60 protein-coding genes and 1 riboswitch (2 of these 61 running past the window's edge) are annotated in these 57,671 nt (G+C 42.7%); of the genes, 10 read left to right on the top strand and 50 right to left on the bottom strand.

Annotated elements, in window-relative coordinates; genetic code table 11:
* From BUB93_RS02935 to hcp, 6 genes are all read right to left on the bottom strand, one after another.
* On the bottom strand, positions 1-997 hold the 5' portion of the coding sequence (locus BUB93_RS02935) for a TRAP transporter substrate-binding protein (protein WP_200789383.1). Its footprint begins 83 nt before the window's first position; only the first 997 of its 1,080 coding nucleotides appear in the window; its start codon is at positions 995-997; the stop codon falls past the left edge of the window.
* 168 nt (positions 998-1,165) lie between these two features.
* Entirely contained in the window at positions 1,166-1,528 is a 363-nt protein-coding gene (locus BUB93_RS02930; protein ID WP_073269573.1) for a DUF1667 domain-containing protein, read from the bottom strand.
* Positions 1,525-2,766 (bottom strand): NAD(P)/FAD-dependent oxidoreductase, encoded by a 1,242-nt coding sequence (locus BUB93_RS02925; protein WP_073269572.1) that lies wholly within the window; start codon positions 2,764-2,766, stop codon positions 1,525-1,527. Before BUB93_RS02925 ends, BUB93_RS02930 begins: the two co-directional genes overlap by 4 nt.
* Positions 2,750-4,210: an NAD(P)/FAD-dependent oxidoreductase gene (locus tag BUB93_RS02920; RefSeq protein WP_073269571.1), complete on the bottom strand. Its 1,461-nt coding sequence runs from the start codon at positions 4,208-4,210 to the stop codon at positions 2,750-2,752. The genes BUB93_RS02925 and BUB93_RS02920 overlap by 17 nt, the downstream gene beginning before the upstream one ends.
* Before the next feature lie 191 nt (positions 4,211-4,401).
* The gene (locus BUB93_RS02915; RefSeq protein ID WP_073269570.1) at positions 4,402-5,067 is read right to left on the bottom strand and encodes a FadR/GntR family transcriptional regulator; all 666 of its coding nucleotides are present in this window, start codon (positions 5,065-5,067) and stop codon (positions 4,402-4,404) included.
* Between the two features lie 285 nt (positions 5,068-5,352).
* Entirely contained in the window at positions 5,353-6,918 is a 1,566-nt protein-coding gene (hcp, locus tag BUB93_RS02910) for a hydroxylamine reductase (protein ID WP_073269569.1), read from the bottom strand.
* Between the two features lie 202 nt (positions 6,919-7,120).
* On the opposite strand from hcp, the gene BUB93_RS02905 reads away from it, so the two are divergent.
* On the top strand, positions 7,121-7,819 hold the full coding sequence (locus BUB93_RS02905) for a Crp/Fnr family transcriptional regulator (RefSeq protein ID WP_073269568.1): 699 nt from the start codon (positions 7,121-7,123) through the stop codon (positions 7,817-7,819).
* 4 nt (positions 7,820-7,823) lie between these two features.
* Positions 7,824-8,306 (top strand): HD domain-containing protein, encoded by a 483-nt coding sequence (locus tag BUB93_RS02900; protein ID WP_073269567.1) that lies wholly within the window; start codon positions 7,824-7,826, stop codon positions 8,304-8,306.
* Between the two features lie 263 nt (positions 8,307-8,569).
* On the opposite strand, the gene BUB93_RS02895 is transcribed toward BUB93_RS02900, so the two are convergent.
* From BUB93_RS02895 to BUB93_RS02850, 10 genes are all read right to left on the bottom strand, one after another.
* Positions 8,570-9,496, bottom strand: coding sequence for an alpha/beta hydrolase (locus tag BUB93_RS02895; protein ID WP_073269566.1), 927 nt, complete (start codon positions 9,494-9,496; stop codon positions 8,570-8,572).
* A gap of 73 nt (positions 9,497-9,569) precedes the next feature.
* Positions 9,570-10,049 carry an HD domain-containing protein gene (locus BUB93_RS02890; protein ID WP_073269565.1) on the bottom strand — a complete coding sequence of 160 codons (480 nt, stop codon included), beginning with the start codon at positions 10,047-10,049 and terminating at the stop codon, positions 9,570-9,572.
* Position 10,050: 1 nt separating this feature from the next.
* Positions 10,051-10,524, bottom strand: coding sequence for a 2-amino-4-hydroxy-6-hydroxymethyldihydropteridine diphosphokinase (gene folK, locus BUB93_RS02885; RefSeq protein ID WP_073269564.1), 474 nt, complete (start codon positions 10,522-10,524; stop codon positions 10,051-10,053).
* Positions 10,525-10,526: 2 nt separating this feature from the next.
* On the bottom strand, positions 10,527-10,886 hold the full coding sequence (folB, locus tag BUB93_RS02880) for a dihydroneopterin aldolase (RefSeq protein WP_073269563.1): 360 nt from the start codon (positions 10,884-10,886) through the stop codon (positions 10,527-10,529).
* 1 nt (position 10,887) lies between these two features.
* Complete coding sequence (gene folP / locus BUB93_RS02875; protein ID WP_073269562.1) at positions 10,888-11,739, bottom strand: dihydropteroate synthase; 852 nt, start codon at positions 11,737-11,739, stop codon at positions 10,888-10,890.
* 12 nt (positions 11,740-11,751) lie between these two features.
* A complete protein-coding gene (folE, locus tag BUB93_RS02870) occupies positions 11,752-12,318 on the bottom strand; it encodes a GTP cyclohydrolase I FolE (protein ID WP_073269561.1) in 567 nt (188 codons plus the stop codon).
* Positions 12,319-12,323: 5 nt separating this feature from the next.
* On the bottom strand, positions 12,324-13,145 hold the full coding sequence (locus tag BUB93_RS02865; protein WP_073269560.1) for an aminotransferase class IV: 822 nt from the start codon (positions 13,143-13,145) through the stop codon (positions 12,324-12,326).
* Positions 13,146-14,549: an aminodeoxychorismate synthase component I gene (gene pabB / locus BUB93_RS02860; protein WP_073269559.1), complete on the bottom strand. Its 1,404-nt coding sequence runs from the start codon at positions 14,547-14,549 to the stop codon at positions 13,146-13,148.
* Entirely contained in the window at positions 14,546-15,124 is a 579-nt protein-coding gene (locus BUB93_RS02855) for an anthranilate synthase component II (protein WP_073269558.1), read from the bottom strand. Before BUB93_RS02855 ends, pabB begins: the two co-directional genes overlap by 4 nt.
* A gap of 81 nt (positions 15,125-15,205) precedes the next feature.
* Entirely contained in the window at positions 15,206-15,685 is a 480-nt protein-coding gene (locus tag BUB93_RS02850) for a DUF1836 domain-containing protein (RefSeq protein ID WP_073269557.1), read from the bottom strand.
* 124 nt (positions 15,686-15,809) lie between these two features.
* Here BUB93_RS02850 and trhA point away from each other — a divergent pair, with 124 nt between their 5' ends.
* Positions 15,810-16,457, top strand: a complete 648-nt coding sequence (gene trhA, locus BUB93_RS02845; protein ID WP_073269556.1) for a PAQR family membrane homeostasis protein TrhA — start codon at positions 15,810-15,812, stop codon at positions 16,455-16,457.
* Positions 16,458-16,489: 32 nt separating this feature from the next.
* On the opposite strand, the gene BUB93_RS02840 is transcribed toward trhA, so the two are convergent.
* The 13 genes from BUB93_RS02840 to BUB93_RS02780 all read right to left on the bottom strand — a co-directional run bounded on the left by BUB93_RS02840 (position 16,490) and on the right by BUB93_RS02780 (position 29,354).
* A complete protein-coding gene (locus tag BUB93_RS02840; protein WP_073269555.1) occupies positions 16,490-17,182 on the bottom strand; it encodes a HesA/MoeB/ThiF family protein in 693 nt (230 codons plus the stop codon).
* Between the two features lies 1 nt (position 17,183).
* Positions 17,184-17,408 (bottom strand): MoaD/ThiS family protein, encoded by a 225-nt coding sequence (locus BUB93_RS02835; RefSeq protein WP_073269554.1) that lies wholly within the window; start codon positions 17,406-17,408, stop codon positions 17,184-17,186.
* Between the two features lie 93 nt (positions 17,409-17,501).
* Positions 17,502-19,313 (bottom strand): aldehyde ferredoxin oxidoreductase family protein, encoded by a 1,812-nt coding sequence (locus BUB93_RS02830; protein ID WP_073269553.1) that lies wholly within the window; start codon positions 19,311-19,313, stop codon positions 17,502-17,504.
* A gap of 172 nt (positions 19,314-19,485) precedes the next feature.
* Positions 19,486-21,426: a sigma-54-dependent Fis family transcriptional regulator gene (locus BUB93_RS02825; RefSeq protein ID WP_073269552.1), complete on the bottom strand. Its 1,941-nt coding sequence runs from the start codon at positions 21,424-21,426 to the stop codon at positions 19,486-19,488.
* A 13-nt stretch (positions 21,427-21,439) separates the two neighbouring features.
* Positions 21,440-21,877, bottom strand: a complete 438-nt coding sequence (locus BUB93_RS02820) for an MOSC domain-containing protein (RefSeq protein WP_073269551.1) — start codon at positions 21,875-21,877, stop codon at positions 21,440-21,442.
* Between the two features lie 11 nt (positions 21,878-21,888).
* Positions 21,889-22,362 (bottom strand): cyclic pyranopterin monophosphate synthase MoaC, encoded by a 474-nt coding sequence (gene moaC, locus BUB93_RS02815; protein ID WP_073269550.1) that lies wholly within the window; start codon positions 22,360-22,362, stop codon positions 21,889-21,891.
* A 1-nt stretch (position 22,363) separates the two neighbouring features.
* The gene (moaA, locus tag BUB93_RS02810) at positions 22,364-23,323 is read right to left on the bottom strand and encodes a GTP 3',8-cyclase MoaA (RefSeq protein WP_073269549.1); all 960 of its coding nucleotides are present in this window, start codon (positions 23,321-23,323) and stop codon (positions 22,364-22,366) included.
* Positions 23,324-23,371: 48 nt separating this feature from the next.
* Positions 23,372-25,282, bottom strand: a complete 1,911-nt coding sequence (locus BUB93_RS02805) for a molybdopterin biosynthesis protein (protein WP_073269548.1) — start codon at positions 25,280-25,282, stop codon at positions 23,372-23,374.
* A 12-nt stretch (positions 25,283-25,294) separates the two neighbouring features.
* Complete coding sequence (locus BUB93_RS02800; protein ID WP_073269547.1) at positions 25,295-26,521, bottom strand: molybdopterin molybdotransferase MoeA; 1,227 nt, start codon at positions 26,519-26,521, stop codon at positions 25,295-25,297.
* Entirely contained in the window at positions 26,518-27,222 is a 705-nt protein-coding gene (locus tag BUB93_RS02795; protein ID WP_073269546.1) for an ATP-binding cassette domain-containing protein, read from the bottom strand. The genes BUB93_RS02800 and BUB93_RS02795 overlap by 4 nt, the downstream gene beginning before the upstream one ends.
* On the bottom strand, positions 27,197-27,916 hold the full coding sequence (locus BUB93_RS02790; RefSeq protein ID WP_073269545.1) for an ABC transporter permease: 720 nt from the start codon (positions 27,914-27,916) through the stop codon (positions 27,197-27,199). The genes BUB93_RS02795 and BUB93_RS02790 overlap by 26 nt, the downstream gene beginning before the upstream one ends.
* Positions 27,917-27,944: 28 nt before the next feature.
* Positions 27,945-28,835 (bottom strand): ABC transporter substrate-binding protein, encoded by an 891-nt coding sequence (locus BUB93_RS02785; protein ID WP_084116861.1) that lies wholly within the window; start codon positions 28,833-28,835, stop codon positions 27,945-27,947.
* A riboswitch (molybdenum cofactor riboswitch) is annotated at positions 28,828-28,944 on the bottom strand. Its footprint overlaps the gene before it by 8 nt.
* Positions 28,945-29,090: 146 nt before the next feature.
* Positions 29,091-29,354 carry a MoaD-like domain-containing protein gene (locus BUB93_RS02780; protein WP_073269544.1) on the bottom strand — a complete coding sequence of 88 codons (264 nt, stop codon included), beginning with the start codon at positions 29,352-29,354 and terminating at the stop codon, positions 29,091-29,093.
* A 105-nt stretch (positions 29,355-29,459) separates the two neighbouring features.
* On the opposite strand from BUB93_RS02780, the gene BUB93_RS02775 reads away from it, so the two are divergent.
* The gene (locus BUB93_RS02775; RefSeq protein ID WP_073269543.1) at positions 29,460-29,951 is read left to right on the top strand and encodes a MogA/MoaB family molybdenum cofactor biosynthesis protein; all 492 of its coding nucleotides are present in this window, start codon (positions 29,460-29,462) and stop codon (positions 29,949-29,951) included.
* Here BUB93_RS02775 and BUB93_RS02770 read toward each other — a convergent pair whose 3' ends face one another.
* Positions 29,952-31,883, bottom strand: a complete 1,932-nt coding sequence (locus BUB93_RS02770; protein ID WP_073269542.1) for an LTA synthase family protein — start codon at positions 31,881-31,883, stop codon at positions 29,952-29,954.
* Between the two features lie 130 nt (positions 31,884-32,013).
* Complete coding sequence (msrB, locus tag BUB93_RS02765) at positions 32,014-32,541, bottom strand: peptide-methionine (R)-S-oxide reductase MsrB (protein ID WP_200789381.1); 528 nt, start codon at positions 32,539-32,541, stop codon at positions 32,014-32,016.
* A gap of 275 nt (positions 32,542-32,816) precedes the next feature.
* Here msrB and nadA point away from each other — a divergent pair, with 275 nt between their 5' ends.
* From nadA to nadC, 3 genes are read left to right on the top strand one after another with little or no spacing between them, the layout of a single operon-like run.
* Positions 32,817-33,728, top strand: a complete 912-nt coding sequence (nadA, locus tag BUB93_RS02760) for a quinolinate synthase NadA (RefSeq protein ID WP_073269541.1) — start codon at positions 32,817-32,819, stop codon at positions 33,726-33,728.
* A 4-nt stretch (positions 33,729-33,732) separates the two neighbouring features.
* Entirely contained in the window at positions 33,733-35,019 is a 1,287-nt protein-coding gene (locus tag BUB93_RS02755; protein WP_073269540.1) for an L-aspartate oxidase, read from the top strand.
* Positions 35,006-35,842, top strand: a complete 837-nt coding sequence (gene nadC, locus BUB93_RS02750; RefSeq protein WP_073269596.1) for a carboxylating nicotinate-nucleotide diphosphorylase — start codon at positions 35,006-35,008, stop codon at positions 35,840-35,842. Before BUB93_RS02755 ends, nadC begins: the two co-directional genes overlap by 14 nt.
* A gap of 56 nt (positions 35,843-35,898) precedes the next feature.
* Here nadC and BUB93_RS02745 read toward each other — a convergent pair whose 3' ends face one another.
* Positions 35,899-36,534 carry a lactate utilization protein gene (locus tag BUB93_RS02745; RefSeq protein ID WP_073269539.1) on the bottom strand — a complete coding sequence of 212 codons (636 nt, stop codon included), beginning with the start codon at positions 36,532-36,534 and terminating at the stop codon, positions 35,899-35,901.
* Between the two features lie 155 nt (positions 36,535-36,689).
* Between BUB93_RS02745 and BUB93_RS02740 the strand changes: the two genes are divergently transcribed.
* The 3 genes from BUB93_RS02740 to BUB93_RS02730 are packed head-to-tail and all read left to right on the top strand — an operon-like array spanning position 36,690 to position 37,922.
* Positions 36,690-37,055: a tautomerase family protein gene (locus BUB93_RS02740; protein WP_073269538.1), complete on the top strand. Its 366-nt coding sequence runs from the start codon at positions 36,690-36,692 to the stop codon at positions 37,053-37,055.
* Positions 37,056-37,065: 10 nt separating this feature from the next.
* Positions 37,066-37,545, top strand: coding sequence for a 23S rRNA (pseudouridine(1915)-N(3))-methyltransferase RlmH (gene rlmH / locus BUB93_RS02735; protein ID WP_073269537.1), 480 nt, complete (start codon positions 37,066-37,068; stop codon positions 37,543-37,545).
* A gap of 35 nt (positions 37,546-37,580) precedes the next feature.
* Positions 37,581-37,922 (top strand): zinc ribbon domain-containing protein YjdM, encoded by a 342-nt coding sequence (locus tag BUB93_RS02730; RefSeq protein ID WP_073269536.1) that lies wholly within the window; start codon positions 37,581-37,583, stop codon positions 37,920-37,922.
* A 378-nt stretch (positions 37,923-38,300) separates the two neighbouring features.
* Here BUB93_RS02730 and fdhD read toward each other — a convergent pair whose 3' ends face one another.
* From fdhD to pyrF, 18 genes are all read right to left on the bottom strand, one after another.
* Complete coding sequence (gene fdhD, locus BUB93_RS02725) at positions 38,301-39,068, bottom strand: formate dehydrogenase accessory sulfurtransferase FdhD (protein WP_143159045.1); 768 nt, start codon at positions 39,066-39,068, stop codon at positions 38,301-38,303.
* Positions 39,069-39,081: 13 nt separating this feature from the next.
* A complete protein-coding gene (locus BUB93_RS02720; protein ID WP_073269534.1) occupies positions 39,082-39,687 on the bottom strand; it encodes a molybdenum cofactor guanylyltransferase in 606 nt (201 codons plus the stop codon).
* A gap of 15 nt (positions 39,688-39,702) precedes the next feature.
* Complete coding sequence (gene fdhF / locus BUB93_RS02715; protein WP_073269533.1) at positions 39,703-42,384, bottom strand: formate dehydrogenase subunit alpha; 2,682 nt, start codon at positions 42,382-42,384, stop codon at positions 39,703-39,705.
* Between the two features lie 351 nt (positions 42,385-42,735).
* Positions 42,736-43,221, bottom strand: coding sequence for a GNAT family N-acetyltransferase (locus tag BUB93_RS02710; RefSeq protein ID WP_073269532.1), 486 nt, complete (start codon positions 43,219-43,221; stop codon positions 42,736-42,738).
* 106 nt (positions 43,222-43,327) lie between these two features.
* Positions 43,328-44,260, bottom strand: coding sequence for a cysteine synthase A (gene cysK, locus BUB93_RS02705; RefSeq protein ID WP_073269531.1), 933 nt, complete (start codon positions 44,258-44,260; stop codon positions 43,328-43,330).
* A 109-nt stretch (positions 44,261-44,369) separates the two neighbouring features.
* The gene (locus tag BUB93_RS02700; protein ID WP_073269530.1) at positions 44,370-45,506 is read right to left on the bottom strand and encodes a trans-sulfuration enzyme family protein; all 1,137 of its coding nucleotides are present in this window, start codon (positions 45,504-45,506) and stop codon (positions 44,370-44,372) included.
* On the bottom strand, positions 45,506-45,898 hold the full coding sequence (locus tag BUB93_RS02695; RefSeq protein WP_073269529.1) for a RidA family protein: 393 nt from the start codon (positions 45,896-45,898) through the stop codon (positions 45,506-45,508). Before BUB93_RS02695 ends, BUB93_RS02700 begins: the two co-directional genes overlap by 1 nt.
* Positions 45,899-45,908: 10 nt before the next feature.
* Positions 45,909-46,355, bottom strand: coding sequence for an RrF2 family transcriptional regulator (locus tag BUB93_RS02690; protein WP_073269528.1), 447 nt, complete (start codon positions 46,353-46,355; stop codon positions 45,909-45,911).
* Positions 46,356-46,454: 99 nt separating this feature from the next.
* Positions 46,455-47,291 carry a Cof-type HAD-IIB family hydrolase gene (locus tag BUB93_RS02685; protein ID WP_159432052.1) on the bottom strand — a complete coding sequence of 279 codons (837 nt, stop codon included), beginning with the start codon at positions 47,289-47,291 and terminating at the stop codon, positions 46,455-46,457.
* A gap of 13 nt (positions 47,292-47,304) precedes the next feature.
* On the bottom strand, positions 47,305-48,108 hold the full coding sequence (locus tag BUB93_RS02680; RefSeq protein WP_073269526.1) for a Cof-type HAD-IIB family hydrolase: 804 nt from the start codon (positions 48,106-48,108) through the stop codon (positions 47,305-47,307).
* Between the two features lie 67 nt (positions 48,109-48,175).
* Entirely contained in the window at positions 48,176-49,210 is a 1,035-nt protein-coding gene (locus BUB93_RS02675; protein WP_073269525.1) for a zinc-dependent dehydrogenase, read from the bottom strand.
* A gap of 71 nt (positions 49,211-49,281) precedes the next feature.
* Positions 49,282-50,586, bottom strand: a complete 1,305-nt coding sequence (locus BUB93_RS02670; protein WP_073269524.1) for a RuBisCO large subunit C-terminal-like domain-containing protein — start codon at positions 50,584-50,586, stop codon at positions 49,282-49,284.
* A 188-nt stretch (positions 50,587-50,774) separates the two neighbouring features.
* On the bottom strand, positions 50,775-53,990 hold the full coding sequence (carB, locus tag BUB93_RS02665; protein WP_073269523.1) for a carbamoyl-phosphate synthase large subunit: 3,216 nt from the start codon (positions 53,988-53,990) through the stop codon (positions 50,775-50,777).
* A complete protein-coding gene (locus BUB93_RS02660; RefSeq protein ID WP_073269522.1) occupies positions 53,983-55,050 on the bottom strand; it encodes a carbamoyl phosphate synthase small subunit in 1,068 nt (355 codons plus the stop codon). Before BUB93_RS02660 ends, carB begins: the two co-directional genes overlap by 8 nt.
* A 12-nt stretch (positions 55,051-55,062) precedes the next feature.
* The gene (pyrE, locus tag BUB93_RS02655; protein ID WP_073269521.1) at positions 55,063-55,635 is read right to left on the bottom strand and encodes an orotate phosphoribosyltransferase; all 573 of its coding nucleotides are present in this window, start codon (positions 55,633-55,635) and stop codon (positions 55,063-55,065) included.
* A 37-nt stretch (positions 55,636-55,672) separates the two neighbouring features.
* Positions 55,673-56,575, bottom strand: a complete 903-nt coding sequence (locus tag BUB93_RS02650) for a dihydroorotate dehydrogenase (RefSeq protein ID WP_073269520.1) — start codon at positions 56,573-56,575, stop codon at positions 55,673-55,675.
* On the bottom strand, positions 56,568-57,269 hold the full coding sequence (locus BUB93_RS02645) for a dihydroorotate dehydrogenase electron transfer subunit (protein ID WP_242945304.1): 702 nt from the start codon (positions 57,267-57,269) through the stop codon (positions 56,568-56,570). Before BUB93_RS02645 ends, BUB93_RS02650 begins: the two co-directional genes overlap by 8 nt.
* Positions 57,266-57,671: the 3' portion of an orotidine-5'-phosphate decarboxylase gene (pyrF, locus tag BUB93_RS02640; protein WP_073269518.1), read on the bottom strand. It continues 449 nt past the right edge of the window; 406 of the gene's 855 nt are visible here — the last part of the coding sequence; the start codon falls outside the window, past its right edge; its stop codon occupies positions 57,266-57,268. Before pyrF ends, BUB93_RS02645 begins: the two co-directional genes overlap by 4 nt.

The raw sequence follows: 57,671 nt of genomic DNA, 5'->3' as shown, positions 1-57,671 counted from the left end.
CACGGAACGCTTCTTTGTCTACGTCAGAATTAATTTTCATTCCACGCTCTATTAGTTCAGCTTTGTACTTTTCGATTTCTTCTGAGAACAAATTGTCTGCAAAAACCTGGGTTTCAGCTGCTGCTTCAAGAACAGCCGCTTTATTAGCTTCACTTAATTCAGCGAATTGATCTTCTCCTACTAAAACATAAAGCCATCCATAAACATGCTCTGTCTCGTTAGTGTACTCTTGTACTTCATTGAAATTGGCAGAGTGAATTAAGTCATATGGGTTTTCTTGCCCATTGATTACATTTTGCTGCAGCGCCGTAAACACTTCACTGAACGCCATAACCTGTGGGTTTGCACCTGCTGCCTTCCAAGCTTCAACAAACAATGGCACATTAGGTACTCTCATAGAGAATCCAGCCAAGTCTGCTGGCGTGCTGATTGGATAGTTTGATGTAAGATTTCTAGGAGCACGAACATGGTAGTATAGTGCCTTGAGACCAATCTTTTCAGAGATTTCTGTTTCGATTTCCGCACCGATTTCTCCCTCTACGACTGAACGTAAATGGTCGATGTCGTTGAACGCATATGGCACAGCCATCAAAGCTGCTTTTTCCGCCCAGTTTTGCATGGATTCACCAGAAATCACCATGTCAGCTGTTCCTGATTGAATCATGTTAATGTTGTCGATTTCATTTCCCAACTGCTCATTTGGATAAACGCTAATCGTCACCTGACCATCTGTCTTCTCATTAACAAGATCTGCAAAATGAAGTGCTGTAACATTCCACAAGTGTGTGTCATTCCCCAAGTGACCTAGTCTCCACTCGATGCTTTGCACCTCATCTTCAGAACCATTATCGCCGTTAGTGTCACCATTACCACAACCGATAAACAAGCTTAAAGACAATACTAAAACCAGACCTAGTGCAAATACTTTTGACTTTTTCATTTCCTTTTCCCTCCTAATTAAATCGCTTTTATATCGCTGGCAGCTTTTGCATTGCAAACGCTTCCATCCCGACAAAACCATACTACCATACTAGTGTATTGTTTGTCAACCACCTACGCATGATCTTTGTTTGCTTTTTATTTTCATTCATTTGCTCTCCCATATAATTAAGAGACGACTAGAACGACTTCACCTAGCCGCCAAATTATTACATCATATTGAAGCCTATGCTTTTTCTACGCTTTTAGTACAAATCAAATCCACCCCGAGCCCCAACACATCGGTCAAAATTACCTGCCCCGAGATTACTGGCGCGTCGCATCTAACCTCCTTGATAGTAGCCATCACATCAAAAATTTTATCTCTCGGTATAGGTGCCGTCAATCGGACGCTGGCCAGTTTTAGCTCTCCCCCTTTTACCAAAATCGAGGATGCAATGTTACGATGGGGATCGTTGATCTCTTGATTAACAAATTTTTCACCTTTAGAGCATTTAGCGCCTTCTAATAAAGCAATAGACTTATCCGCCAATTCAACTCTTAGCCTGCAACCGTTTGGACAAAGAATACAAGTCATTTTCCTTCTCATCTCAAAACCACCTCCAGTGGCATTTTTTCCACAACCTGACCTGGATTCAACTGGATCTGAATCATCTCTGCCGGCAAAGCTTCATCTAAGAATAAACTAGCTACCACTGTGCCTTCCTGAAGAACTTCAATCTTCACATTATCTTCAGGCTTTTCAACTCTCATAGACAGGACAGAGCTTTCGTTAAGCGACACTTTCTTGGGCACTACATATGAAATCCCTTCACCTGCATTCACGTCGGTTAATAATTGCCCGTTAATTCCGGCTTTTAAATATTTGACTACGCCTTTGGCCAACCTCTCTGCTTCAAGAGATACGTAGTCTACTAAATCATGTACGTGAAGTACATTTCCTGCAGCAAAAATTCCCGGTGTTGAAGTCTGATACGAATCATCAACTATCGGTCCTTTTGTCTTCGGATCCAAAATCACACCTGCCATTTTAGAAATCTCGTTTTCAGGAATCAATCCTACAGATAGAACTAAAGTGTCACAAGGATAATAGGAATCAGTCCCTGGAATCACCTGTAATTTCTCATCCACCTGTGATACCGTTACCCCCTCGATTCGCTTTCCACCATGTATTTTTGTAATCGTGTGAGAAAGAAAAAGAAGTATGCCATAGTCGTTTAGACACTGCTCCACGTTTCGTTCAAGACCACTGGGGTACGGAAGAATCTCAAATACACCTTCAACTTTGGATCCCTCCAACGCAAGCCTCCTGGCCATAATTAAACCGATGTCTCCAGATCCCAAAATCACTACACGTTTCCCAATCATAGTGTTGTACAGGTTTATGTAGGACTGGGCTACCCCGGCGGTATATACTCCACCAGGTCTTTCACCCGGAATTTGAAGGGCTCCCCGCGTCCGCTCCCGACATCCCATTGACAAGACTACACTCTCTGCTTTCCATGTCATAAGCCCGTTCTTTGAGGCTCCACGAACAACTCTGTCTTTTGTTATCTCCAGTACTGTTGTATCTGTTACATATTCAATCTTTCTTTTTTCAACTTCATCTATGAAGCGTTGTGCATATTCCGGACCGCTTAACGATTCTTTAAATCGTGTAAGTCCAAATCCATCGTGTATACACTGTCTTAAAATGCCACCTAATTTTCTTTCCCGTTCAACAATCAAGAGATCTTTAATACCTTGATCATGCATAGCAATAGCAGCAGCCAGACCTGCCGGACCACCACCTATAATGACCACGCGTTTGTTAATCATTTCCGTCATTTCGAACCCTCCCTTTAAACATCTCCGACTTCTCTCTTGAGTACAAAACTTCCTTTATGTCTAAGCCTTTTTCGTCCTGCAATAGCTGCGCAATACGCATCTGGCAATAACCGCCTTGGCAACGCCCCATCATCGAGCGTGTTCGGTACTTGATGCCAGTCATGGTTTCCACTCCTAAAGGATTGCGTATAGCATCTAAAATTTCAGCTTTAGTTACCGTTTCACATCTACAGATAATTTCCCCATAATCCGGATTTTCAGAAATCAATGCCGCTTGCTTATCTACTGACGCCTCAAAAAATCTAGTGATTCTTTTTCTAATAGGATCAAAAGATTCCCGAAGACCTGGCTTTTCTTGATCTACCAAAAGTTTGACTGCCCTACGCGCAATCGGCAGAGCCGCAGAAAGCCCAGGAGATTCGATTCCTACTAGATTTACAGTATTTGGTGCTTCTTCCCTTGCTTCTATTACAAAATCTTTCAAAACATCCTCACGGTTGAGCCATGTAGGTTGAATCCCAGCATAATTTCGAATAAAATCCTCTTTGTGTATATGCGGCCACAAAGTAGAAGCATCATCCACTAAATATTCCATATTTCGTTTCTCTACCCCGTAATCATCTAGCGCTACGACTCTGTCGGCATCCGGTCCTACTGTGACATTGCCCTCTACAGTAGGAGTCACGTGTATTCCCATATAGGAAGTTGACGGCACCGGATAAACCGGCATTGGCAGAAGAGGTCCAACCGAATTATCCAACACTATGTAGTGTCCTCGTGTACCAGCCATTTGATATCCTCTAATCCCCAGCATATCAGATATAGCCACTGCCCCTAAACCTGCTGCATTTATTATCCATCTTGTGCCGTAATCTCCATTTAGAGTTTCCACTATATAAAAACCGGCTTCTTCAGTTCTAATTCCTGTGACTTCTCTCTTAAAATGATACTCCACCCCATTTTTTACCGCATTTTCAGCCAACCCTATCGTGTACTGGAACGGATCTAATATGCCGCTCATGGGAGAATACATGGCAAACTTACCGATTACGGTTGGAACTAGTTCCTTCAACTTTTTCTCATCAATCAGTTCCAATCCCACAGCTCCATTAATTTCACCAATCTGCATAATTCTATTCAAGCTTTCTAAATCCTCTGAAGTATTTCCAACCAACACTTTTCCCGTACGTCTAAATGGCACATCCAATTCTTTTGCCACTTGGTCAAACTCCAAACAGCCCTCCACACAGAGAGCCGCTTTGTTGGTTCCAACTTCGTAAGCAAATCCTCCGTGGAGCACTGCAGAGTTTCTGCCGCTCATTTCCAGACATACGTCCGGATTTTTTTCAATCACACCAATCTTTAGCTCATAGCGTGACAACTCCCTAGCAATCGCGCTTCCAATGACTCCACCACCGATGATAAGCACATCATATGTTTCCATCCTAATAAACCTCCATTTTGCCTTTTTATTCAACTTATCCCCACCAAAGAATAAATACTCAAACATTCATCCTATGTATTATCTATATTATCATACTTTAAATCGTTTTTTCAACACTTCGTTTCATTTAAACGATGTATTCATCCCATGTTTTTTAAGCGAAAAAATCTCGCCCTTCCGGCGAGATTTAGTTATTCTTTTTTATATCGTTGTATGTTGTATAGCAAATGGTAACTCATGGCTTGCTCCGCATCAACCGCTTTTCCGTTCTTAACCGCCATCAAAATGTTTCTGTGCGTTTCTACAGTTTGCCGATATTCCTGCTCGGAGACATTGGAAGAAAAGGCTTCAACTCCCTGACAAATAACGGGAATCAGGTTCTTCATGACTAGATTTTTCGTGCAATCGGCAAGCTTTGCGTGAAAAGCGCGGTCTTTTTCAGAAAAATCTTTACCCTCTTCAATCATTCTTTCGACCTCCTCACACAACAAGGTCAATTGTTGGATATCTTTTTCAGTGGCATTTTGCGCAGCTAATGCAGCTATAGCCGGCTCAACAATTAGCCTTACTTGCATTAGGTCTGTCACCAGCTTCCTTTGATCTTCCATAAAGGAAAATCCCAGCGGGTCTTCCACCATTCCAGGTTTATCCGTCAGAAACGTACCTGCACCTTGCTTTATTCTCAATATATTTCTGGAAGCCAATACTCTTACCGCTTCTCGAACTGTATTCCTTCCTACACCCAGTTTCTCCGACAACTCATATTCGTTAGGCAGCTTTTCCCCTTCCACCAATCCTTCCTCTCGGATATAGATTAATAGTTCTTGCGCAGCCCGTTCAGCCAACGTTTTATTCATTACAGCTTCCTCCAAGTATCAAATAATTTCTTCTTGTTTAATTATTACAGAATGATCCTGCCTATGCAACAAATTTCGCCCAACACAAAAGAACCTCCCCGGTTCTGCTGCCGGGAAGGCTCTCATCTAAAGGCATATGTCAATGTAGTACTTGTACTCAAGGTTTCCGTTTCTCATTGTGGAACTATGTTTTATATTTTACACCTTTTTAATGTCCAAGTCAAGCATCTTTAGAAATACTTTTTAAAAAGCCCGCCTTTTAAAAAGGCGAGCTTTAAATTTAACTTATCCCAAAATCGCAGCCAAGTCAGCTTCCGGTGTGCTGATAGGCGTTAGGTCAAACTTCTCAACCAGCACGTTAAGCACTGTTGGGGAGAAGAAAGCCGGCAATGTGGGTCCTATGTAAATATTTTTGATTCCCAGAGCAAGAAGAGTAAGGAGTATACAAACTGCTTTTTGCTCATACCAGGAAAGAACCAAAGTAAGGGGAAGTTCGTTTACTTCACATTCAAATGCTTGCGAAAGGGCTACCGCAACTTGAATCGCAGAGTAGGCATCGTTGCACTGACCCATATCCATGATTCTTGGCAGTCCACCTATTTCTCCGATGTTCATGTCGTTAAACCTGAACTTGCCACATGCAAGGGTAAGTATAACGGTATCCTTTGGAGTCTGCTCCACAAATTCAGTATAGTAGTTTCTGCCGGGTTTCGCTCCGTCACAACCACCTACAAGGAAGAAGTGCTTTATCGCTCCGCTTTTAACAGCATCAATTACTGTATCTGCTACACCCAATACCGTATTTCTTGCAAAGCCTGTAGTCATAGTGTCTCCACCGTTTATTCCTGTCAGGTTTTGAATTTCACTGAATCCTCCAAGCTCCAAGGCCTTATCTATTACAGGTGAGAAGTCCTTGACTCCGCTTTCGCCATCCGGAATATGTACCAGCTCGGGGTAGGCTACCACAGCAGTTGTAAATATTCTGTCTTTATAATTATTTTTTGGAGGCATCAAACAGTTTGTAGTAAACAATACCGGTCCGGGAATATTTTCAAATTCCTTCTGCTGGTTCTGCCATGCAGTTCCAAAGTTGCCTTTAAGATGAGCGTATTTTTTAAGCTCAGGGTATCCATGTGCAGGAAGCATTTCCCCGTGGGTATAGATGTTTATTCCCTTGCCTTCAGTTTGGTCCAAAAGTTGTTTTAGATCAAGAAGGTCGTGTCCTGTCACAACTATGAAAGGTCCCGATTCTATCTTCGTAGTAACCGGAGTGGGCACGGGGTGTCCGTATGCCCCTGTATTAGCTTCGTCCAAAAGACCCATACATTTAAGGTTGACCATTCCAAATTCCATCAAAAGACCTAGCCACTCTTCAACTGAGTGCTCTTCTCCCAAAGCCTTCATTCCCTTGTAGAACCACGATGTAACCTCAGGATCATCTTTTCCTAGAACATGGGCGTGATATGCGTAAGCAGCCATTCCTCTTAGGCCAAGAAGAAGGGTAGATCTTAGTGATACTATATCTTCATTGCCTGTCCAAAGCTCTGTCCAAGGATAATTTTCGGCTCCGCCGTATAGTGCTTTTTCAGCTTCGACTTCAACTATCAACTCTTCTACTCTATTTTCATCAAAATTAACATTAGTAACTTCGGTGAATAGAGACTTCATCATAAGTTCATCTGCATTTTTACTAGGAGTTTTCCCATCAACAGCTCGAGCTAGCCCGATAGTTGCAGCAGTAAGTTCATCCTGTTTATTTGAGACTACAGCATTTTTGCCGCATGCCCCTACCTTCGTGCAACCCTTACCACCTACTGTTTGCTCACATTGAAAACAAAACATGTCTGACATTAAAATTCCTCCTTAATATTTAATCAACAAAAAGTAAACGTTTAACATTTTACCCACTGCCACAGTATAATAATTACCCTTAATGGTATTTATTAAACTTTTACCTATTCCAATCCAATGGCTTTAATTTATAGTTTGATTATATTATAATAATATCATCAATTCAGTAATCGAGGATACCAACTTATCGGAGGTCCATATAATGTACGAGAAATATTTAGACATTTTCGCCAGCTCTCAACTTTTTAAAAACGTAGCTCGTGACAACACAGAAGTCGTGCTTGGCTGCTTTAAACCCGAAAAAAAAATTTACCACAAAAACAACCCTATACTTTGCACCGGCGATGCCTACAAGGGAATTGGAATGGTCTTGGAAGGCAGCCTGATTATGTACAAGGATACTTTCGATGGAGATCGAATTACCATCAAGGAGTTTGAGCCCGGCAATTACTTTGGAGAGCTTCTTGCTTTTTCAGACCAAAAAAACTGGCCATATTCAATTTGTGCTAAGACTGATTCGATAGTAATCTTCTTTTCACCGGACAAAATCGGGGGTCCGTGCGTTAATCACTGCTCTCATCACAGCACCCTCATTAGAAATATGCTCGGGATATTAAGCGACAGCTATATCGAAACAGATAATCGTTTAGCCTACTTGAAGATCAAGAGCGCTTCCGCAAAGATATCACTGTATATTTTAAATGCCTCCAAAGATAACGAAAACCCCAGCAAAATCTCGTTGGATATGAACAGATCGGAACTAGCCGTCTATCTCGGCCTGACAAGACCCACCCTTTCCCGAGAGCTTTGCAGTCTGAGAGACTTAGGTGCGATAGCTTTTGACAAAAATAACATTACAATTATTGATTTAGATAAATTAAAAGAGAAAGTATGGTCGTGATAATATGATAGCTGAAACAATCCTAAGGATGATTGAATACTTCAACGGTGATGGGAAAAGGATCAATCATGCACTTAAAGTTTATTCCTTTGCTTCCACCATTGGAGAAGCAGAAACACTCGAAGCAGAAGAACTGAAAAATTTGAAACTCGCTTCGATACTCCATGATATCGGAATTTTAGAGAGCGAAAAGAAATACAACTCCTCATCCGGCAAATACCAGGAACTCGAAGGACCTCCAATTGCAAAAGATTTATTGGATGGATTTGGTTTAAGCGATGCATCCCTCGACAGGATACTTTATTTGATAGGAAACCACCACTCTTACGGCAAGATTGATGGACTTGACTTTCAGATTCTCGTCGAAGCAGACTTTTTGGTAAATATATATGAAGATATTATGGACAGGGGTGCTATTGAATCTATACGAAAAAAAATCTTCAAAACCACAACCGGACTGAAGATTTTTAACAGCATGTATGGATAAGATGCAAGCTATAAGTTGTAAGTATCCATGAATTTCTTTGGTGTCTGCGGTCCGGCATGGGAACCGGACCCTACAACTAAAATGTCAAACGGTCGTTGAGCACTCGGAAAACAATTGTTTAACAACAATTCAGCGCATGCATTGCCAATTAAGAATTCCCCTGAGATTACTCGCGTTGCTCAAAATGACAGATATTTATATGTGCCGGAATATGTGATTTCCTAACCCAATTTCTAGTTTCAAACTCGCTGCTCTTTCCGCATTCAACGGAAGCTTGTCTGTAATTTTTCGTTAAATTCAGGATCTTTTACGAATTTTCCGATTCCTTCCACAGCTTCCCTGCTTTCAGGGAGCACAAGATAAAAAAACTGCCAAACGTGGAACATCTTCTTCCATACTTCAAACCTGACAGTTACCTTAGAATTTTTAAGCTTATGGACCAATCTTGCCGAATCGTCATACAGCATCTCTTCAGTGCCAACCTGAATCATTACCGGAGGAAATCCTGTGAAGTCACCAAACAAAGGAGAAATTAAAAAATCTGCAGGATCATGATCTCCATAGTAAAGCTTGGCACACTTTTTTACCACTTTAGGATTCAAAATAGAATCTCGCTTTGCCCTTCCTTTAAAGCTCTCTCCGCTTAACGTAAGGTCAGTCCACGGTGACATGCAGACAAATCCCGAGGGCATATCCAAACCCAGCTCCTTAATCTTAAGACCGGTAGCCAAAGCCAAGCCTCCTCCCGCCGAATCTCCCATTATAAATATGTCTTTTGCCTTGTAGCCATTATCCAACAGCCACATATACGCCATCATGCTGTCTTCAATTGCCCCAGGATATGGATTTTCAGGTGCTAATCTATAATTTATTATAAGAAGCTGGCTGTTGCAGACATCAGCCAGCTTTCTCGCTAAAATCCTGTAGGATTTTACAGATCCGGTACAATAAGTTCCTCCGTGAAGGTAAAGTATTATCCTGCCGGGAACCATGTTTTCCGCTTCTATCAACTGGCCTTTTATATTGCCTATTTTTACGTCGGTAAATTCACCTCCGGGTATAAGGTTGAGAATAGCCGCACGGCGCTCCTGCAAGCGCCTCTTTGATTTTATGCTTCTGTATCTGAAAACAGCCTTTAGTTTGTGTCTTCTAAGTATCTTTTTTATTACTGCGTTTTGCCAGCTTGACATGGCTATCACCCCCTTATTAAACGAAAAAGTATTTCCTTTCCAACTTTCTAACCTTCCACTTTCTGCTTTATGCTCAGTACAACAAATACGGCTTTTCACCATTTTGGAACTTTTTGCACTCTCCGATTTCCCCGCAATCATAACACATCCTGGAGAGATTGTCCGCCCTGGATAAAACGGAACCTAATGGGCACTTTTTCTCGTCTTTGAGCCTATGAGCGGCAATGGCATCTTTAATCATATCTATTTCTTCGGCATCATATCCACAGTCTTCAAGTATTTCAGAGCACATGAGGGCACTTTCTACGGCATGGTCTGCGCCTGACTCGTACTCGGCCCATCTTCCGATATCATGAAGAAGTCCTGCTCCGTAAACGACTTCCTTATTCAGGCTTAAATTTTCTTCCAAAACCAGAATCCATGATATTCTACATACATCAAGAAAATGTATGAGATCATGCTTGCAGAAGCTTCTGTACTCCTCCCACTTTGCAATTTTCCCTAGGTAGCTTTTGTACAATTCGTGTGAAATTATTTTATTAACTCGGTCCATATCAGTCTCCCAATTTTCTTATCTGCTCACCTTCGAGCCTATCCATGATTTCTTTTAAATGGACATCTCCCACCATCAAGTCCGGTTCTACCTCAAAAAGAGGAACGACTACAAATGCGCGTTCCTTCATCCTGGGATGAGGAACAGCCAGAGTTTCGTCGGTTGATTCAAAATCCTGATACAATAAAATATCTATATCTATAATCCGGGGACCAAATCGCACCGTCTTGACTCTCTTCATATCGTTTTCGATTTCTTGACAAAACTTCAGAAGCTCCCAAGGTTTCAAATCCGTCTTTGCCTTTAATGCTATATTTATAAACCAGTCCTGGTCAACATACCCTACTGGCTCGGTTTCGTAATAGGACGATACCTTTATTATTTCAATTTTTTCTTTTAAGAGCTCCAAGGCTCTTTCAATATTTTTTTTGGCATCTCCTATGTTGCTGCCTATGCTCAGGTAAATGTCCTTCACTGTTATCTCTCCCTGGTCACCTCTACCGCCATGTAATCAAATATTCCTTCAACTGGGGCTTCTGGTTTTTTTACCTGCACCTTCATCTTTTGTATCAGGTTAAAGTTTTGCAAAACCTCTAAACATATATTTTCCGCAAGTGCCTCTATAAGGTCGTACCGTTTATTCTCAATTTGATCTTTTATTTTGTTGTAAATCCTCCCATAATGGGCTGTCTTAGTTAAATCATCTGTAATTCCTGCTTCTTTAAGATCTAGATACAAAGTGACATCAACATAGAACCTTTGACCCAGCCTTTTTTCTTCATCCATAACTCCATGGCGGGCAAAGAAAGCCATGTTCTTCATAATTATCTTATCCATTTCATTTCCTCACAATCGAATCTGCGACTTTTGCAGCCTGGGCATTTTCCAAAACATCGTGCACCCTTACGATGTCCATCCCCTGCATGACTCCCATGACAGTCGTGGCTACTGTTCCTACACACCTTTCCCTAGGGGGAACATCCAAGATTTTGCCTATCATGGATTTTCTGGAGGTCCCAAGCAAAACAGGGTATCCCATATCTCTTATTTCTGAAAGCCTTGCCATCATCTCCATGTTCTGCTCCGGAGTCTTTCCAAATCCTATACCCGGATCGAGAATGATATTTTCTTTTTTCAAGCCGCCTTTAATAGCTATGTTTATAGATTCCTTTAGAAAATCAACAACACTGGCCACCATGTCACCATGATATTCAGTTCCGTCCTGGTTATGCATCACTATTACAGGCACCTGGTATTTGGCTGCCACGGCGATCATCTCTTTATCCTTCTGCAAACCCCAAATGTCGTTTATGATGTGGCCCCCGTTTTTTATTGCCTCTTCAGCAACCGTCGCCTTAGTGGTGTCAACGGATATAATCGCCTCAGTCTCTTCTTTTAGCCGCTTGATTACAGGAACGATTCTTCTTATCTCTTCATCTTCGGGTACGGAAGTGAAGCCCGGTCTAGTTGATTCGCCGCCAACATCTATCATGTGGGCTCCCTCTGCAAGCATTTTCTTGGCATGCTCCACAGCTTTATCCGTATCTACAAAATCGCCTCCGTCCGAAAAAGAATCCGGAGTGACGTTTAAAATGCCCATTATGTAAGTCTTGTCTCCAAATATCAGACTTTTTTCTCCTATCTTGAGCTCTGTCTTGTTGATATCTATTTTTATCGTCTTTTTATTCATATCAAGCTCCTGCTATTTCCCGAAATTTATAAAAGACATGACTTCTGATCTAGCCTTGGCATCGGATTCAAAAACTCCTCTGACTGCAGATGTTATAGTCTTTGAACCGGGCTTTTTTACGCCTCTCATGGTCATGCACATGTGTTCTGCCTCTACGACGACGATTACTCCGTAGGGTTCAAGCTTTCTTTGTATCGTGTCCGCAACCGTAGCCGTCAACCTTTCTTGAAGCTGCGGTCTTTTAGCCACCGTCTCAACGACTCTAGCCAATTTACTTAGACCTGTCAATTTACCGTTTTTAGGCAGATACCCGACATGGGCCTTGCCGAAAAACGGTACCAGGTGATGCTCGCAGACTGAGTAAAAAGGAATATCTTTAATCAATACCAGCTCTTCATACTTTTCCTGCTGAAAGTATATCTCCAGATGGTCTGCCGGATTTTCATTTAACCCTGAAAAAATCTCTTCATACATTTTGGCTATTCGCTTCGGGGTGTCGACGAGTCCCTCTCTATCGGGATTTTCTCCCACTGCAAAGAGTATCTCCCTAACCGCTTTTTCTATTCTTTCTTTATCCATAACCCTTACCTCCTATTTGTCAGATCGGTGTTTTTCAATTTTTCATAAAGCATCCTAGTTCCCTGACCAAAAAAATCTATCAGATCATCTCCTACCCTACAAACGGGCATGATTCCCACGAGGGAATTAGTGAGAAATATTTCTTGGATATCATGAAATTCTTCTTTTGTCATCTTGCCTTTCTCTATCTTAAGACCAGCTTCTGAAGCTATATCTATGACAACTTTTCGCATTATCCCGCTGAGAATCCCACAATTATCATCCGGTGTAAATAAAGTTTGACCTTTAAAACAAAATACGTTTGTAAATGATCCTTCTGCCAGATATCCCTCTGTGTTGAAAAACAGCGCTTCGTCGAATCCGGACCGTTTCGCTTTTTCAAGCTCTATCATATTTTCTAAATAGTTGTCGCTTTTGACCCTCACTAAATTGCTGGTGTGGTTTCTTGCAACATCTGATACTGCTAATGAAAAGCCCTTGACGTACTTATCTGCAGAATATGTGAACTTTCTCCTGCTTATGGCCACGCAAGTTTCATTCACATCTTTCACAGCCGAAATCTTAATCACTCCGCTGGCTTCATCGTATAAATCCATAAGCTTCTTACAGTATCCTTCAATCTCAGCGTCGGAAGGATTTATTTCCAACCCAATGACACCGGCACCCTCTCGGAGCCTATCCATATGAGCAGAAAACATCTCAAGCTCTTTTTCCGTATACTTCAATGTTTCAAAAACGCCCCAACCGTACATGACTCCCGGCGATACCACAGGTATTTTTGCCTCGTCTATTTGGAGCAAGTTTCCGTTTATCGATACCCATTCCATTTAATCACCCAACTTGTTTGCTATTTCAATGCTTTTCATCAAAGCAGCCGCCTTATGATATGTCTCTTCGTACTCAAGCTCGTTGTCAGAATCCCAAACTATTCCGCCGCCGGCTTGAAAGTACGCTTTTTTGCCCTTGCACAATATAGTTCTGATGACGATATTCAAATCCATGTCTCCATTAAAATCCAAATACCCGATGGATCCGGTGTATATGTTTCTCTCAGTAGGCTCCAGCTCGTCTATTATTTCCATGGCCCTTATCTTGGGCGCTCCTGTGATGGACCCCCCCGGAAACGTTGCCTTTACTAAATCCACAGCCTGGGCTTGTTCTTTTAATTCAGCCTTAACTGTAGATACGAGATGGAATACGGTTGGGTAGGTTTCTATATTGTAAAGCTCCGTCACCTCTACGCTTCCTGTCTTCGCGACTCTTCCCAGGTCGTTTCTCTCTAAATCTACTATCATCAGCAGCTCCGCCTTATCCTTTTCGCTTGCTGACAAGGCTTTTTTATTCGCCTCATCTTCAGCAGCCGTCTTGCCTCTGGGAAGGGTACCCTTTATAGGTCTAGTCTCTGCATTTTTTCCAGTCAATCTCATGAAGCGTTCAGGGGAGCTACTGACAATGACCCCTTCATCCATGGGTATGAATGAAGCGAACGGCGCGGGGTTGACTTTTCTAAGTACCCTGTAGAGTTTTTCCGGAGTAGTCTTAAGGTCAGCTGTAAATCTCTGAGTCAAGTTGGTCTGGTATATATCTCCCTGTCTGATATATTCATGGATTTTGTCAAGGGCCTTCAAATAATCTTCCTTAGTAAAGTTCGAGGTAAAGCTCGTCTCCTCCCGATCCTGTGGATCAAACCCAATATCAGAAGATACAGCGCCGCTTTTTTCGAAATAAGTTTTAACCCTTTTGCAGATCCCATCAAGTATTGATTCTTTTTTGCCGGTAATTCCATATGTAGCCGCATAAGTCTTTTTATCTCGATGATCTATAATAACCGTCTCGTCGTAAAACCCAAAATGCATATCGCATATATCCACGTCTTTTGCCGCTGTACGGGGAAGCTTCTCAAGAAGGTTTTTTAAATCGTAAGAAAAATACCCCACGGCGCCTCCTGTAAAAGGCAGGGTTCTCTCAGATATTTGCCTGTACTTTTCCATATATTCTTTAAGCAAATCAAAAGGATCTGCTTCCGACACTTCGACTTTGCCGCCATGTTTTACTTCCACAGAGCCTTCTTTGCTTTTAAAAAGCAGGAAAGGGTCCCATCCGATAATCGAATATCTGCCCAAGTCGTCGTGGCACATTCCGCTTTCCAGTAAAAACGGATATGGTTCGTCCTTAAAGCAAGAAAACAAGGCAAAGGCATCCACGTATATGCCGTCAATTTCTCTTATCATGCTTTGCCTCCTTGCATCTCCCAAAAATTTCTTAAAAGCTCCATGCCCATCTCCGTCAAAATCGCTTCAGGATGAAACTGTATGCCTTCCACCGGAAGACTTTTATGCCTAATTCCCATGATCTCACCCTCGTCTGTCTCACAGGTTATTTCAAACAAATCCGGAAGCGTGTCTCTCTCAACTACAAGAGAATGATACCGCGTAACCTTTAGCGGGTTTTTAATTCCGTTAAATATACCTTTTCCATTGTGAGCAACTTCGTTTACCTTGCCATGAACCGGCTGACGCGCCGTAACTATCTTGCCTCCGAATGCTTGGGCTATTGTTTGATGCCCCAGGCAAATCCCCAAGATTGGTATTTCCCCTTTAAATTCTTTAACCAGCTCAAGTGATATCCCTGCATCCTCGGGCCTTCCCGGTCCTGGTGATATCACGATCACATCCGGCTTTAACTCTCTTATTTCTTCAACAGTTATCTTGTCATTTCGCGCCACATTCACTTTTGGACCGATGCACTCGATATACTGCACCAAATTGTATGTAAATGAATCATAATTGTCAATCATCAATATCAATAGCATATCCTCCTATAGCCTGTATATATAGGTTTTCTTCAGTTTCATTCATTATAATACAGCAGCGGTGTTCATACAATATCAATCCTTGCCGCTTAGGCATTTATCTTTGAGTGCTCTCTTTGCCATACGCTTATAGTAGTCTGACATGATTATGGATTTTATTATGTTTTGCCAATCGTCTCTTGCAGACCGGTCGCCCAAATCTGCTTCTTCCATTTTCAAGCAGGCATTTCGATAGGAGGCATAAAACTCATCTTTTAGAGCGAACTTTTCTTTTATCCGGAAAAGCTCTGCAATTTCCTCTATAGATAAAACATTCTTGAAATGACACGCCATCATCAGGTCCATAATCTGGCTCTTAGAGTATTTTTTCTTTTCAGGCTTTTCAATAAGACCTGCTTTTACGTAGTTGTTTACCATCGTCTTTGTGATTATGGCTTTGTCACCTTCCCACTTCAAAGGCGCGAGCCTGAGCTCTAGATACTCTATCATCTGATCCATGTAGAGTTTGATGTCTGGTATTTGTGAAATTTCCGGGGGTTCGTAGTATTTTTCCATGTTATGATATCACCTCAGGCTTGATCTAGTTTTCGTTACTAGTTTAAACAGTATTTTATGTTGACTTTTTGACATTTTCGTATTAATATTATTATACAGTAAAAAATACGAGGTGATAATTAAAATGAAAATAAATGTACGCGAACCTATCAATACCCTGACACACTTTATTGGTTTCGTTTTGTCAGTAATAGGCTTTGTCTATCTATTGATCCGATCCATTATGGAGGGTAATGCAACTTATATAGTAAGCAGCACGGTTTTTTCATTGGGACTCATGGGGCTGTATTTCGCTTCCTCTCTATACCACTGCAAAGTAGCAGGGGAGAAGGTCATCACCCGTCTAAGAAAACTGGACCATGTGATGATTTTCGTGCTTATCGCAGCCACTTACACCCCCGTTTGTTTGATTACTCTTAAAGGAATTACAGGCTATACCCTTTTAGCAGTCATTTGGACTCTTGCCCTGGCAGGAATGATAGTCAAGATGTTTTTCATCAACGTCCCCAGATGGGTATCAACCGGCCTTTACCTTTTTTTAGGCTGGGCAAGCGTTTCGGTAATTAAGCCTTTGGCGTCACAATTACCAACAGCAGGAATGTCTCTTTTGGTAGCAGGAGGCCTGTTTTATACTATCGGCGCTGTCATATATGGAACAAAAAGCACAAAGATAAAATTCGGACCTTTCGGTTTCCACGAAATCTTTCACCTTTTCATACTTATGGGAAGCCTAGCCCATTATCTGATGGTAAGCTTGTATATAATACGATAAACTTAAAAACAGAGCACCAGGGCTCTGTTTTTTTAATTGCCGATTTCAATTTTATCGTACTCCTGATTCAACGTATCTATATATAGGAGCTCTTTGCGCAAGAGCTTTCCCCGGCCCAGCATCACCTTGACGGCTTCGCTCACTTGAATTGATGCAACAAGGGCAGGTGTAAATGAAGGATTGCCCAGCTTCGCCTCTATCCCTCTTCCGTTTTCGCACTCGTTAGGATAAATAAGATCAAAAGTTCTATCTCCTGGATAAATTGTCGTCACCTGTCCATACCACCCTGCTATCGCTCCATGAACCAGGGGAATATCTAATTTTTCTGCCAAGTCTTGAAGCATCTTTCTTGTCTTGATATTATCCACAGCATCGATAATTACATCATGCCCCGCTAGAATCTGGAGACCATTTGATTCATCAACCCTGTCTACGAGGGGCTTAACCTCCACCGAGGAATTTATTTCGTTTATCCTTTTTTTTGCTTTTAGTGCCTTTTCAAAACCCATAGATCCTTCGTCTGACAATAGCTGTCGGTTTAAATTGGTTTCGTCAAAAACATCGCCGTCTATAGGGGTAATGGACTTGACGCCAAGCCTTGCAATCATTTCGAGAATATACCCGCCTAGGCCTCCACACCCAACCACGCATACCTTCTTTGTCAAAAGTTGATTCATTTCTTCTTCGCTGAACATTCCTATATTTCTGGCATACCTCTTGTCCATATCAACCTCCTCCAACAGGTGGAAATATAGATATGGTATCGCCCTCCGAGATAAGATCCGACAGTTTAGCGTCTCTGCCGTTTAAAAGCAATATTGCAATATCCTTTTCTGGTATATCAAGTTTTTGGGCCACTTCCTTTATGACGGTTCCTTCGCTTTCGTCCATATCCAAAATCTTGCCTCTGCCTTCACGCAATGTGGCAAAGAGCTTAACTTTAAACTTCATTCCAAGACCACCTCCACGGCATTTTTATAATTCCTACATGTTTAATTATAAAACAAGGGTTTCTAAAAAGAAACCCTTGCAATGTTTTTTATTCTATAATGGAGTATATCCGCCGATTCCAAGTCCCGATAATTTTTCAGCTGTAGGTATTCCATCGCTGCTCCAGCCTCTGACGCTATAGTATTGAGGCAGAAGCTCATCAAGTTTTGTCACCCAGCCTTTAGAGGGACCATCAGGCATCGGCTCATCAACAAGTCTTTTGGGAAGCTTGTCTTGACCGGAATCTATGCCTGCATTTAAATTGAACACTTTTTCAAGGTTCCAAATTCTTTCTCCTGCTTCTATAAAATCGTTTCCTGTCATGTTGGTGCCGCAAACCGCATTGACCATATCTGCATAATCGTCTGCTCCCATTGCGAAGGAAGTAAACAGGCACAAGCCCGAAGAGTCTATCGCAGCGGTGAAGTCTTGATAAAGCTTGGCCCATTCAGCTTTTCCGTCTAGAGCAAATCTATCGAGCTTTTCAGGAACCCCTAAAATCTCAGGAGATATCATGTAACCTCTTACATGGCATCCTCCTCTGTTAGAAGTTGCATACTGGACGCCTTGCCCTTGGATTCCTCTCGAATCGTAAGCAGGTAGCTCTTGTTTTTTAACGCTCATTGACAACTCGGGAGCTCCATAGCTTTCACATAGCCTGTATGATCCTTCAGCCATTTTTGCTCCGAAGCCTTCTACTGCTCCCATTTTTTTGGTCCATTCTACTATCGCCTCGTCATTGCCCCACTCCAGCTTTTCTCCTCCCGCCAGTTCATCATCTTTTATGAGGCCTCTTTGATAAAGTTCCATGGCCGCAGCTATGGTGGCTCCTGCAGATATAGTGTCTATTCCATATTCGTTGCACCAGTAGTTGGCCTTTATTATGTTGCCTAGATTCGAAACTCCACAGTCAGACCCAAAAGCCCAAATCGTTTCGTACTCAGGTCCTTGACCTTTTATGTCGTCTATCTCGCAGTATCTTCCGCATCCGATAGGACATCTGTAGCAAGGATCTTTTTTCTTTAGGTATTTTTCTGCCAAGTTTTCTCCACTTATTTCATCAGCTTTGTCGAAGACTCCCTCTTGGAAGTTGTTTGTGGGAAAAACTCCGTTTTCGTTGATTATATTTACAAGCACTGCTGTTCCATAAGCCGGAAGCCCCTGCCCGGTAACGCCATTTTCTTTAATCTTGCTCATGCATCTAGCAAATACTTCTTTCAGCTTGTCGTTATCCGCAATTGCTACTTTGCTGCTTCCTTTTACAACAACTGCCTTAAGATTTTTTGATCCCATAACCGCACCGACGCCGGAACGGCCTGCAGCTCTTCCCCTATCGTTCATTACAGCGGCTATTTTTGATAGCTTTTCCCCCGCCGGGCCGATAGTGGCTACTTTAACCTTTCCACCATGAGCCTGCTCTAAAATATCTGTAGTCTCAGATACAAGCTTGCCCCAGATTGAAGATGCATCTTTTAACTCAACTTCATCATCCACGATATTAAGATATACAGGACTGTCCGCCTTGCCTTCAAGAATAATGGCATCGTAACCTGCAAATTTAAGCTCTGCTCCCCAGTATCCCCCCGAGTTTGAACATGCTACAGTTCCGGTAAGAGGAGATTTCGTGACGACCATGTATCTTCCACCAGTTGGAGTAGGGGTGCCTGTAAGTGGCCCAGTTACAAATATCAGCTTATTGTCGGCACTTAATGCGTCTATCTGAGGATCGATCTCATCCATAAGCATTTTTGTCGCAAGGCCTCTTCCTCCGATGAATTTTTGTGCCTCCTCCAAGTTCAAAGGCTCTTTAGTCACTTTCTTGTCGGTTAAATTTACTCTAAGCACAGTTCCGTTATATCCGTTCATATACATCCTCCTTTAAATTTTCTACACAATGTAATCCTTTGCAATTACTGTGCCAAGTACAAAAGGCCCTGAAACTCAGAGCCTTAGAGGGTTTTAGAAAGTCAGATTTTTCTTTTCTACCCTGTGTTCGTTTTTGGATCATTTTCCGGGACTTCTAGTGTCCCATTTTGGTTCACCGTCTCGTTTCAGAGCAGTCTATTCCGTAGTTTTCCAGCTTTCTATACAATGTATTTCTTCCAATTCCCAATTTTTTCGCCGTCAAGCTTACATTCCCCTTGTTTAAATTCAGCACCTTTACAATATGTTCCCTCTCAATCTGTTCTAATTTGAGACACCCATCTTCTTCGGCGCTTAAACGAACCTGGCCCAAATTAACTTCCTGAGCATTTTCATTTCTGCTTCCTCCGCTGATCCACGCTATTTCGGGAAGGCTTTCCGTATTTACCGAAAGTTCAACGTAATTTTCGAGCTCTCTGACATTGCCCGGCCAGCTGTATTTTTCGAGGTCTTTCATCTGCTCTTCCGATATGGCCACTCTTTTTTTATTGAGCTTTTTAGAAATTCTGCCCATGAAATATTCGATCAAAAGGGGGATATCGCTTCTTCTTTCCCTAAGAGAAGGCAGGCGAACCGGCAGGACATTGAGCCTGTAAAACAAATCTTTTCTAAACCTTCCTCGGGACACCTCTACATTCAGATCCTTGTTGGTGGCGGCAATGACCCTAACGTTTACCACGATTTCCTTCACCGCACCGATCCTGCTGACAGTCCCCTCCTCGATAACCCTTAACAGCCTGGTTTGAAGATCCAGAGGCATCTCGCCTATTTCATCTAAAAATATGGTGCCCCCGTCCGCTATTTCGAACTTGCCCGGATGACCGCTGGCTTTAGCACCTGTAAAGGCCCCTTCTTCGTAGCCAAAAAGCTCTGACTCTATGAGGTTCCTTGGGATGGCTCCGCAATTAATGGCTACAAAGGGCTCCCTTTCCCGTTCAGAGTGATTATGTATTGATTGGGCAAAAAGTTCTTTTCCCGTGCCGCTTTCTCCCATTATAAGCACGTTGGATCTGCTGTCGGCAACCTTCTTGGCAAACTCTATCACCCTGAGGAAGTTTTCATCCCTGCCGATTATCTTGTCGAAAGTATAGATCGCATGCCTTCCCATAAGTTTATCTGCAAGCTTTCTGGCTTTCTTGACTTCCTTAAAGACCAGTATCAAGTTGCTTATCCTGCCACCCTCGTCATTTATGGGATAAGCACTTAGGTTAAATTGCAGCTTGTTCTTTCTTGATTTGACATTTACGTCTCTTTCTATCAAGCTCCCCTTCTCTTCAACCTGGCTTTTAACCATTTCCCAGTCATTTAAGACTTCCCATATCTTCAGATTCTTTATCTCTTCCGGATAATAACCAAACATCTCAGCCGCCCCACGGCTTACAGTTATGATATTCCCTTCCAAGTCGCTTGTGACTATGCCTGCCATGATGGAGTCAATGATAGCCTCGTGATACAATTTTACATCAGCAAGAGCTTTGGCGTAGCTTTGGGTCTCAAGCATCTTCTCAATGGCATTTGAAGCAGCAGCCACCATCCCCAGTGTATGGGAGTGAACTTCCTCACTGTATCCCGTAATGTCTAAAATGCCTATAATTTCCCCATCTTTGCTCCTTATAGGCGAGGCAGAGCATGTCCACCTGTGATATACGTTTATGTAGTGCTCTTCTCCGGAAACCTGGAGAGGAGTCTTCTCTTCAAGAGCCGTACCCATCGCATTGGTCCCGATATTTCTTTCGTCCATGTAGGCGCCGGGAACCATCTTGAAGGCAAATGCCTCTGAGAGTATCTCCTCATCTCCCATTACACTGAGAATACAACCTTCGTCATCTGTAAGTATGACAAAAAATCCCGAGCCCTTCACAAAGCTGTATAACTGATTCATAAAAGGACTTGCTGTAAGTATTAGCTCCCTGTTGACTTCAAGCTTCTCAAACAATTCCTCCTGGGTTATGATCTTGCGGCTGTAGACCCTTTCCGGCTCAACCTGGTAAGACCTGCACCGGTTATGAGATTTCAATATATAATCTTTTTGTTGGTCAATTGTTTGCTCCAGCATATTTGGCCTCTTTCTACTTTTCAATAATCAGGATTTCATCCCCTGGATTGATTTCTCCACTTTCAAGCACTACTGTAAATATTCCTTCTCTTGGCATGATACAGTCTCCGACTTTTTTAAGAATTTCACACCCCCTGTGACATTCCTTGCCTATCTGAGTCACTTCAAGAACTACATCCCCTATTTTCATCCTGGTGCCTATGGGGAGATCGTATAAATCCACCCCTTCGGTGGTAAGGTTTTCGGCAAAAACCCCTACACTGAGCCCCTCGGCCCCTTTAGCCGTCATCTTGTCAATGCTTTCTTGTCCAAGAAGGCTCACCTGCCTGTGCCAGTCCCCTCCATGAGCATCTCCCTTTAGTCCGAATCCTACGACAAACTCCCCTTTGGGTACGGGCTTTTTTATTACCCCCTTTTTTTCACTTATGTTTATCGCTACAACCTTTGCCATTTCATTCCCTCCTAAACCCTAGTATATTCTCCGGTTTTGCCTCCGGTTTTTTTCACAAGCATTATATCCTCAATTACCATATCCTTGTCTACAGCCTTGCACATGTCGTATAGCGTAAGCGCTGCGACGCTGACTGCCGTAAGCGCCTCCATTTCCACTCCCGTCTTCCAGACGCATTTTGCGACTGCTCTAATGTCCACGACATCCATTTGGTCGCCTACCTCAAGAGTCACCTTTATACCATCAAGAGGAAGATTATGGCACATAGGTATGAGCTTGTCCGTCTGCTTTGCTCCCATAATGCCTGCTATCCTTGCCGTGGATAGCACGTCCCCTTTAGGCATGTTCCCTTCCATTATTAGTTTTATAGTGGATTCCTTCATGCGAACCCTGCCGGTGGCTATAGCCGTTCTTTCTGTGTGCTGTTTTTGCGATACGTCCACCATCCTCGCATTCCCTTTTTCATCTACATGGCTTAATCCCATTTCATCCTCCTATTCTGCTCATTTTTCTGGAGGATGAGTAATCCTCTCCGAAATGATGCCCTATCGGTTTGTTGTATACTATTTCATGGATCAACTTATCCAAATCACCAGGATTTTTTCTAAGCATCTCCATTATATCCACTTCTCCATTGTCTCCCAGGCAAGGGCGGATCCTTCCGTCGCTGGTTAGTCTTATTCTGTTGCAGTCACTACAGAACTTATGGCTCATGGGGCTTATAAAACCAACCTTCCCCTGGTATCCTTCTACTGTATAGTATTGAGCCGGAGCCCCTTTGTCTGATCTTTTCAGATACTTCAGATAAGGCCTCTCATTTATCACATCAGCATTGAATACTATTTTGTCTGCGTTTTTTTCTCCAAAGTCTCCTATAGGCATAAGCTCTATGAACCTTGATTCAATAGGCCTATCCTTGGAAAGATTAATGAAATCATCGATCTCATCATCGTTCACCCCTCTGATGAGGACTGTATTGATTTTTATAGGCATAAGACCCACATCAAGGGCCATATCTATTCCCTCGAGGGTTTTTTTCAGGTCTCCTCCTCCAGTTATCATCCTAAATTTCTCTTCCTTGAGGGAATCGATGCTTACATTCAACCTCTTAAGCCCCCCATCCTTCAGTTGCCTCGCGTACCTGTGCAGACTTATTCCGTTGGTGGTCATCGAAACGTCTTCTATGCCCTTAACCGATGACACCCTTTTTACTATCTCTACTATATCACTTCTAACTAATGGTTCTCCTCCAGTTATCCTTACTTTTTTAATACCTATTTTTGCCATAGACCTAACTATGGATTCAATTTCCACGGGGGAGAGGTTGTTATCCATATCCTCTTTACAGTTGTCACCTTCCGGATCGCAGTATATGCATTTAAGATTGCAGTTTTGGGTTACTGATATGCGCAAGTACTCGATTTTTCTTCCGTAGCGGTCTTTCATCCCGACACACCCTTTCTCTTAGACTTAAACGGCGTCTTCATTTTGATATCAGAGATATTCTACTTCGCCGATACCTGATGTTTCGTATCCGCCAAGTTTGTCAAGGGCAGCTTTAAGCTCATCAGACTTTAGGATCTCTGCGAATCCCGCTACCTTTTCATCATCCAGAAGCTCTCTTGCAGTTATAAAATCGTATCTTTCCCAGCATACAGGCACAAAGTCAAGTCCATAAACCTTTGCCGCTGAATATATGCCAAGACCTGCATCTGCAGACCCGGAGGCAATCTGCACAGCCACAGACAAATGGGTGAGCTCCTCCCTGTCGTAACCGTATATCTTCTCCTCATCCACCCGACTGATCCCCAGCAGATAATCCAGAAGCACTCTAGTCCCAGACCCTTTTTGCCTGTTCACGTACCTCGCCTTCTTATCTGCCAAATCCTTTATATCGTTAATGCCCATAGGATTTCCCCTGGCAACCATCAACCCCTGACTCCTTTTGACTCCCTTTATAATGCATGCTCCACTATTTTTAAGATATCTGTTGACATATGCCTTGTTGTATTCTCCTGTTGCTTCGTCCAACAAATGTATCCCTGCCAGGTGGGTTTCTCCCCTTTTTACCGCCATTATCCCCCCCATGCTGCCCACATGGGATGAACTTATGTGCTTTGTGTAATCCTTCCTTTTCAGAAGATCATGGGCTTGATCTATCAAGGGGTCGTGACTTCCATTAATCAATAACGTGTTTTCAATATCTTCTTTGCTTCTTAGTAAAGTAATTTCCACCTTTTCCCCGACTTCAATCCCCTCTTTGTTTAGGGGTATCTCCAAGAGCCCATCAGCCTTAACAAATGAGGTTACTACTCCCGCTCCCCGGTTTAAAGGAGTTGCTATGAATCTGTCTTTAACCTTCCCCAACTTCATCCTTACAAATTCTTGATATTTCAACGAAGACATAACCCTTCTCGAGAGGTTTGCCTCCAGTTTTTCTCCCTGGGACAAAGGCGATTTAATCATATTCTCCAGCACTTTTTTTACTACTTTTTCCATGACTATGATTCCCGAAACGGGATATCCCGGAACTCCGATTACAGCCTTACCTCCCACGATCCCAAGTATTGTGGGCTTTCCTGGCCTTATTGCAATACCATGAGTGTAAACCCTTCCCGTTTCTTCAATAGCTTTGGAAGCATAATCTTCCCGACCTGCAGAGGAGCCCGCATTTAAGACCACCAAATCGCATTCTTCGCAAGCCATTACCAGACTTTCCTTGATCATCTCAAGATTATCCACGACTATGGGGTATATCTTTGCCTCTACCCCCCACTTTTGAGCCATTGCAGAAAAAATCGACGTATTGAATTCAATTATCTCCCCAGCTTTGGGATTAGGTCTGGGAGATACTATTTCATCTCCTGTGGGTATCAAACCGATTACCGGCTTTTTACAAACCTTTACCCTGCCTATCCCTCCAGCCAGCATAGCCCCAATAGCCGCAGGCTCTATCTTTGTGTTGGAGGGCAATATCATTTCATCCTGGCATATATCTTCCCCTATCTGCCTAACATGCTGCCAGGGAGAGGCGGCAGCATGGATCTTGACGGTATCTTTATCCAATACTATTACATCCTCTACCATTATTACAGCATCCTTATCTTCAGGCAGCGGGTCCCCCGTATCCACCGTCTCGAAGTCCCTGTGCCTTTTAAGCATTACCGGAGTGGTGTCGGTGGCACCGAATGTATCTTTTGCAGTCACTGCGATTCCATCCATTGCACAGGCGTAATAATGGGGAGCGGATATCCCGGCAAATACAGCCTGGGAAACAATCCTATCTAAAGCATCAGATACTTGGACTTCTTCCTCTCCTAAATAAAAATCACTTTCTCTTAAGCTTTCAATGAACTCATCCACTGCGCTTCCAAGTTCTTTATTATCTAGATATGAATACTTCACACGAACACCTCCTTAAAATAGGTTTACTTTAACTTTTTGCCCCTTGTTTAGCCCTTCGCTGCCTCTGCTTATGTGAACAAACCCGTCGGCCTGAGTCATTAAGGATATCATCCCTGATTTTCCAAAGACAGGGCTTGCAATGCACCTGTCCTTCCCTTCCCTCAGGGATACTGCCAGGTATTCCTCCCTTCCGTTATTGGATGGATAATTAATATCCACTGTCGCCTCTACGAAAGGATGCAAGCCATCACCGCTTTTTTCCATTGTTTTAGCCAGCCTGCTTACAAACACCTGAAATATCATGAACGCCGAAGCGGGATGCCCCGGAAGACCAATAACCGCTTTGCCCTTCGCCTTCCCAAGGATTGTCGGCTTTCCAGGTTTGACCGCTATCCCGTGAAGTAGCACCCCGGGTTTGCCAAGGGATTCTATGACCTTTACAGTGACATCCTTTGTTCCTACTGAACTGCCACCTGATACAACCGTTATGTCACATGATTCGAGGGACTCGTTGACCACTTTTTCTATATCATCATACACGTCTTTTACTATCCCGAATCTTACAGGCTCCATCCCCATTTTTTTCGAAAGAGAATCTATGCTGTAAGTGTTTATATCCCTTATTTGCGCTCCTTCCGGCTTATCGCCTATACCTATGACTTCATCTCCCGTTGATATGATGCCAATCTTCAATTTTTTATAGACTTTAACTTTTTCATAGCCCAGTCCTGCCAGTATGGCTATATCCTGAGCTCTTAACCGCCTGCCTTTTTTAATTACCAAAGTTCCTTCTTTTACATCGTCTCCTTTGTATACTATGTGATTACCGGGAGCTGCAGGCTTGTTCAGAAAAATATCGCCATCTTTAAAATCTTCACTATATTCCATCATGACCATGGCGTCTGCCCCGGAAGGCAGCTGCCCTCCCGTTGGAACATAGGCACTTTCTCCTCTTTTTATGGCAAATCCGGGTTTTTCACCCATGCCGACCTCCCCTACCAACTTAAGCTGCGCCGGCATCGCTTCGGAAACTCCAAAAGTATCTGCCGCAACGACGCAGTAGCCATCCACGGAAGACCTATTAAAAGGCGGCATATCTTCATTCGCAATGATGTCCTTGCAAACCACCCTGTCCAGCGCCTCGTGGATTCCCACCCATTCGCCATCCAAGTCGTAATCTGAGAAATTATCTTCTATTATTCCAAATGTCTCTTTTACAGTTTTCACTTCAAACATCATTTCAGCCTCCAATTTTTAAGAAATTTTTCTGTTTCAGCTTCCCCAGGGTTGTCCAGCACCTCTCGGGCATCACCTTTTTCGCATATTCGACCATTATTCATGAATATAACCTCATGGGCAATTCTCGAAGCCTGTGAAGGATTGTGGGTGGAAAATACGAAGGTCATTCCGTAGCTTTTATTCAAATCCATTAAATAGCTCTCGATAAGCTCGGCGCCGACGACATCCGTTGCAGATGTGGGTTCATCCAGCAGAATCAGATCTTTTTTCATCACCAGCATTCTGGCCAACGCTACTCTTTGAGACTCCCCCCCCGAAAGTGATCTTGCTTTTGATTTTGCAAACTTATCCATCCCCACTTTTTCGAGAGCATCAAAGGCTAACTTCTCCATTTTTTGTTTCGAATAACTCTTGTCTGCAAACCCCAAAAATACGTTTTTTTCCACGGTAGTATCAAAAAGATAAGCCGACTGCGGCATGTAGCCTATAGACCTGCTGCTCCATGGATCACTTGCCTCAAAACTCACTTCCCGGACACATCCCTTGTCAACTCCGGAAATAGCCCTTAACAAAGTGGTCTTGCCTGCTCCGTTTGGTCCCAGCAAAGCATAAATCTTTCCTGTCTCAAGGCAGACATCTTCTACATCGAGGATGATCTTATTATCACATATTTTCTTAGCCTTCTTGATTTCTACTCTCATAAGACCTTCCTTCCTGTATGCTGCTTACCACCCAATTGATTCCAAAGGATACCAATAAAAGCGTCATGCCTAAAGCCAAAGCTTTGCCGTAATTTCCCTTTCCTGTTTCCAATACTATTGCAGTTGTCATCACCCTGGTTCTAAACTGAATATTTCCTCCCACGAGCATTATAGCCCCTACTTCTGAAATCGCCCTTCCATACCCTGCCATTATTGCGGAGACTATGGGATATTTGCATTCATTCAGCAGCAATAGAACCGTCTTAAACTTTCCTATGCCCAACCCATGACAAGTATCCTTTACAGCCTTCACCTTCAAATGAACGGCGGATATGGTAAGTCCCGTAATTATTGGAGTTACTATCAGGATTTGAGCAATAACCATTGCATATATGCTGAACAACAATCTATAGCTGCCAAAAGGACCTGTCCTTGTAAGCATCAGGTACACTATAAGCCCTGCTACCACCGGCGGAATCCCCATGAATGTATTTATGATGCGGACCACTATTTTTTTCCCCTTGAATCTGTTGCTTGCTACATAAACTCCCACAGGCAATGCTATAACTGTGGACAATAGGGTGCTGCTTAAGGAGACAAATAATGAAAGGCCTATAATCGAATAGATTTCTCCATCAAATGCACCTAGCAGCCTTATTGCTTCTGCAAATCCATCTGCAATTCCCGACACCATGCACCCCTCCTAACTTTTCTTAGATTATCTACTTGTGATAATTTGAAATAAATAGCGCTTCTCCGTATTCAGATACCCCGTATTCATCTATAACCCGGAGTGTTTTTTCACTTGTTACCCAATCTATAAACGCCTTAACGGCTTGGGTATTGGTATCCGGGTGGGTCTTCGGACTCACCTCTATTAATGTATACTGATTCTTAAGGTCTTCCGACTCTTCAATAAGGATTTCAAGGTCCAGCTGCTCTTTCATTGTAAGAAATGTGGCTTTATCAGAAAGGGCATAACCTTCCATCTCTGAAGCCATGATAAGAACGTCGCCCATACCCCGTCCGGCTGAAATGTACCACTCTCCTGAAGGCTCTATTCCTTCTAATTTCCAAAGAGACAGCTCCTTTTTATGGGTACCGGAATCGTCTCCACGGGAAACAAATATCATCTCTTCTTCATAAAGCTTTTTTAGCGCTTTGGATGCAGATAAACCGCTGCTTTCCATCCCTGCCGGATCCCCTTCAGGGCCTATAACTATGAAATAATTGTACATCAACTCAATCCGCTCAACACCATAACCATCCTTTACAAATTCTTCTTCAGCAGCCTTCGAATGAACCAATATGACGTCTGCGTTGCCGTCGACTGCTGTTTGAATTGCCTGTCCAGTCCCTTGGGACAACACATTTACCTCGATGCCAGTGTCTTCTTTCAACATGGGAATCAGATACTCAAGAAGCCCCGAATCGTTTACGCTTGTAGTCGTAGACAGGGTTATGCTGTAATCTTCAAGACCAGGCACAGGTTGCCCTATATTTTGATTTGAATTATTTGATTTACACGAAGCGAATGAAAAGATTAAAATGAATGTTAGAAAAATAACGAAAGCCCTTCTCAAGAGCCCTTTAGATGATAAAAAAGTTGACATTTAATTTCCTCCTTTTCAATATGGAAGGCACATCCGTTTCCAGATATACCCTGACGGTCTTAAAACCCTGCTTTCGGTTAGGTCGCAAGACTCGGAGTCTACAGTAACAGTCTACAAAAAATAAATTGCGCTGTCAATATAAGTTAGTATATACATGATCTTTTGTGTTCTTTTTTTGACCAAATTCCAATCTCAATCTGTTTTCAGCTGTATTTATAAGTGGATATTTAAATGGATTGCTCCAAAACAGACCAGTCACCCTCCTGCTGTAAGAAATCTAAGCTTGTACTCTTCGGTGAACTTCCCAAAAATATCATCTTCGCAAGTAATCTCCACATCCACCTGAGGAAGCTTTATAGAGCCCATAGTTATGTATGTCTCTTGCCCCAAGACCGCCTTCCATCCTTCAGACTCAAAAACCCCTTCCGCAGTCTCCATGCCACCTATCTGTTTAAAATATTCCTCGAAGCTCTTTCTTTTAAATCCCCTCATCTTATAGCTCTTTTGCTGCTTTGCCATCTTATATTCCTCCAAAATCATAAAATATACTTATATTAAATTTTATCATAGAAACAGGAATCTTGTGGTAGAATGAATTTAAAATAAGACTCAGGAGGAATACATATGATAAAAGTTGGCATACTCACTTCAAGCGACAAGGGATACGCCGGTGAACGAATAGATGAAAGTGGAAAGCTCATAGCAGAAAGGGCAGGAGAGATACCCGGTGAAGTCATTGAATACGTAATCGTTCCTGATGAAATCGAAGAGATCAAGTACAATCTGATACAGATGAGCGATGTAGCCAAGGTGGACCTTATACTTACCACCGGAGGAACAGGATTTTCTCCCCGAGACATAACCCCTGAAGCGACTTTGTCTGTAATAGACAAAATCGCCCCGGGCATACCTGAGGCGATGAGGGCAAAGAGCCTGGAGATAACAAACAGAGCCATGCTTTCAAGAGCTGTTGCCGGAATAAGAAAAAAGACACTCATTATCAACATGCCGGGAAGCAAAAAAGCGGTTGATGAGTGCCTTGACGTGATTATTCCTGTACTTTCCCACGCTATCGAAATCCTTCGAGGCGAAGGGGGAGAGTGCGGGAGAGGGTAGCTATTTTAGAACCTTTGAGTAATAATCGGTCTCCAATATCTTTGCCGAATAATGAAACTTTGCATTTATTATATTTTGTATCCGCCTTTGATAGGTATCGCTGACATTGATACCTTCAACTGTTTCAAATTCCCTTGTTCGGGAATTATAGCGAGCCTTGTCGGTAATGAAGCTTCGGTTGCTGAAAATAACCAGAGGCTCTCCCGGAGCAAATATATCCCTGCCCATCAACAGCCTTGAATCAAATTCCAAACCAAGCATATTCGATATGGTGGGAATGATGTCAAGGCTCGAGGTCGGCTTGTCTATTACTTCAGGCTCCATCCCGTCAACATAAAGAATGAAATGATTTTTGTACAGCTCAAAGTCTTGTTCGACCTTATGTCCTGCCAGCTCATTCATGGCGTCGTCTTCCAATCCGTAGGGGTAATGGTCCGAACTGAGGGCGATGAGGGTCTTGTCGGCAATTCCCCGCTCTTTCAGCTCATCAAGTAGATGTTCTAGCGCCCGGTCCAACTCTATCTGGCATGCTATGTATGCTCTGGCATGGTCAGAATATGGCAGATCAGCAACCAAATCCCGGTTTTTAGCCGACATTGAGTTGCCCGTAAAAGTATATCTTAGATGCCCGCTCACTGTCATATAGTATGCATGGAATGGCTCATCATCTATGAATTCCGGCAAAGTAACCTCCATCATCTCTAGATCCGAGGCAGGCCAGACCTTCTTAACCTCAAGTCCGTTGCCCACGCCTTTGTAATCATAGCCCATATTGGGGTGGGACTTATCTCTGTTGTAATAGCTATAGGTATGGTTGTGATAGGCCATCGTCTTGTAACCCAAGCTTTTAAGCTGGTTACCCATAACAAAGGGCAAATCTATTTTTGCAGATTCCGTAAAGCTCCAGACTCCGCTTTTAGGTATAAGCCCGGTGCATGCTACGTACTCTCCATCAGAGGTGCTGACCCCCCAAATGGGAGTATAAAAGTCGGTGAAGTTATACCCCTCGTTTACCATCTTATGAAGCGTGGGGGTGACTTCTTTGTGCACTGCATAAGGTGAAAAACCTTCAGCAGTAATTAATATGAGGTTATAGCCTTCATAAATTCCGGTATATTCGTTTTTCTGGGTGGGAGACAAACTTGCAAAATACTCGTGCATCTCCCTAATCTCGTCATTCGTTTCATTTTCGATCAGCTCGTCGAAATCTATGTCCATTACATTGTATTCTATGCTCGGTTTGTCCGTCGGCGGAGCATCGTCCCCTCTGTCCACCCCAGGTGCCTCTATCACCGGGGACCACCCGGTTACCATCCTTTGAAGATCAAGCCTCATGGTTGTTGCAAGTCCCAGCTTTTCAACAGACATAATCTGGTCTACGCTATTGTAATATAGGTCGTAGGATGACAAGATATCCTTGGATCCCAGGTTGATGGAAAAAACCGCGCCTACATAAAAAAGGAGCGCAAAGGCCAAAACCACCGCTCTGTTCTTAAACCCGGGCCGCTTCAAGCTTATCCGTTTTCTAAAGTATGCGATGAAAAGAAATACCGGAAAGCCCAAAAGAACTATCCATAAAATGCTTTGAGTGGTATAGATGATTATATCCTGCCAAAACTCCAGGACTTTGGTGCCTCTTGTCATTGAATAAATCGTATAATAAGTCTTAAATATCTTGTTATATACCAGCTGTGACGAAAAAACTATCCAAAAGAAAATCAGCACCAAAGTGGACAAAAGCCCATTTATCCTTTTGCCGAACATGCTGGCAACAAAATAGGACACCAGCCCATAAACCGTCACAAACATAGCGGCTACAAAAAATCCGTTGTTAATAAAACTTTGGGATGTGGCAACCCTAAATACAAGCTCCATGTATATCAACGCAAACACCATAAAGATTCCAATGTAAATATTTTTAGCTTTTTTCATATCTTACCCCTATCAAAATTATCTTGGCTGACGCCTCTATCTCTTAACGCAAGTATAACATAACCTAAAAATTTAGAAAAGACGCCTTTAGAAATGTAGCCTTCTAAAAACGTCTTGATCTAAACAAATCTCAATCAAAAATATCCAAATACCGTCCATATCCTTCTTCTTCCATTTTATCAACAGGCACGAACCTTAAGGCCGCTCCGTTTATGCAGTATCTCGCTCCTGTGGGCTCGGGCCCATCATCAAAAACATGTCCTAGGTGAGAATCCGCTTCCAGGCTCCTGACCTCTTTGCGAATCATACCGTGGGAGTAATCCATATTTTCCATTACATGCTTGCTCTCTATGGGTTTCGTAAAGCTTGGCCAACCGCATCCTGCGTCGTATTTATCCTTCGAGCTGAACAAAGGCTCTCCTGAAACCACATCTACGTATATCCCATCTCCATCTTCATCCCAGTACTCGCTTGAATAAGGTTTCTCCGTTCCATTTTGTTGAGTAACATAATACTGCTGTCTGGTAAGTTCTGCACGCTTCTTTTTCTTTATATCATCACTTAACATATCATCACCTTCTTCATCCATGGTTATGACTGTTTTATACCCGCTTACCTTACCACGAAACCATGTTCCTTCCGGCTTCCTTAGCCTCATACAGCTTCTCGTCTGCTTTTTGAATCAACCTATGCCATCCCATTCTTACAACGCTTCAAATACGAAATCTTTACGCCTCTAAAACTTACGGATTGAATACAGTTGATGTCGTAATTTTCTTGGAATGTACTATAGATATATCGGCATCTTTTAAAATCTGTTAATAAGCAATCAAGGCAAAACTTATTAATTTATTGAATAAATATTTTCAGAATGATATACTGAGTTGGCAGGTGTATATACACCTGTTAATATACAGAGAAAGTGAAGATAATATGGTTGAAAATTTAAAAGACAAGATAAACAGACTGAAGAAGGAAAAAAACGCTGTCATTCTGGCACATTACTACCAACGCCCTGAAATACAGGATATTGCCGACGTCGTTGGAGACTCTTATTTTTTAAGCAAATATGCTCAAGAGTGCAAAGAGGAGGTCATCGTCTTTTGCGGAGTATTGTTCATGGCCGAAAGCGCCAAGATCCTTTCTCCTGAAAAGACTGTGCTTTTGCCGGTTTACGATGCTGGATGCCCCATGGCGGACATGGCCGATTACGAGGATATAAAGGAATTTGTAAAGGATTATCCTGAAGCTGCCGTAGTGGCATACATCAATTCCTCTACTGAGGTAAAAACCCTATGTGATGTCTGCGTCACTTCATCAAGCGCTGAAAAGATAATCAGAAACCTTCCTCAAGAGGATATAGTTTTTTTGCCTGACAGAAATCTTGGAGGATATCTTGCAGAAAAAATACCGGAAAAAAACTTTATACTTTGGGATGGCTTTTGCATCACTCATGAAAAAGTTGATGCGGATTCAATCGTCCAGATAAAACAGCAGCTTTCCGATGCAAAGGTGCTGGTACATCCGGAATGTCCAAAGCCGGTAAGAGATCTTGCTGACTATATCGGAAGCACTAGCGGAATAATCGATTTTGCAACAAAGTCAGATGCTGCCGATTTTGTGATAGTCACAGAGGAAGGCATCATGCATGAGCTTAAGACTAAAAATCCGGAAAAAAACTTTTATGTCCCCGGAAAAACAATGACTTGCATCAACATGAAAAAGATTACCTTGGAGGATGTCTGTGAAAGCCTGGAAAAAATGAAGTACCCTATAACCCTGGATGAAGAAGTCCGGTTAAATGCATTTAAGTCATTGGAAAATATGCACAAGCTGTCCAGGTGAGACCATGAAGGAATATTATGACGTGATCGTTATCGGGACCGGCATAGCCGGCTTGAATACCTGCATAAACCTGGACAAGCGCTTAAAAGTGCTTCTTTTAGCCAAGGACACCCTATCTACAACCAATACATCCCTGGCTCAAGGGGGGATTGCGACTGCTCGGGACAACGAGGATATCGATCGCCATATCCAAGATACGTTAAAAGCCGGAAAATTTCACAACGATTCAAAAGCTGTCAGGGTCTTGGTGGAAGAATCCTTTAAAAGCATAAAATCCATCATGGACATAGGAGTCGTCTTCGACAAATCCAACAGCCACCTTCATTTCACTCGGGAAGGCGGCCACAGCGCCTACAGGATTCTACACGTAAAGGACAAGACGGGACGCTACATTTCAAAATCCATGTTCGAAGCCATAAGCTTAAACGAGAACATAGACATATACGACCATACCTCGGTACTCGATATCATCATAGAAAATGGAGCCTGCACCGGCGTAGTCTTAAAGACAGGCAGCGAACTGAGAATCGTAAATTCCAAAGTCGTTATGATGGCCTCTGGGGGCGTAGGTGGTCTATTTAAAAGCTCCACGAACCAAGCCATCCTTAGAGGCGAGGGGATTGGAATCGCCTTTATGAATAATGTCGCCCTTAAGGATATGTCGTTTATACAGTTTCACCCCACAGCCCTTTACGACGGCAAAACAGGAAATAGAAAATTTTTGATAACAGAAGCTCTTCGGGGCGAAGGTGCCCTTTTATTCAATATAAACGGAGAGCGATTTGTCGACGAGCTGTCCCCTAGAGATATCGTATGCGACGCCATTAAAAAACAAACTAGAAACAGCACCCACGTTCTTTTGGACATATCCTTCAAGGACAAAGACTTTATCCTTAGAAGGTTTCCCTTGGTCCATTCCAGATGTTTGGAACAGGGTATCGACATAACCAAAGAACCAATCCCTGTCTTGCCGGCACAGCATTACATGATGGGAGGCATTGAGGTTGACACGTTCTGCAGGAGCAATTTACCAAATTTCTACGCTTCAGGAGAAACTGCTTGCACCGGAGTTCACGGAAAAAACAGGCTAGCCAGCAATTCACTTCTAGAAGGTCTGGTCTTTTCAAAACGGGCCTGTGACGATATAAACAAACGCATCCGCCATATCGATGAGCCTAAGGCTTCAAATAAGGCTTTAAGCCCCGATTATTACCATGAGCTAGATACCGGAGCATTGGTAAAGGAAGAAATCAAAAGAAGGACTGAACGTTATAATGATGAATTTAAATGAAATGGATAGATTGATACTTGACGCTTTAAGAGAAGATATGCCTTTTGGAGACGCTACCACCGATGCCATAATCTACAAGGAAAGCCGTTGCAGCGCAGAGCTTACAGCAAAGTCCGACGGCATTATTTGTGGACTTGAAGCCTTTAAGCGGACATTCGAGCTGTTGGGAGAAGTAAAAATAGACTTTTATAAATCCGATGGGGATTCAGTTTCACCTGGTGATTTGATAGCTAAACTTTCAGGAAGTACTCGGAACATACTCTCCGGTGAGCGCACAGCACTAAACCTCCTCCAAAGGATGAGCGGAATAGCAACCGAAACAAAAAAGGCCGCCGAACTTGTGGCTCATACGAAATGCAGAATTCTCGACACTAGAAAGACCACCCCCAACTTTAGGCTTTTCGAGAAGTCGGCTGTCATATGCGGAGGGGGATTCAACCACAGGCATTGCCTATCAGACGGCATATTGATTAAAGACAACCACATAATGGCCGCCGGCGGCATAACCAACGCAGTGACACTTGCAAAAGATAGCGCATCATTTGTGCGAAAAATTGAAGTGGAGACTGAAACCCTTGAAATGGTAGAAGAAGCCCTCTCGGTCAAAGCGGACATTATCATGCTAGACAACATGGATATAGATACCATAAAAAAAGCAGTTTCTGTAATAAACGGCAAGGCAATAACCGAAGCCTCCGGCAATATAACCTTGGAAAACCTAGCAGACGTAGCAAATACAGGCGTAGATTTCGTCTCAATGGGAAGCATCATTTACAATGCCAAGGTGATGGATATCAGCTTGAAAAACCTTAAATACATATGATTGAGCATAAAAAATCCCCTAGGGGATTTTTTATGCTCAAAATTACATCTATATAATTAATATCCCAGCTCTTCACCTACTAGTATCACTTTTATTCTGCCCTTTTGATGGCTTCTTCTTGTTATTACAATTTGAGAGCATATACTTGAATCTCCGTAGCAATCGCCGCACTCTCCTGTTATGGCACATGGAGTCTTTCTCTCCAATCTTATGGTATTTTGGGGAGATGCTACGTTTTGTACTCTCCAAATGCCGTTTTCTCTATCTTCAGCAAGCTTGTTCATGCCCGCTATCACTATGATGTTCTTTGGACCATAGCAAAGAGCAGCCACCCGATTTCCGTTTCCGTCGATGTTCACGAGCTCACCTTCGGATGTAAAGGCATTCGTGCTCATAAGGTAGTAGTCGCAGTCCATTGCCTTTCTCGTAATAATTGCTTTTTCTTCTGCGTTTCTTGCCTCTTCCCTATCTATGAGTTTATATTTTCCATTACGCAGAGCTTCTGTGAGGCCAATTTCTTTAACTGTCATTGTTCCACCAAAGGACACGACCGAATCTTCGGGGATAATCTCCAAAGCTTTTTTCAGAGCCTCATCTTTAGTCTCACAGTAATAAGCTTCAAAACGTCTTTTTTCGAATTTTCCTAATAAGCTTTTTGATAAATTTGCATAAAAATCTTTTTTAACAGACATTTAAAATCCTCCTCAAATATTTCTTTTGTATATTATTATACACCAGTTTCAGGTATTTATCTTTGAATTGTCTGAGATACGCTGTATAATAAGGGATAAGAGAAACATGCTTTTTTGACAACTGCTTAAAGACAATTAATAAGGAGAGATTTAAAATGCCATATGTAGCTATCAAAACCGACAACCTTATGGAAAACATAAACGTAAAGGAAATTAATGAAAAGATATCTGCAAAGATGTCCTTGCCCAGAGACAAAGTTAAGATCTCCTGGGAAATATTCCATGAGGATCATTTTTACAACCACCCTCCTGAAGGGATTACTTCAAAAGCCAAAAAGCCTCATAGACCGGTAGTCCAAATCACGTTGTCAAAGCGAAATACGCGAGAGTTCATGGAAGAACTTGTTTATTCAGTCATCGACGAAGTTTGCGAGGTGCTTGGCATTGAAAGAGATGCTTTCCTGGTTCTCGTTTATTACTTGGAAGAAGGCAATATATTTTTGAACGGAAAGTTCGTATAGGAGATATTTATTGAAAGTAACAGTTGTAAGCGTAGGAAAGATTAAGGAAAAGTTTTATTCTCAAGCAATAGCTGAGTACGCCAAGAGACTTGGACGCTACTGCACCCTCAACATGATCGAAATTCCTGATGAAAAGGCTCCTGAAAGCTTAAGCCTCTCGGATATGAGGACAGTCAAAGATAAAGAGGGAAAGAAAATCCTTGAGAAAATACCTCAAGGTTCTTTTGTCGTTACCTTGGAGATCGACGGCAAACAAGAAACCAGCGAAGAGCTTGCAGAAAACATTGAACAGCTTGCTTTAAATGGAACTAGCCACATATGCTTTATAATCGGAGGTTCTTTAGGAATTGGGGATGCAGTGAAGACCGGAAGCAACCTAAGTCTTTCCTTTTCAAAGATGACCTTTCCCCACCAGCTCTTTAAGGTAATGCTCTTGGAGCAAGTATACAGGGCTTTTAGAATCATCAGGGGCGAGCCTTATCATAAGTAGCTTTAAAATAATACAATAGGAAACGGAGAACTAATATGACAAATTCTTTACCTCTATGTCCCGAGTGTTCCAGCCAATATGCTTACGAATATGGCAATCTGCTGGTATGCCCTGAATGCGCCCACGAATGGACTCTTGATTCCGACACAGCTGAGACAAAAGAGCATGCTATAATGGATTCAAATGGAAACGCATTGAAAGACGGCGACAGCATTATCATAATAAAGGACTTGAAAGTAAAAGGCGCTTCGTCAAGCCTTAAAATCGGCACTAAAGTCAAGAACATACGTCTGGTTGAAGGAGACCACAACATCGACTGCAGGATAGACGGATTTGGAGCCATGAAACTTAAATCCGAATTCGTTAAAAGAATCTAGTGATAATCAAAAAAGTCTTAAGGGATAGGATCATATTACTGATTGATCTACTATCCCTCAAGATACTGATTCATTAGTCATGTACTTTCCTTTCTTATGCTAATGTATTTTTACAAAGCAGATTCGATTTTGGAATTCCCTTTCCAGATATTTTCTTTGTAATTTTTATTAGAGTTTCTCTTTATTGCTTACAGATTTGATATCTGCAGTTCAACAAGATCCATCTCTTTACAACCTTTATATCTGTTTTAGATCGAAATCTCAATTAATACTTCAAATTGAAATTTCTTTTGGGTTTTCCTTTGTCTTATCTTCCTTGTTAGTTAAAATATACCCTCGCTTTTTTTAATTAAACATCTTTTTATAATTTTATTGCCTTTAAGTGTATATGTTCATTCTGTTGCCTCTTAAAAACCCAATCAATTTAACCCCGGCTTTTTTTGCCTTTTCTATGGCTGTATCCGTAGGTGCGGATCTGGAAACTAAAACCGGTATGCCTCTTAGCGCTACCTTCTCTACTATTTCTGATGACATCCTACCGGTAGTCAACACAATTTTATCACTAACATCCAGTCCTTGAAGCATGGCTTTTCCTAAGATTTTATCGAGTGCGTTATGCCTTCCTATATCGTCTCTAAATATCAATATTTCCGATTGGCTGCACAAAGCGCAGCTATGCACGCCTCCCGTCCGGTCAAAAAGTTCCGAAGACTTGTTGAACTGACGGAACAAATCAGATGTTTTTTCCGCATCGATATCTACTGACGTTATCTTTGAGTCAGCACCTTCTCTGACTACAGGATAAATCACCTTGCGTCCTTTTCCGCAGGCAGTAGTCACCGTCATTTCTCCCAAGAGCCGATCCCCAGAATACTTGAAAATATCCTCCCTGCTTATCTCTGCATCTGCCCTTCTTTTCCCTTCATCAATCTTTAGATTCAATAACTCCTTGCCCTTTAATATTACGCCTTCTGAATACAGGTATCCTGCCACAAGGTCCTCTAGGTTTATTGGCGTGCACAGCAGCGTTACAAAATAGTTCCCATTTATATAAATCACCAAATCGTATTCAACTGCTACTTCATCTTCCGTCTCAAAGACATTCCCCTTTATTTTTTTGATCTTCACCTTTCGGGTCGTTTCCACATCTTCTCTCCCTTCAGTAATTTTGATTTACCCTCTCCACGAAGCAGGCAAGTTCCTCCCTGGTATTCAAGTTATAAAACATATCCCAATCCGGGCTGAACCTTCTCGCAACTTCTTCTTCTATGAAGAAGGTATTGCATTTTTTCAGGCAATCGTACACCGCCCTCCCCCCACTGCCGAGATGCTTTTCAATCTCTTCTATCTGTGATGCGGAATAAAAAGCATTGAAGGGCTCTATCCACTCCTTATACCTTGCCACGCATGCTTGGGGTTTTATTATAGCTATCATCTCTTTCATCATGTGTATATATCCTATGTTCAACACCGGCATGTCACAAGCAAAAACAAAGGAATATCTGCTCGAAGATCTTTTCAACCCGGCATGGATTCCTCCCAAAGGCCCCATGCCCTTGATCTCATCTTCGATGATAGTATAAGGTGAGTCTTTATAAATATCTAAATCATTGGTAACGAGTATCAGCTCATCAAACTCTCCAGACAAAATATCTGTTATGCGGTCCATTAAGCTATTATTGCGCAAAATAATTTTTTGTTTATCAAAACCCATTCTGAGGCTCTTTCCTCCTGCCAAAATTATTGCGCTTCCAAAATCTTTCACTTATACTCCCTCCCTTCAGAGCTTCTCCAGGCTTACGGCGCTCACTTTAAGCTCAGGTATTTTTGCAATAGGGTCGATTACGGAATTGGTTAGATAATTAGCTCCGCCTTCGTAAAAATGAAAGGGCATGAATACCACGTCTTCTACCACCCCATCCGTTATTTTTGCCTTGGTTACTACGCTTCCTCGTCTAGACGAAACCCTGATCTTGTCTCCATCATTCACATCAAGCCTACTGGCCGTTACTGGATGTATTTCTATGTAGGATTCCGGGTAAAGGGCGTCTATCCCCCTCACTCTCTTTGTCATCGATCTGGTGTGATAGTGGTATAGCATCCTTCCGGTAGTCATTATGTATGGATAATCCTTATCCGGCACTTCAGCGCTTTTAATGTATTCCGCCGGTTTGAACAGCCCTTTGCCTCTGTCAAACTTCTCCCTGTGGAGAACCTTAGTTCCCGGATGTTTCCTCGTGGGACATGGCCATTGCAGTCCTTCAACCTCTAGCCTGTCATATGATATTCCGCCATATTGGGGGGTCAGTGCCGCGATTTCCTCCATGATATCTGCCGGTCCGCCGTAGCTTGCCCCATAACCAAGCCTTTTCATCAGCTCCATCAATATAACCCAATCAGGTTTGGACTCTCCAGGTGAATTTACTGCCTTTCTTATCCTTTGAACTCTTCTTTCAGTATTCGTGAAGGTTCCGTCTTTTTCTGCAAAAGCTGCGGCAGGAAGGACCACGTCAGCATATTCAGCCGTCTCGGTCAGGAAAATATCCTGCACTACGATGAAATCCGCTTTATCCAACGCCCTTTTAACATGCCCTGTATCCGGGTCAGAGACCACCGGATTTTCTCCCATGACGTACAATATTTTTATGGTCTTTTCATCAAGCCCGTTTACAACCTCCGTGATAGTCAGTCCAGCTTTGTCCGAAAGGGTTCTTCCCCAAGCCTTTTCGAACTTCTTCTTAGCCTTAGAATCAAATACCTTTTGATATCCCGGGTAATATCCAGGCAATGCGCCCATATCACATGCTCCCTGAACGTTGTTTTGTCCCCTTAAAGAATTCACTCCCGCGGATTCCTTGCCGATATTGCCGCATAAAAGCGCCAGATTGGAAACAGCCATTACCCCTTGGGTTCCCGTAGAATGCTGGGTCACTCCCATGGAATAGTATATTGCCCCTTTGTCTGCCTTCCCATACATCCTAGCTGCCTTAATCAAATCATCTTTATTTACTTCGCATATTTGGGCTACTACTTCCGGAGAGTAGTTCTCCATTACTTCTTTAAGCTCTTCAAAATTCTCAGTTCTGTCTCTTATGTAATCCTTATCTTCAAGACCTTCTTTTATTATTACATGCATGAGACCGTTAAAAAGAGCAACGTTTGTCCCCGGCTTTATTTGAAGGAAAACATCCGCTACTTTTGCGAGCTCGATTTCCCTAGGTTCAGCTACTATTAGGCTTGCTCCGTTAGCCTTCGCCTGTTTTATATGGGAGCCGATGACCGGATGAGTCTCGGTAGTATTAGATCCTGTCACGAATATCAGATCCGACCCTAGGGCTTCTAAATTGCTGTTGGTCATAGCTCCGCTTCCGAGGGTAGCGGCAAGGCCCGCAACAGTTGAAGCATGGCACAGCCTGGCACAGTGATCTATATTGTTAGTGCCGATAACAGCTCTAAACAGTTTTTGAAAAAGGTAGTTTTCTTCATTGGTGCATCGTGCAGATGAAAAACCTGCAATTGAATCTGCTCCAAACTCATCCTTTGCAGCAGTGATTTTATCTGTAATTAACCGATATGCTTCATCCCAGGTGGCTTGAACAAATCTGCCTTCTTTTTTTACCAAAGGCGTTCTAAGCCTATCGGGATGATCTATGAATTTATATCCGAATTTTCCTTTGACACACAGCATCCCGTTATTCGCTGCACCGTCTGACGGGGCTACTTCTACGACCTTGTTGTCTTTTATCAAAAGCTCCATCTGACATCCAACTCCGCAATATGGGCAGGTAGTCTTGATTTTTCTTGTCTCCCAGTACCTAAACCTCTCAGTCCTTCTCGGCACTAAAGCACCTACCGGGCAAGCGGATACGCAATTTCCGCAGGAAACGCATGTGGACTGGGATATAGGATCTTCAAAGGGGGGTGACACGTGGGTGTCAAAGCCTCTTCCACTCATCGTGATGGCGTGGGTTTGTTGAAGCTCCGTGCATATCCTGGTGCACTTTCCGCAAATTATGCATTTATTTCTGTCAAAAAAATAAAACTTGTTGGAATGATCTAGTGGATAATCTTTTTCATCACCACTTCTGAGCCTGGAATCCTTTACACCATACTCAAAACAATAATCCTGCAGCTTGCAGTTGCCTGCAGCTACACAAGTCATGCAATCCAGTGGGTGGTTTGAAAGAATTAGATCAAGAACCATCTTCCTTCCTTGAATAACCCTCTTGCTCCTAGTCTTTACGACCATTCCTTCAGTGGCCGGAAGCGCGCAGGAAGGTGCTAGGGCTCGCATCCCTTCAACTTCCACCAAGCACATCCTGCAAGCTCCCCCAATGCTTGAATCAAGGTGGGGATGGTGGCATAGAGTGGGTATCTTTATTCCCAAACTCTTCGTCGCTTCCAACACTGTCGTTCCTTTTTCAACTTCCAGCCAGTGATTGTCTATATTCAGTCTGATCATGCCAAGCTTCAACTCCTTTATGTTGTGATACCCTCCACCACTTCGTGTAATCGTTCTCATCGGCGTAGGAGAATCTCACTGAGATTTTATCCGATGATCAACAAAAGTCAATTTAGTTATCTTTGAGACGAATCTGCAAGCCTTTGGTAACAAAGGGCCCCGACAATTTGTTAATGCCTTGACATAACATCGCCAACAATTTAAGACCTACAATGACACTCAATGATATACTTGTATATATATGTGTGGCCTAGTTGTTTTTTTGTTATTAATATAACGCGCTTCTTGGCATGATTTGTTTGTCCTGAGTGAAATATTTAGCAATGCATCCCCGGCAAACTCCCCTATTGCTCAAAACAGCTTTTCCAGTATTACAAGATCAAGATACCTATCGAATTTATACCCTGCCTCCTTTATTGCTCCACACCTAAAAAAGCCTTCTTTCTCGTGCAATCTTATACTGGTCGTATTTTCTGAATCAATATACGCCAATGCCGCATGATATTCTTTTTCTTTGGCCTTCTGAAGTATTGCCTTCAAGAGTTTTCTTCCCAGACCTTTCCCTTGGTAGTCTTTTCTTAAGTAAACAGAATGCTCAATAGTTTTTTTAAACCCTTCAAACGGCCTGTATGGTCCGTAAGTTGCGAAACCAGCGACTACTCCATCTATTTCTGCTGCTATTATGGGTAACCCCGCCTTTTCCTTTTCGCTATGCCACTTCTCCATTTCCTCAGAGCTCTTGGAGGTGTAATGATACAGGGCTGTTGAATTTTCGATGTAATAATTGTATATCAAGGTTATTTCTTCAATGTCTTTTTTCTCTGCCGGCCTTAGCATTTCTTCCTCCCTATTCACTTTATTATGTATATTATACCTTATTTACTTGCACGTAAAAAGCCTTGAGCTAATTATTATTATTGGCTCAAGGCTTTGATTATTTTGTTTATTCTTGAAACAGTGGAGTTGAAAGGTATCTTTCTCCGGTGTCGGGAAGAACCACGACGATTGTCTTTCCCTTGTTTTCTTCTCTTTTGGCGATTTCAGTAGCTGCATGAAGCGCTGCTCCTGAGGAAATCCCTACCAACAGACCTTCGCTTGAAGCTATTTTCTTTGCAGTGGCAAAGGCATCCTCGTTTTTAACTTTAACAATTTCGTCTATGACACCTGTGTTTAAAACATCCGGCACGAATCCTGCGCCGATTCCCTGGATTTTATGTGGTCCTGGCTTTTCCCCTGATAGTATGGCGGAGTCAAAGGGCTCCACGGCAATTACTTTCAGATCAGGATTCTTCTGCTTTAAGGCCTCCCCTGCTCCTGTTATGGTTCCGCCTGTCCCGATTCCAGCAACAAAAATATCAACTTTTCCATCCGTGTCTCTCCAAATCTCTTCCGCTGTAGTTTCTCTGTGAATTTTAGGATTTGCAGGGTTCTTAAACTGCTGAAGTACAATGGCATTTGAGTTTTCTTTAGCCAACTCCTCCGCTTTGTTGATGGCACCCTTCATGCCTTCACTTCCCGGGGTAAGCACAAGCTCGGCACCAAGTTGCTTTAAAAGGTTTCTTCTTTCGACGCTCATCGTCTCCGGCATAGTCAGTATAAGCCTATACTTCTTTGCTGCAGCCACAAAAGCCAAGGCTATTCCAGTATTTCCACTTGTGGGCTCTATTATTACAGAGTCCTTGTTTAAAAGCCCTTTATCTTCTGCGTCCTTTATCATTGCATATCCGATACGGTCCTTAACGCTTCCCGCAGGGTTAAAGTACTCAAGCTTAGCCAGGATATCTCCCTGTGCCCCACTTTCCTCCTTGTAATTATTAAGTTGCAGCAACGGCGTATTTCCGATCAAGTCAACCAAGCTTTTTGCAATATTAGCCATTATTTTTCCTCCTTGTTTTATATATTATTATTCTTATCAACTTTATATGCTTTATTATACTTACCCTTTTTCTTGATGTCAAGAGCTATTTTATATATTAATTATATGTTTAGTCAGAATTAAGCGCCTGTTCAAAGTCTGCAATCAAATCTCCTGTATCTTCCAGACCCACGGAAATCCTGATTAGCTTATCCGATATACCAAGATCACTTTTCACTTCCTTTGGCATCGAGCCATGACTCATTTTCGTGGGGTAGGACACTATGGTCTCCACTCCTCCTAGGCTTACTGCAAGTATGCTTTCAACTTTGTTTAAAAAATCTTTTGCAGCTTTATCCGTTTTGGTTTCAAAAGACAAAACCGCCCCAGGTCCAAAAGATTGCCCGTCATGGATTTCCTTGTCCTGATGATCTTCCAGTCCCGGATAGTATACCTTTTCCACAGCTTCTTGATTTTTTAGCCATAAGGCGATTTTTTTAGCACTTTCCTGCTGGTAGTCCATCCTTACCTTCAGTGTCTTAAGACCTCTTAACAGCAGCCAACAGTCCTGTGGACCAAGAACCGCTCCAAAGCTCATTTGGACAAAATGTATCCTCTTAGCCAGAGCCTTGTCCTTGACCACTGCCAAGCCTCCGAGAACATCGCTATGGCCCCCAATAAATTTTGTTGCGCTGTGAATGACTATATCCACCCCCAGGTCTAGAGGTCTTTGCAGATAAGGTGACATAAAGGTATTATCCAGCATAGTTATAATTCCTTTGCTCTTGGCAATGGACGCAACCTTTTTTATATCCGTTACCTTCATCAATGGATTTGACGGAGTTTCTAAATATATGCCCTTTGTATTTGTCTTTATATTTCTTTTTATTTCTTCAATATCCGTCATGTCCACAAATGTAGTCTCGATTCCAAAATTGGGAAACAGCCCGCTTGCCACTCTATAGGTTCCTCCGTATACATCCTTGCATACGAGAAGATGATCTCCTTGGGAAAAAATCGACAAAACTGAGGATGTTGCAGCCATGCCGCTAGAAAATGCATATCCGTTAGTGCCGTTTTCAAGCAAGGCAATAGTCTTTTCCAAAGCTTCTCTCGTAGGATTTTGGGATCTCGAGTACTCATATTCGCCGTCGCAATCCGCACTTTTTTGACTGTACGTTGATGCCTGATATATAGGTATGCTAAGTGCTCCGGTATATTTATCAGTTTCAAACCCGTTTCTGATAAGTTTTGTAGAAAAATCCATCAAACAACCTCCTCATTTCTAATAGCTATCACCTCTATCTCCACTGAGGCACCTTTGGGAAGAGCTGAAACCTCTATGCATGATCTCGCAGGATAAGGTTTTCCCAGCAGGCTTGAATAGGCTTCATTTACCGCATCAAAATCCTTGAGATCAGTCAAGTAGATGACCGCCTTTAAAATATCATCATAGGTGAGGCCCTCTTCATTTAGGACTGCTCCGATGTTTTTCATGACCTGCTCCGTCTGCTTTTTTGCATCACCCTCTACAAGCCTTCCCGTCTCAGGGTCTAAGGGTATCTGCCCCGAAAGATATACCGTGCTTTCAGTTGCTATCCCTTGTGAATATGGTCCAACCGCTTTTGGGGCCTTGTGGGTATTTATCTCTTTTTTCATGACTACCTCCCTAAATGTAATACATCAAATCCGATTCTCCTATAGATGCCTTGTACCCCTGTGCCAATTCTTCCAAGGTAATCGACTTTACAACATCTTCTATGCTGATATTAATTTTTCTCCATAGCATGTCTTTTAAATAATATTGAATGCTGTCCTTTTGAGATTCAGCCTCCTTGCTCTCATCAATGACGGAAAGATCGCCTTCCAATGTACTCAGTATCATCCCTGCAGTTATTTCTGATGGATCCTTGGCAAGAAGATATCCTCCTTGAGCACCTTTAACGCTTTTTACCAGTCCAGCTTTTCTGAGAGTCGAGAAAACTTGTTCTAAGTAATTATTTGATATTCCCTGTCTTTGAGCGACATTGCTAAGAGGCATGTGATCTCCTGCAGAATATACCGCCAAATCCACCATCGCCCTAATTCCGTATCTTCCTTTTGTGGATATTTTCATATTTTCACCCCATTTACCACTATTCCTATTTGTTTTATATATTATTATACTATACCCATTTAAATGCGTTGTCAATAAAAAAACAGCTTGAGCATTAACTCAAACCGCTTTCCCATCTTCTTTACAGCATTTCTTAATTATAAATTTTTCAATAGCATATGCCACTCCGTCCTCTTCTACGGACTTTGTGACAAAATCCGCATGATCCTTGACGTTTTTAATGGCATTGCCCATAGCTATACCTGTCCCAGCCACTTCCAGCATCGAGATGTCATTTTCTGCATCTCCTATGGCCATTACATTTTCCATGGGTATTTCAAGCTGCTCGGCAAGACCTTCCAACGCCATTCCTTTGTCAAGGCACTTTGGATATATCTCCATATGTTTTTCAAACCCGTATTCCACATTCACGCATTCCCCGTACTTTTCCTCAAAATAATCTCTTAACGCATCAAGGGTGTGGTCTTCGTCCATAAACATGAACTTGTTCATTTTGTTTTCTAGTATGAATTTCTTCATATCATCGACAACGATGACGTTGTCTTTTTCCTTTGCCAATAGTGAAATAGTGGGCTGGTTGCGATGCTCTTCCGAAACATATACGTTAAGTCCTGCAAAAAGGCTATATGGAATTTCTTCTTCCTCAAGCTTATTATATATGCCCAATGCTATCTCTTTTTTCATCTCGTTTTCGATAATCGCCTTGCCTGTCTTTAAGTCCAAAACTATGCCACCATTTGTTGTAATTCCGTATTCTTCAATCCCTAAGTCTTCTAGATATCGCTTCATGCTGTAATAGTTTCTGCCGGATATCAACACCACATAAACCCCAAGCTTTTTTGCTGCCATAACCGTATTTATAACCTTTTTAGATATATTCGGTCTCTCAAAATTGATCAACGTGCCGTCTATATCAATTGCCAGTAATTTTATCATTTTTTCACCTCTTTTAAATCCTTCCAAATACATGCTTGTCCAAAGCAAGCTTCACTCCGTCATTTTCAACATGGCCAGTAATCTCCATTGCATGGGACTTTACATTTTCAGATGCATTGCCCATAGCCACAGATATCCCAGCCGTCTTAAACATAGGTATGTCATTTTCTGAATCACCTATGCACATGGTCTCTTCTTTTAGCACACCGTAGTGTTCCATCATAAAGCTTAACGCTTTGCCTTTGTCCGCCTTATTTGAATACACTTCAAGCAGAGTCTCCATACTGAAATCCGCGTTTAATACCTCGCCGTAGCTAGTCAGAGAAAACTCCTTGATTGTATCGAGGTTATTTTTCGCTCCCACCATCATCAGCTTCGCCGAGGGATAATCCTTAAGATTTTCGTATATATCCTCGATATAATGAAATTCCTGATTAAGAGCCTTAATATAATCCCTAGGCAAGGAATCAAAACCCTTTGTATATACCTTGCAGTTTGAAAAATTTATAGGGACTGTTCCCACAGAAATACTCTTTTCCACTACAGATCTTGCAATATCGTAAGGAATCGTCTCTTGATAAATTACCTCTTCGTCTTCAATGCTTACTATTTCCGCTCCGTTAGCCGATGCTGCAATGCCTTTCAGACCAAGCTCATGTATATAATCCTTCATCCCAAAATAGTTTCTTCCTGAAAGCAAAACGACCTTAACTCCATTGTGGTAAGCTTTAAGGATCGATTCCCTGACAACCGCGCTTATTTTGTTGTCTTCCCTTATGAGTGTTCCGTCAATATCCAGGGCCAATAACTTTATCATCTTCTACCTCCGTGTTGGTTATGTTTATATTATACCCTAATCAGGTATGTTTGACACGTAATACAAACTACGGCTTCAAAACGACTTTTATGGCCTCACCGCTTTTTGCCATTTCTACGCCCTTCATTGCATCCTCTAGAGGCAGAACATGAGTCACATATCTGTCGGCCTTTATTTTTTTATCGGCAATCAAGTCAAAGGATCTGGCATTTTGCATATGGTCATAACCAAAATGTCCCAAAATAGTGATCTGCTCATAGTGTACGAAGTTGCTATCTATCAATGTCATCTCGCCCTTTGGAACTCCACCAAAAAATACCACCTTTCCCCTTTTGCATGCCATTTTAATGGCTTGCCCCTGGGCTTTAGTGCTGGGGTTTGCCGATATGACTACTTCTGCACCCCATCCTCCTGTTATTTCCCGGACTCTTTTTACAGGATCAACTTCAAATGGATCAATGATAAAGTCTGCTCCAAACTCACGAGCCTTTTCAAGCCTTATCCTTGAAGGCTCAACAGCTATTACTCTTTTAGCGCCTCTTAGCTTTGCAAGTTCAAGTTGAAGACATCCTATTGGTCCCATGCCTATTACTACCACAGTATCCCCCAAAGTGACATTGGCGTATTCCTGGCATGAAAAAACCGATGATAGCGGCTCGGTCATTACTGCCTCTTCATAGGACATGTCATGTGGCATCTTTATTACCTGACCCTTTTTTATGATATCCTCTGTCACGATCATGTATTCGGCAAATCCACCGGGTATGGTAGTCCCTGGTACCGTAAGGTTTTCGCACTGTCCCAGCCACCCCCTTTTGCAAGCAGGACATTCGTAGCAGGGAACAAGGGGGGAAACATATACTCTTTCACCTGGTGAAAAACCTTTAACTCCTTCGCCAATTTCTACGATTTCTCCGGCAATTTCATGTCCCAGTATCTGCGGATACTCAAGCCTGTGATGTCCGTGGATTATGGTTCTGATATCCGACCCGCAAAGGCCCACTCCATGTACACGAATAAGCACCTCTTCTTTCTTGCATACCGGAGTTTTTACATCCTCTATCCTTAAATCTTCAGGTCCGTACAATAATGCCGCTTTCATAAGTCTCTCCTCCTGGAATGAGCAAAGCACACAGCTTGATAATCGCACCATGTGCTCTGTAATCTCATTTTTTATTTTTTTAAATCAAAATATTCAGATACGTCTTCCTTGCCCCATGAATCCACAATAGCAGCAAGCTCCTTATGTTCCTTAGCATATTCTCCCAAGCTGACTCCCTGCATCGTCGCTTCTATTGCTTGTCTCATAGATTTAGCACCTGCCGTGGCGCCCATGGGATGACCGTGGATTGCCCCGCCTGCTGCCAAACAAATATCAGTCCCCAGCTCCTTCATAGTTTGTGGAACTGCTCCCTGGGTCATGCCTCCTGATAAAAGCGGCAACATAGGCTTGATTCCAAACAGCTCTTGTCTGGCCATTAAAACCTGCTGCTGACACTTGCTTTTTACAACAGGGAACTTGCCGTATGGACTTGTGATAATCTGCATATCGGCACCGCACATCCTAGCCAGTTTTCCTACCAAGAGAGGTGAGCTTATCCCCTGATAAGGAGATCCGAATGTTGTTCCCGAGAAATCGATATGAGCCATAATAGGAACATTTATGTTGGGATCCTCTGCAATCATTTTTGCTGCTGAAAATCCTATTGTATAGAAGTTCATCATCAGCGCATTGGCCCCTGCGTCAATCGCTCTGTACGCATTGTCTTTCAGCTTGCTTATGTCATCTGTAATATTTGGAGTGTATAACGTTTTTTCACCGGTTTCTTCGTCTGCGCTTTTAATAGCCGCCATTATGGCTTTTACTCTGTCTTCCAAGGGACAGTATGCAGGGTTTCCCGGTAAAAGCTCATCGTCTTTGATGAAGTCTCCGCCTCCAAGAGCGACCTCGTATGCCATATTCGCTCCTTCTTCAGGAGTCCAGCCTATGTCGGGCTTTATCATATTGTTTACAAATGGTCTTTCTTTTACTCCCAGCAAATCCCTGATTCCTTCTATTCCGAACTTCGGTCCTTTGAAGCCCTTTATCCAAGATTCGGGGAAAGCTATGTCCATAAGTTTTAAATATGGAATCTGAGCAATGTTTCCTATAACCGAAGACAAAAGCATCGGTATCTGAGGATCAAAATTTATAGAAGGAAAAGCTATCTGCACTACGTACTTTCTGTTTACCTCTTCCTTTGGCACGATAAACTCATAATCCGGCAAAGCATAAACGGCAACTACCTTTCCGGTATGCTTCCGTCTTATCTTCTCATGCTCTCCCGGCACTGCCGTCCAGGTGCTGGTGGTCTGCTCCTCGGCTATGGCCACAACGTACTTTAATATGTCTGATGAATCAGTCTCAATATAATATGTCGCTATTATGTCGTCTTTTGCCATACTTACTTCCGGAAATCCAAAGCTTAGATCATTCATACTTTTACCTCCCAGTTAATGGTTTGACTAGACATGTTCACCTTAATATTAACCCTCTTCTAAAGTATTTTCAATATTGAATATATTTTCAATAGAACAAAAGCTCCTCTTTTCACTTTCTTGATTACAAGAAAATTGCATTAAAACAAACCAGAGCCTGCTATAGGCCCTGGTCTATATAATATCTTTTACTTCCCGTATTCTGACAGCTCGTATACGTCGGTCTTGTTTTCTGAAATCTTTTCGTGGAGTATATCTATCATCGCTCCAGCCTTGTCCAGATTTGTCATAAGCTCCACTGATGATTCTATGGCTGTCCTTCTTATTGCAAAGCCGTCTCTTTTAGAGTCGTTGCCTTTTGTAGGAGTATTGAACACCATATCGATGCCCTGCTCTCTTATTACGTCTATTATTGTAGGGTAGCCTTCCTCGATCTTATTGATTCTTGAAGCCTTTATTCCCATTTCGTCCAGTCTCTTTGCCGTGTTTTCAGTGGCATAGAATTCATATCCCATTTCCGCCATCTTTTTCGCAAGAGGCATGAACTCTTCCTTGTCTTTGGGTCTTACTGTTGCGACGACCTTTCTCTTTCTTGAAGACATGTCAACTCCCGCTGCAATGAGGCCTTTGTACAGAGCCTCTTTAAAGTTTTCTCCAACACCCAGAACCTCTCCGGTGGATCTCATCTCAGGACCCAAGCTGGCCTCTACCTTCGGCAGCTTCTCCGTTGAAAATACCGGAACCTTCACGCATGTAAGCTTAGCTTCAGGATAAACATCTCTTCCGTATTCCATATCTTTTAGCTTTTCGCCCATCATAACCTTGGTTGCTATATCGATGACAGGAACTCCCGTTACCTTGCTGATATAAGGAACGGTACGGCTTGATCTTGGGTTTACCTCTATTATGTAAAGCTCTCCGCTGTTTTCAATAAACTGTATGTTGACCATCCCTTTTACCCTTAATGCTACAGCCATCTTTTTAGTGTAGTCCAAAATCTTTTCCTTTATGGAATCGCTGATGTTTACAGGTGGATATATGCTGATGCTGTCTCCGGAGTGTATTCCAGCTCGCTCAAGGTGCTCCATTATGCCTGGGATAAGGATATCCTCTCCGTCGCATATGGCATCTACCTCTATTTCCATCCCCTCGATGTACTTATCTATCAAAACAGGGTTTTTCCCGTCCTTTTCAAATGCGTCCTTGAGGTAAAATTCAAGCTCACTGTCATCGTAGCATATCTCCATGCCCTGTCCCCCGAGAACATATGAAGGCCTTACCAAAACCGGGTATCCTAGCTGGCTTGACCACTTCATGCCCTCTTCCATGTTCCAGACGCCCTTGCCCTTGGGACGGTCTATGTTTAGCTTTTCAAGTATCTCTTCAAACTTTTCTCGATCTTCCGATTCGTCGATGGAATCCGGATCTGTCCCCAGTATAGGCACGTTCATCTCCTTAAAGAATCTCGCAAGCTTGATGGCCGTCTGACCTCCAAACTGCAAGATCACCCCATCAGGCTTTTCCTTTTCGATGATGTTGTAGGTATCCTCCTCAGTCAAAGGCTCAAAGTAGAGCTTATCCGAAATATTAAAATCTGTACTTACCGTTTCAGGGTTGTTGTTTACTATGATCGTCTCTATGCCCATATCCCTCAAAGCTTTAACGCAGTGAACGCTGCAGTAGTCAAACTCTATGCCCTGGCCTATCCTTATAGGACCCGAACCTATTACCATGACTTTTTTGCCGCTGTTGCATACTACTTCGTCTTCCTTGTCATATGTAGAATAGTAATAGGGCGTAAGTGCCTCGAACTCTCCTGCACAGGTATCCACCATTTTGTATGAGGCTATGATGTCCCACATTCTTCTAAGCTCGTATATGTGGTTCGGCTCGGTCTTAAGCAGATCCGCCAACCCCTTGTCCGAAAACCCTTTTTGCTTTAACATGGTCAGCTTCTCTTTGGTGAGCTGGTCTACATTCATTAGTTTAAGCTTTTCCTCTTGATCGACGATCCACTTTATTTTGTCCAGGAAGAATATGTCGATTCCCGTATCCTTTGAAAGCTTGTGCATGTCGTATCCCCATCTTAGCATCTCTGCCAGATAGAACATCCTCTCGTCGTTTGGATACAGCACTTTTTCCTTAAGCTCTGCCAGGGTAAGCTCTTTTGCGCCTTTATGGTCTAAAGCGTACTTTTTTATTTCAAGAGATCTAAGCCCCTTTAAGAACGCGCTTTCAAAGTTGTTTCCTATAGCCATGACTTCACCTGTAGCCATCATCTTAGTTCCCAATTTTCTGTCAGCTCCGTAGAACTTGTCGAAAGGCCACTTTGGTATCTTGATTACAACGTAGTCAAGGCTTGGCTCAAAGCAAGCGTAGGTCTTTTTTGTAACTGCATTTTTTATCTCATCCAAGCCGTATCCAAGAGCTATCTTTGCAGCTACTTTGGCAATTGGGTATCCTGTCGCCTTTGAAGCTAGCGCCGAAGAACGGCTAACCCTTGGGTTTATTTCAATTACAGCGTACTTGAAGCTATGAGGATCTAGCGCTAGCTGAACGTTGCAGCCCCCTTCTATGCCTACCGCTTCAAGGATATCAAGAGATGCCTTCCTTAGCATCTGATATTCCTTGTCACTTAGAGTCTGGCTGGGAGCCACTACTATGCTGTCTCCAGTGTGTATTCCTACAGGATCTATATTCTCCATATTACATACGGTAATACAGTTGCCCTTGGAGTCCCTCATTACTTCATATTCTATTTCCTTCCAACCCTTGATACTCTTCTCTATAAGCACTTGGCTTACTCGGCTCAGCTGAAGGCCTCTGGATGCAATGGCAACAAGCTCTTCTTCCGTTTCTGCAATCCCACCACCTGCGCCTCCAAGGGTGTATGCCGGCCTTACCACTACAGGGTATCCCAGGTCAAGAGCGTAGCTTTTAGCCTCCTCGAGGCTGACTACAGTCTTGCTTTCTATAACCGGCTGGTTTATTTCATCCATCAAGGCTCTAAACTCTTCCCTGTCTTCGCCTTTTTTGATTGATTCTATGGAAGTTCCTATTACCTTTACGTTGTATTTTTCCAGTATCTTCTTGTCGAAAAGCTCTATTGCCATGTTAAGGCCTGTTTGGCCCCCCATACCTGCCAGAAGGCTGTCAGGACGTTCCCTTGCTATTATCTTTTCAACGTACTCCAAGGTTATCGGTTCGATATACACCTTGTCCGCCACTTCTCTGTCAGTCATTATGGTAGCCGGGTTTGAGTTGATAAGGACTACCTCTACCCCTTCCTCTTTTAGGCTTTGACATGCCTGGGCTCCGGAATAGTCAAACTCTGCCGCCTGGCCGATTACAATGGGCCCCGAACCTATGACCAGTACTTTCTTTACATCTTCTCTTTTAGGCATTGTGACCCACCTCCTCCAATACTTCTATGAAATGCTCAAATATATAATCAGAATCCGATGGTCCCGGTGAAGCCTCCGGGTGAAACTGTACGCTCATCACCGGTTTATCCTTGTGTCTTAGCCCCTCTATGCTCTCATCATTCATGCTCACGTGAGTAACTTCCATGCTCTCAGGCACCTTTGTCACCACATAACCGTGATTTTGACTAGTTATATACACCCTGTCCTGTTTAATGTCTTTAACCGGGTGGTTGCATCCCCTGTGACCGAATTTAAGTTTTTTTGTCTCTCCTCCAAGGGCTAACGCTATCAGCTGATGCCCCAGGCAGATTCCGATAGTAGGCTTTTTATCTACAAGCACCTTTACATTTTCTATAATATCCATATAATCCTTTGGATCTCCAGGTCCGTTTGACAAGAACACCCCGTCAGGATTTACCCCAAGCACTTCTTCCCAGCTTGCAGTGGCGGGGAAAACCGTTACTTTACAGTTTTTTTCCTTGAAAGACTCAATAATATTATTCTTGATTCCAAAGTCCATCACGGCAACGTGCTTTCCTGTTCCTTCTACTATATAGCTTTCCTTTGTTGTTACTTTATAGACAGCTTTTGAATTGTCATATGCTCCAAGTTTTTTCCTAAGCTCTGTAGCTGTTAGCATCCTAGTTGTTATTACGCCCTTCATGGTCCCTTTTTCTCTAATTGTCTTTGTCAGTGCTCTGGTATCAATTCCCTCCAACCCTGTGACTCCGCTGTATTTAAGGTAGCTGTCCAAGTCCATCTCGCACCTGAAGTTGCTTGGGCTTTTGGATCTTTCCCTTACGATCAGCGCTCTTATTTTTGGACCGTCTGATTCAAAGTCTTCCAAGTTGATTCCGTAGTTGCCGATCAGTGGATAGGTCATGGTGACGATTTGACCGTAATATGATGGGTCTGTCATAAGCTCCTGATAACCTGTCATCCCTGTATTGAAGACGACCTCCCCAGAAATCTCCTGTATCTTTCCAAAAGCAGTTCCTTCAAATATCATGCCGTTTTCTAATTGCAAATATGCTCTCATTTTACCCTCCAATTACATGTTTCCCCTGCTGCCAGGCTTTACCACAGGCTCTCCTGCTTTGCAGGCAGGACAGTCTGAAGCGTCAAATGTTTCTATGTTAAGCTTGACGGCGCTAAAAACAGGCATTCCCACTTCAACGCCTTCAGGCCTTCTGTCTGCTATACATGCGACTCCCACCACTTCGGCGCCAAGGGCTTCTAATACCTCTTTGGTCTCTATAGTGGATTTTCCCGTGGTGACTACGTCTTCTGCGATTATGACTTTTTCGCCTTTTATAATTTCAAAGCCTCTTCTTAGCTCCATTTGCCCGTCTTTTCTTTCGGTAAATACCGCTTCCTTTCCTAGCTGTCTTCCCAGCTCGTAGGATACGATTACTCCTCCCATCGCCGGACCTACCACCTTTTCTATTCCAAGACCTTTAATCTTATCTACTACAGGCTCTAGGACCTTGGCTGCCTTGTCCGGAAACCTTAGCACCTTTGCACACTGAACGTAGCCTTTGCTGTGCTTTCCCGATGACAGAAGGAAGTGACCCTCCAAAAACGCTTCTGTTTCCTTTAATATATCTATTATCTGTTTATCCATTTCCACTACCTCCAGTTTTATGTTATGGCTTTTTTATCTATATAATGCCTCTTATCTCTGATATGTTCTTAAGTCCATTGTCCTCACAGTACTTCTCAAGGCCTTCTACTATCTCTTTGCCCAGATTTGGATTCGGAAAGTTCCCGGTGCCTATCTGAATAGCTGTGGCTCCTGCCATAATAAATTCTACAGCATCCTGCCAGGAGCTTATGCCCCCAAGACCTACTACCGGTATGGATACAGCTTTTGCTGTCTGATGCACCATCCGAAGAGCGATAGGCTTTATTGCAGGACCTGAAAGTCCCGCATACATGTTGCTGAACACGGCCCTTTTGTTTCTAATGTCTATAGCCATGCCCTGAAAGGTATTTACCAAGGACACTGCATCAGCCCCGTTTTCCTGACATGAAATTGCAATGTCAGACACGCTTGGAGCGTTTGGAGAAAGCTTGACCATTACCGGGTGCTTGCTTATTTTTTTTATTTCCCGGGTAATAAATCCTGCGCTATCGCACTGCATCCCAAAGGCCATGCCCCCAGCCTTTACATTTGGGCAAGATATGTTAAGCTCGATGAAATCTATGGGATATCCATTAAGAATGCTTGCGCCTTCCAGATATTCTTCCAGATTGTCTCCACCCAAGTTTACGATAAGCATGGAATCTATAGCCTTCATCTTCGAAATGCTGTTTTCTACAAAAGCTTTTACACCAGGATTCTCAAGACCGATGCTGTTTAAAAGACCACTTGGTGTTTCCCAAAGCCTGATCCCATTGTTTCCCGGTTTAGGATTAAGGGTAAGCCCCTTTGAAGATATTCCTCCTAAGACAGAAGGATCATAGTAATCCTTGTAATCTTCTCCGTATCCGTATGTTCCTGATGCAGCTATCACCGGGTTTTTCATTTCATAATCAACCAGTTTAGTAACGAGTCTACTCAAAGAATACTTCACCTCCCTCAAATACCGGACCTTCCTTGCAAGTCCTCTTGTTTCCACCTTCAGTCTTGCATGTGCACCCTAAGCAAGCTCCGACGCCACAGGCCATTCTCTTTTCCATGGAAACGTAAACCTTTGATTCGTAAGGCTTAGATCTTTCAAAGGCTGCCTTCATCATTATCTCCGGTCCGCACGTAAGTATGGTCCCAGCATTTTCATAATCCACGAAATCCGTTATATATCCGCCGTAGCGTACTATTACTTCGGCATCTAAGCTTTCAAATTCTTTTGCAGCGTCACTTTTATTTTCAAACCCCAGATATAGCTTGATATTTTTATTTGGGTCTCTTTTTTTAAGCTCCTTGGCCGTATGATATAGGGGGGCAGTTCCTATTCCGCCACCTATCAAAGTGACAGTATCCTCCTTGATGTCCGGAAATCCGTTCCCGTATGGACCGTGAAGAACAACCTCCATGCCCTTTGTCATCTTAGACAAGATCTCTGTTCCTTCTCCCACGACCCTGTACAAAAAGCTCGTTGTCATGCCGTCCCAGTCAAAAATGCTGATTGGTCTTGAAAGAAGAGGGTACTTATCCCATCCCCTGACCATATAGAACTGTCCAGGGCTTGATTTTTTTGTACAATCCGTTTTCATGAGATACATTCCGTCTCCCAAGTTTTTATTTTCGATAATCACAGCCAACGGGTTATATCCCCCTTCATAGCCAAAGCGGCATTTCTAATATGTTGTGCATAATCCGTATCTTCTGTCTTGTTCTTGTGAGCAGTTATCAGCCCCCTAGAAGAATTTACTACCGCACAGGCACTTTCCTTTAAAATCCTGGCAAGGTCTTTTCCCGTTCCTCCCTGGGCGCCGTATCCAGGCACTAGAAAAAACATGTTCGGATATGTTTTTGACAGCATATAAAACTCATCAGGGTAGGTTAATCCCACGACAGATCCTATGGAGCTAAATCCGCTTTCTCCTATAAATCCTTCTCCCCATTTTTTTATAAGATCTCCCATGTGAAGGTAAACTTTTTGTCCACCTGCTTCTACATCTTGAAGATCCACTGCGCTTTTGTTTGAGGTCCTCAAT

Source organism: Alkalibacter saccharofermentans DSM 14828 (assembly GCF_900128885.1).
In the GTDB taxonomy this organism is placed as follows: Bacteria; Bacillota; Clostridia; order Eubacteriales; family Alkalibacteraceae; genus Alkalibacter; species Alkalibacter saccharofermentans.
The sequence above is the reverse complement of the archived record's forward strand: the minus strand, read 5'-3'. Positions and strand labels throughout refer to the sequence as shown.

Coding starts and splice junctions, on each gene's coding strand:
- msrB (WP_200789381.1), bottom strand. CDS start 32,541: ATGAGGCTAAGGAAGCCGGAAGGAACATGGTTTCGTGGTAAGGTAAGC.
- pyrE (WP_073269521.1), bottom strand. CDS start 55,635: ATGGATAAACAGATAATAGATATATTAAAGGAAACAGAAGCGTTTTTG.
- pabB (WP_073269559.1), bottom strand. CDS start 14,549: ATGATAAGAGAAATTGACGGCATATACGTGGATGCCTTTGCCTTGTTT.
- cysK (WP_073269531.1), bottom strand. CDS start 44,260: ATGGCTAATATTGCAAAAAGCTTGGTTGACTTGATCGGAAATACGCCG.
- BUB93_RS02915 (WP_073269570.1), bottom strand. CDS start 5,067: ATGAATAAAACGTTGGCTGAACGGGCTGCGCAAGAACTATTAATCTAT.
- BUB93_RS02840 (WP_073269555.1), bottom strand. CDS start 17,182: ATGGACAAGAGGTATGCCAGAAATATAGGAATGTTCAGCGAAGAAGAA.
- trhA (WP_073269556.1), top strand. CDS start 15,810: ATGAAAATAAATGTACGCGAACCTATCAATACCCTGACACACTTTATT.
- BUB93_RS02770 (WP_073269542.1), bottom strand. CDS start 31,883: ATGAAAAAAGCTAAAAATATTTACATTGGAATCTTTATGGTGTTTGCG.
- BUB93_RS02850 (WP_073269557.1), bottom strand. CDS start 15,685: ATGGAAAAATACTACGAACCCCCGGAAATTTCACAAATACCAGACATC.
- moaA (WP_073269549.1), bottom strand. CDS start 23,323: ATGAAAGACCGCTACGGAAGAAAAATCGAGTACTTGCGCATATCAGTA.
- BUB93_RS02755 (WP_073269540.1), top strand. CDS start 33,733: ATGAAGGAATATTATGACGTGATCGTTATCGGGACCGGCATAGCCGGC.
- BUB93_RS02700 (WP_073269530.1), bottom strand. CDS start 45,506: ATGGATTTTTCTACAAAACTTATCAGAAACGGGTTTGAAACTGATAAA.
- BUB93_RS02830 (WP_073269553.1), bottom strand. CDS start 19,313: ATGAACGGATATAACGGAACTGTGCTTAGAGTAAATTTAACCGACAAG.
- BUB93_RS02820 (WP_073269551.1), bottom strand. CDS start 21,877: ATGGCAAAGGTTGTAGCGATAAACATAAGTGAAAAAAAGGGGGTAATA.
- BUB93_RS02865 (WP_073269560.1), bottom strand. CDS start 13,145: ATGGAATGGGTATCGATAAACGGAAACTTGCTCCAAATAGACGAGGCA.
- BUB93_RS02895 (WP_073269566.1), bottom strand. CDS start 9,496: ATGTCAAGCTGGCAAAACGCAGTAATAAAAAAGATACTTAGAAGACAC.
- fdhF (WP_073269533.1), bottom strand. CDS start 42,384: ATGATCAGACTGAATATAGACAATCACTGGCTGGAAGTTGAAAAAGGA.
- BUB93_RS02930 (WP_073269573.1), bottom strand. CDS start 1,528: ATGAGAAGGAAAATGACTTGTATTCTTTGTCCAAACGGTTGCAGGCTA.
- BUB93_RS02675 (WP_073269525.1), bottom strand. CDS start 49,210: ATGAAAGCGGCATTATTGTACGGACCTGAAGATTTAAGGATAGAGGAT.
- nadA (WP_073269541.1), top strand. CDS start 32,817: ATGGTTGAAAATTTAAAAGACAAGATAAACAGACTGAAGAAGGAAAAA.
- BUB93_RS02925 (WP_073269572.1), bottom strand. CDS start 2,766: ATGACGGAAATGATTAACAAACGCGTGGTCATTATAGGTGGTGGTCCG.
- BUB93_RS02835 (WP_073269554.1), bottom strand. CDS start 17,408: ATGAAGTTTAAAGTTAAGCTCTTTGCCACATTGCGTGAAGGCAGAGGC.
- BUB93_RS02825 (WP_073269552.1), bottom strand. CDS start 21,426: ATGCTGGAGCAAACAATTGACCAACAAAAAGATTATATATTGAAATCT.
- BUB93_RS02740 (WP_073269538.1), top strand. CDS start 36,690: ATGCCATATGTAGCTATCAAAACCGACAACCTTATGGAAAACATAAAC.
- carB (WP_073269523.1), bottom strand. CDS start 53,990: ATGCCTAAAAGAGAAGATGTAAAGAAAGTACTGGTCATAGGTTCGGGG.
- BUB93_RS02780 (WP_073269544.1), bottom strand. CDS start 29,354: ATGGCAAAGCAGCAAAAGAGCTATAAGATGAGGGGATTTAAAAGAAAG.
- folE (WP_073269561.1), bottom strand. CDS start 12,318: ATGGATAAAGAAAGAATAGAAAAAGCGGTTAGGGAGATACTCTTTGCA.
- BUB93_RS02800 (WP_073269547.1), bottom strand. CDS start 26,521: ATGATGTTTGAAGTGAAAACTGTAAAAGAGACATTTGGAATAATAGAA.
- BUB93_RS02890 (WP_073269565.1), bottom strand. CDS start 10,049: ATGGACCGAGTTAATAAAATAATTTCACACGAATTGTACAAAAGCTAC.
- nadC (WP_073269596.1), top strand. CDS start 35,006: ATGAATTTAAATGAAATGGATAGATTGATACTTGACGCTTTAAGAGAA.
- BUB93_RS02920 (WP_073269571.1), bottom strand. CDS start 4,210: ATGGAAACATATGATGTGCTTATCATCGGTGGTGGAGTCATTGGAAGC.
- BUB93_RS02670 (WP_073269524.1), bottom strand. CDS start 50,586: ATGAATGATCTAAGCTTTGGATTTCCGGAAGTAAGTATGGCAAAAGAC.
- BUB93_RS02745 (WP_073269539.1), bottom strand. CDS start 36,534: ATGTCTGTTAAAAAAGATTTTTATGCAAATTTATCAAAAAGCTTATTA.
- BUB93_RS02730 (WP_073269536.1), top strand. CDS start 37,581: ATGACAAATTCTTTACCTCTATGTCCCGAGTGTTCCAGCCAATATGCT.
- BUB93_RS02795 (WP_073269546.1), bottom strand. CDS start 27,222: ATGAGAGTAGAAATCAAGAAGGCTAAGAAAATATGTGATAATAAGATC.
- BUB93_RS02680 (WP_073269526.1), bottom strand. CDS start 48,108: ATGATAAAGTTATTGGCCCTGGATATTGACGGAACACTCATAAGGGAA.
- BUB93_RS02905 (WP_073269568.1), top strand. CDS start 7,121: ATGTACGAGAAATATTTAGACATTTTCGCCAGCTCTCAACTTTTTAAA.
- folP (WP_073269562.1), bottom strand. CDS start 11,739: ATGAATAAAAAGACGATAAAAATAGATATCAACAAGACAGAGCTCAAG.
- BUB93_RS02790 (WP_073269545.1), bottom strand. CDS start 27,916: ATGGTGTCGGGAATTGCAGATGGATTTGCAGAAGCAATAAGGCTGCTA.
- BUB93_RS02775 (WP_073269543.1), top strand. CDS start 29,460: ATGATAAAAGTTGGCATACTCACTTCAAGCGACAAGGGATACGCCGGT.
- BUB93_RS02710 (WP_073269532.1), bottom strand. CDS start 43,221: ATGCTAAGGCCGGCAGAGAAAAAAGACATTGAAGAAATAACCTTGATA.
- BUB93_RS02900 (WP_073269567.1), top strand. CDS start 7,824: ATGATAGCTGAAACAATCCTAAGGATGATTGAATACTTCAACGGTGAT.
- BUB93_RS02690 (WP_073269528.1), bottom strand. CDS start 46,355: ATGAAAATATCCACAAAAGGAAGATACGGAATTAGGGCGATGGTGGAT.
- moaC (WP_073269550.1), bottom strand. CDS start 22,362: ATGGGATTAAGCCATGTAGATGAAAAAGGGAATGCGAGGATGGTGGAC.
- BUB93_RS02785 (WP_084116861.1), bottom strand. CDS start 28,835: ATGTCAACTTTTTTATCATCTAAAGGGCTCTTGAGAAGGGCTTTCGTT.
- BUB93_RS02695 (WP_073269529.1), bottom strand. CDS start 45,898: ATGAAAAAAGAGATAAATACCCACAAGGCCCCAAAAGCGGTTGGACCA.
- folB (WP_073269563.1), bottom strand. CDS start 10,886: ATGGATAAGATAATTATGAAGAACATGGCTTTCTTTGCCCGCCATGGA.
- BUB93_RS02685 (WP_159432052.1), bottom strand. CDS start 47,291: ATGATAAAATTACTGGCAATTGATATAGACGGCACGTTGATCAATTTT.
- hcp (WP_073269569.1), bottom strand. CDS start 6,918: ATGTCAGACATGTTTTGTTTTCAATGTGAGCAAACAGTAGGTGGTAAG.
- BUB93_RS02660 (WP_073269522.1), bottom strand. CDS start 55,050: ATGAGAGCATATTTGCAATTAGAAAACGGCATGATATTTGAAGGAACT.